53 protein-coding genes and 1 riboswitch (1 of these 54 running past the window's edge) are annotated in these 57,671 nt (G+C 45.6%); of the genes, 45 read left to right on the forward strand and 8 right to left on the reverse strand.

The features are described from left to right. The first annotated feature begins 145 nt into the window (after window positions 1–145). From NCY57_RS05800 to NCY57_RS05815, 4 genes are all read left to right on the forward strand, one after another. The gene (locus tag NCY57_RS05800) at window positions 146–304 is read left to right on the forward strand and encodes a hypothetical protein (protein WP_173740172.1); all 159 of its coding nucleotides are present in this window, start codon (window positions 146–148) and stop codon (window positions 302–304) included. A gap of 29 nt (window positions 305–333) precedes the next feature. Further along, window positions 334–927, forward strand: coding sequence for a hypothetical protein (locus tag NCY57_RS05805; protein ID WP_250789545.1), 594 nt, complete (start codon window positions 334–336; stop codon window positions 925–927). A 762-nt stretch (window positions 928–1,689) separates the two neighbouring features. Continuing rightward, entirely contained in the window at window positions 1,690–2,043 is a 354-nt protein-coding gene (locus NCY57_RS05810; RefSeq protein WP_129976250.1) for a hypothetical protein, read from the forward strand. A gap of 294 nt (window positions 2,044–2,337) precedes the next feature. Continuing rightward, window positions 2,338–3,102 carry a hypothetical protein gene (locus NCY57_RS05815; protein WP_250789546.1) on the forward strand — a complete coding sequence of 255 codons (765 nt, stop codon included), beginning with the start codon at window positions 2,338–2,340 and terminating at the stop codon, window positions 3,100–3,102. Between the two features lie 116 nt (window positions 3,103–3,218). Here the strand turns inward: NCY57_RS05815 and NCY57_RS05820 are convergent, their stop codons facing one another. Then, complete coding sequence (locus NCY57_RS05820; protein WP_250789547.1) at window positions 3,219–4,448, reverse strand: chloride channel protein; 1,230 nt, start codon at window positions 4,446–4,448, stop codon at window positions 3,219–3,221. A 61-nt stretch (window positions 4,449–4,509) separates the two neighbouring features. After that, window positions 4,510–4,582: riboswitch (Fluoride riboswitch) on the reverse strand. Window positions 4,583–4,761: 179 nt separating this feature from the next. On the opposite strand from NCY57_RS05820, the gene NCY57_RS05825 reads away from it, so the two are divergent. Continuing rightward, the gene (locus NCY57_RS05825; protein ID WP_250789548.1) at window positions 4,762–5,325 is read left to right on the forward strand and encodes a prolyl-tRNA synthetase associated domain-containing protein; all 564 of its coding nucleotides are present in this window, start codon (window positions 4,762–4,764) and stop codon (window positions 5,323–5,325) included. Window positions 5,326–5,329: 4 nt separating this feature from the next. Here NCY57_RS05825 and NCY57_RS05830 read toward each other — a convergent pair whose 3' ends face one another. After that, window positions 5,330–6,271: a glycosyltransferase family 2 protein gene (locus tag NCY57_RS05830; RefSeq protein ID WP_015527465.1), complete on the reverse strand. Its 942-nt coding sequence runs from the start codon at window positions 6,269–6,271 to the stop codon at window positions 5,330–5,332. Between the two features lie 196 nt (window positions 6,272–6,467). Between NCY57_RS05830 and NCY57_RS05835 the strand changes: the two genes are divergently transcribed. From NCY57_RS05835 to xylB, 5 genes are all read left to right on the forward strand, one after another. Next, window positions 6,468–7,442: a bile acid:sodium symporter family protein gene (locus tag NCY57_RS05835; RefSeq protein ID WP_015527464.1), complete on the forward strand. Its 975-nt coding sequence runs from the start codon at window positions 6,468–6,470 to the stop codon at window positions 7,440–7,442. Beyond that, entirely contained in the window at window positions 7,426–8,277 is an 852-nt protein-coding gene (locus NCY57_RS05840; protein ID WP_059086155.1) for an AraC family transcriptional regulator, read from the forward strand. Before NCY57_RS05835 ends, NCY57_RS05840 begins: the two co-directional genes overlap by 17 nt. Window positions 8,278–8,389: 112 nt before the next feature. Next, window positions 8,390–9,007: a DUF4867 family protein gene (locus tag NCY57_RS05845; protein ID WP_021651856.1), complete on the forward strand. Its 618-nt coding sequence runs from the start codon at window positions 8,390–8,392 to the stop codon at window positions 9,005–9,007. A gap of 83 nt (window positions 9,008–9,090) precedes the next feature. Beyond that, a complete protein-coding gene (locus NCY57_RS05850; protein WP_178016047.1) occupies window positions 9,091–10,575 on the forward strand; it encodes an L-fucose/L-arabinose isomerase family protein in 1,485 nt (494 codons plus the stop codon). A 198-nt stretch (window positions 10,576–10,773) separates the two neighbouring features. Continuing rightward, window positions 10,774–12,234, forward strand: a complete 1,461-nt coding sequence (gene xylB, locus NCY57_RS05855) for a xylulokinase (RefSeq protein WP_022426939.1) — start codon at window positions 10,774–10,776, stop codon at window positions 12,232–12,234. Between the two features lie 74 nt (window positions 12,235–12,308). Here the strand turns inward: xylB and NCY57_RS05860 are convergent, their stop codons facing one another. Then, complete coding sequence (locus NCY57_RS05860; protein ID WP_250789549.1) at window positions 12,309–13,199, reverse strand: AraC family transcriptional regulator; 891 nt, start codon at window positions 13,197–13,199, stop codon at window positions 12,309–12,311. A 345-nt stretch (window positions 13,200–13,544) separates the two neighbouring features. Between NCY57_RS05860 and NCY57_RS05865 the strand changes: the two genes are divergently transcribed. From NCY57_RS05865 to glpK, 13 genes are all read left to right on the forward strand, one after another. Continuing rightward, the gene (locus tag NCY57_RS05865) at window positions 13,545–14,780 is read left to right on the forward strand and encodes a galactokinase (RefSeq protein WP_442863819.1); all 1,236 of its coding nucleotides are present in this window, start codon (window positions 13,545–13,547) and stop codon (window positions 14,778–14,780) included. Between the two features lie 283 nt (window positions 14,781–15,063). After that, entirely contained in the window at window positions 15,064–15,528 is a 465-nt protein-coding gene (locus NCY57_RS05870; RefSeq protein ID WP_022426942.1) for a DUF1700 domain-containing protein, read from the forward strand. A 671-nt stretch (window positions 15,529–16,199) separates the two neighbouring features. Then, entirely contained in the window at window positions 16,200–17,066 is an 867-nt protein-coding gene (locus tag NCY57_RS05875; protein WP_022426943.1) for a carbohydrate ABC transporter permease, read from the forward strand. After that, a complete protein-coding gene (locus NCY57_RS05880) occupies window positions 17,066–17,884 on the forward strand; it encodes a carbohydrate ABC transporter permease (RefSeq protein ID WP_021651865.1) in 819 nt (272 codons plus the stop codon). Before NCY57_RS05875 ends, NCY57_RS05880 begins: the two co-directional genes overlap by 1 nt. Window positions 17,885–17,973: 89 nt before the next feature. After that, the gene (locus tag NCY57_RS05885) at window positions 17,974–19,296 is read left to right on the forward strand and encodes an ABC transporter substrate-binding protein (protein WP_015527452.1); all 1,323 of its coding nucleotides are present in this window, start codon (window positions 17,974–17,976) and stop codon (window positions 19,294–19,296) included. A 288-nt stretch (window positions 19,297–19,584) separates the two neighbouring features. Continuing rightward, window positions 19,585–20,301, forward strand: a complete 717-nt coding sequence (locus NCY57_RS05890) for an MgtC/SapB family protein (protein WP_015527451.1) — start codon at window positions 19,585–19,587, stop codon at window positions 20,299–20,301. A gap of 465 nt (window positions 20,302–20,766) precedes the next feature. Then, window positions 20,767–22,224, forward strand: a complete 1,458-nt coding sequence (locus NCY57_RS05895; protein ID WP_015527449.1) for an NAD(P)/FAD-dependent oxidoreductase — start codon at window positions 20,767–20,769, stop codon at window positions 22,222–22,224. 7 nt (window positions 22,225–22,231) lie between these two features. Then, window positions 22,232–23,518, forward strand: a complete 1,287-nt coding sequence (locus NCY57_RS05900) for an NAD(P)/FAD-dependent oxidoreductase (RefSeq protein WP_118752936.1) — start codon at window positions 22,232–22,234, stop codon at window positions 23,516–23,518. A 5-nt stretch (window positions 23,519–23,523) separates the two neighbouring features. Then, window positions 23,524–23,895 (forward strand): DUF1667 domain-containing protein, encoded by a 372-nt coding sequence (locus NCY57_RS05905; protein ID WP_044961717.1) that lies wholly within the window; start codon window positions 23,524–23,526, stop codon window positions 23,893–23,895. A gap of 296 nt (window positions 23,896–24,191) precedes the next feature. Beyond that, window positions 24,192–24,923 carry a glycerophosphodiester phosphodiesterase gene (locus tag NCY57_RS05910; RefSeq protein WP_021976755.1) on the forward strand — a complete coding sequence of 244 codons (732 nt, stop codon included), beginning with the start codon at window positions 24,192–24,194 and terminating at the stop codon, window positions 24,921–24,923. Between the two features lie 141 nt (window positions 24,924–25,064). Beyond that, the gene (locus NCY57_RS05915) at window positions 25,065–26,183 is read left to right on the forward strand and encodes an Ldh family oxidoreductase (protein WP_015527445.1); all 1,119 of its coding nucleotides are present in this window, start codon (window positions 25,065–25,067) and stop codon (window positions 26,181–26,183) included. A 213-nt stretch (window positions 26,184–26,396) separates the two neighbouring features. Continuing rightward, window positions 26,397–26,972 (forward strand): glycerol-3-phosphate responsive antiterminator, encoded by a 576-nt coding sequence (locus NCY57_RS05920; RefSeq protein ID WP_015527444.1) that lies wholly within the window; start codon window positions 26,397–26,399, stop codon window positions 26,970–26,972. A gap of 51 nt (window positions 26,973–27,023) precedes the next feature. Further along, complete coding sequence (glpK, locus tag NCY57_RS05925; RefSeq protein ID WP_015527443.1) at window positions 27,024–28,523, forward strand: glycerol kinase GlpK; 1,500 nt, start codon at window positions 27,024–27,026, stop codon at window positions 28,521–28,523. A gap of 125 nt (window positions 28,524–28,648) precedes the next feature. Here glpK and NCY57_RS05930 read toward each other — a convergent pair whose 3' ends face one another. Further along, the gene (locus NCY57_RS05930) at window positions 28,649–29,056 is read right to left on the reverse strand and encodes a DUF6465 family protein (protein WP_250789551.1); all 408 of its coding nucleotides are present in this window, start codon (window positions 29,054–29,056) and stop codon (window positions 28,649–28,651) included. A 171-nt stretch (window positions 29,057–29,227) separates the two neighbouring features. Between NCY57_RS05930 and holA the strand changes: the two genes are divergently transcribed. After that, entirely contained in the window at window positions 29,228–30,223 is a 996-nt protein-coding gene (gene holA, locus NCY57_RS05935; RefSeq protein WP_173733451.1) for a DNA polymerase III subunit delta, read from the forward strand. A gap of 3 nt (window positions 30,224–30,226) precedes the next feature. Here the strand turns inward: holA and NCY57_RS05940 are convergent, their stop codons facing one another. Then, the gene (locus tag NCY57_RS05940) at window positions 30,227–30,799 is read right to left on the reverse strand and encodes a M48 family metallopeptidase (protein WP_022426950.1); all 573 of its coding nucleotides are present in this window, start codon (window positions 30,797–30,799) and stop codon (window positions 30,227–30,229) included. A 133-nt stretch (window positions 30,800–30,932) separates the two neighbouring features. After that, on the reverse strand, window positions 30,933–31,196 hold the full coding sequence (gene rpsT, locus NCY57_RS05945; protein ID WP_022426951.1) for a 30S ribosomal protein S20: 264 nt from the start codon (window positions 31,194–31,196) through the stop codon (window positions 30,933–30,935). A gap of 70 nt (window positions 31,197–31,266) precedes the next feature. On the opposite strand from rpsT, the gene NCY57_RS05950 reads away from it, so the two are divergent. The 17 genes from NCY57_RS05950 to NCY57_RS06030 all read left to right on the forward strand — a co-directional run bounded on the left by NCY57_RS05950 (window position 31,267) and on the right by NCY57_RS06030 (window position 53,346). Beyond that, window positions 31,267–31,485: a hypothetical protein gene (locus NCY57_RS05950; RefSeq protein ID WP_015527439.1), complete on the forward strand. Its 219-nt coding sequence runs from the start codon at window positions 31,267–31,269 to the stop codon at window positions 31,483–31,485. A 4-nt stretch (window positions 31,486–31,489) separates the two neighbouring features. Next, window positions 31,490–32,419, forward strand: a complete 930-nt coding sequence (gene gpr, locus NCY57_RS05955; protein ID WP_015527438.1) for a GPR endopeptidase — start codon at window positions 31,490–31,492, stop codon at window positions 32,417–32,419. Between the two features lie 23 nt (window positions 32,420–32,442). Beyond that, a complete protein-coding gene (locus tag NCY57_RS05960) occupies window positions 32,443–33,813 on the forward strand; it encodes a stage II sporulation protein P (protein ID WP_022426952.1) in 1,371 nt (456 codons plus the stop codon). 82 nt (window positions 33,814–33,895) lie between these two features. Next, a complete protein-coding gene (gene lepA, locus NCY57_RS05965) occupies window positions 33,896–35,704 on the forward strand; it encodes a translation elongation factor 4 (protein WP_021651884.1) in 1,809 nt (602 codons plus the stop codon). An 11-nt stretch (window positions 35,705–35,715) separates the two neighbouring features. Then, a complete protein-coding gene (locus tag NCY57_RS05970; protein WP_021651885.1) occupies window positions 35,716–36,102 on the forward strand; it encodes a hypothetical protein in 387 nt (128 codons plus the stop codon). Beyond that, complete coding sequence (gene hemW / locus NCY57_RS05975; RefSeq protein ID WP_110102817.1) at window positions 36,092–37,228, forward strand: radical SAM family heme chaperone HemW; 1,137 nt, start codon at window positions 36,092–36,094, stop codon at window positions 37,226–37,228. Before NCY57_RS05970 ends, hemW begins: the two co-directional genes overlap by 11 nt. Window positions 37,229–37,382: 154 nt before the next feature. Next, a complete protein-coding gene (gene uvrA / locus NCY57_RS05980; RefSeq protein WP_110102816.1) occupies window positions 37,383–40,232 on the forward strand; it encodes an excinuclease ABC subunit UvrA in 2,850 nt (949 codons plus the stop codon). Between the two features lie 133 nt (window positions 40,233–40,365). After that, window positions 40,366–41,349, forward strand: coding sequence for a rod shape-determining protein (locus NCY57_RS05985; RefSeq protein ID WP_022426956.1), 984 nt, complete (start codon window positions 40,366–40,368; stop codon window positions 41,347–41,349). Window positions 41,350–41,474: 125 nt separating this feature from the next. Further along, on the forward strand, window positions 41,475–43,748 hold the full coding sequence (gene recD2, locus NCY57_RS05990) for an SF1B family DNA helicase RecD2 (RefSeq protein ID WP_015527431.1): 2,274 nt from the start codon (window positions 41,475–41,477) through the stop codon (window positions 43,746–43,748). Beyond that, on the forward strand, window positions 43,745–44,452 hold the full coding sequence (locus NCY57_RS05995) for a ComF family protein (RefSeq protein ID WP_021651891.1): 708 nt from the start codon (window positions 43,745–43,747) through the stop codon (window positions 44,450–44,452). The genes recD2 and NCY57_RS05995 overlap by 4 nt, the downstream gene beginning before the upstream one ends. Before the next feature lie 147 nt (window positions 44,453–44,599). Next, entirely contained in the window at window positions 44,600–45,034 is a 435-nt protein-coding gene (locus NCY57_RS06000) for a hypothetical protein (protein ID WP_015527429.1), read from the forward strand. Continuing rightward, the gene (locus tag NCY57_RS06005) at window positions 45,031–46,140 is read left to right on the forward strand and encodes a hypothetical protein (protein WP_022426958.1); all 1,110 of its coding nucleotides are present in this window, start codon (window positions 45,031–45,033) and stop codon (window positions 46,138–46,140) included. Before NCY57_RS06000 ends, NCY57_RS06005 begins: the two co-directional genes overlap by 4 nt. 42 nt (window positions 46,141–46,182) lie before the next feature. Beyond that, window positions 46,183–47,067, forward strand: coding sequence for a diadenylate cyclase CdaA (gene cdaA, locus NCY57_RS06010; protein WP_015527426.1), 885 nt, complete (start codon window positions 46,183–46,185; stop codon window positions 47,065–47,067). Continuing rightward, entirely contained in the window at window positions 47,048–48,349 is a 1,302-nt protein-coding gene (locus tag NCY57_RS06015; RefSeq protein ID WP_059086146.1) for a CdaR family protein, read from the forward strand. Before cdaA ends, NCY57_RS06015 begins: the two co-directional genes overlap by 20 nt. A 58-nt stretch (window positions 48,350–48,407) precedes the next feature. Then, window positions 48,408–48,671: an HPr family phosphocarrier protein gene (locus NCY57_RS06020; RefSeq protein ID WP_015527424.1), complete on the forward strand. Its 264-nt coding sequence runs from the start codon at window positions 48,408–48,410 to the stop codon at window positions 48,669–48,671. Window positions 48,672–48,723: 52 nt separating this feature from the next. Then, entirely contained in the window at window positions 48,724–51,627 is a 2,904-nt protein-coding gene (locus NCY57_RS16910; protein WP_110102814.1) for a L,D-transpeptidase family protein, read from the forward strand. Window positions 51,628–51,798: 171 nt separating this feature from the next. After that, entirely contained in the window at window positions 51,799–53,346 is a 1,548-nt protein-coding gene (locus NCY57_RS06030; RefSeq protein ID WP_250789552.1) for a GH25 family lysozyme, read from the forward strand. A 43-nt stretch (window positions 53,347–53,389) separates the two neighbouring features. On the opposite strand, the gene NCY57_RS06035 is transcribed toward NCY57_RS06030, so the two are convergent. Further along, the gene (locus NCY57_RS06035) at window positions 53,390–53,728 is read right to left on the reverse strand and encodes an EamA family transporter (protein WP_015527421.1); all 339 of its coding nucleotides are present in this window, start codon (window positions 53,726–53,728) and stop codon (window positions 53,390–53,392) included. After that, a complete protein-coding gene (locus tag NCY57_RS06040; RefSeq protein WP_015527420.1) occupies window positions 53,721–54,071 on the reverse strand; it encodes an EamA family transporter in 351 nt (116 codons plus the stop codon). The genes NCY57_RS06035 and NCY57_RS06040 overlap by 8 nt, the downstream gene beginning before the upstream one ends. A 168-nt stretch (window positions 54,072–54,239) precedes the next feature. On the opposite strand from NCY57_RS06040, the gene NCY57_RS06045 reads away from it, so the two are divergent. The 4 genes from NCY57_RS06045 to rffA all read left to right on the forward strand — a co-directional run. Next, window positions 54,240–55,172, forward strand: coding sequence for a glycosyltransferase family 2 protein (locus NCY57_RS06045; protein WP_118368905.1), 933 nt, complete (start codon window positions 54,240–54,242; stop codon window positions 55,170–55,172). After that, window positions 55,172–56,143 (forward strand): hypothetical protein, encoded by a 972-nt coding sequence (locus NCY57_RS06050; protein ID WP_059086143.1) that lies wholly within the window; start codon window positions 55,172–55,174, stop codon window positions 56,141–56,143. Before NCY57_RS06045 ends, NCY57_RS06050 begins: the two co-directional genes overlap by 1 nt. Next, on the forward strand, window positions 56,140–57,432 hold the full coding sequence (locus NCY57_RS06055; protein ID WP_250789553.1) for an ATP-grasp domain-containing protein: 1,293 nt from the start codon (window positions 56,140–56,142) through the stop codon (window positions 57,430–57,432). Before NCY57_RS06050 ends, NCY57_RS06055 begins: the two co-directional genes overlap by 4 nt. 88 nt (window positions 57,433–57,520) lie before the next feature. Beyond that, window positions 57,521–57,671 carry the start of a dTDP-4-amino-4,6-dideoxygalactose transaminase gene (rffA, locus tag NCY57_RS06060; protein WP_021651902.1) on the forward strand. Its footprint extends 980 nt past the window's final position, so 151 of the gene's 1,131 nt are visible here — the first part of the coding sequence; it begins with the start codon at window positions 57,521–57,523; its stop codon lies beyond the right edge, outside the window.

A 57,671-nucleotide genomic window follows, 5' to 3' on the forward strand; every position in this document is an offset into this window, starting at 1 on the left:
GGCATACGGGAACAGTATAAATATAGCTTGTGGACACTGTGTAAGACATTGCAGTACCGTAAGGTGTTTGCCAATGCAGTAGTGGGAGAAGCAAGAATCCCCCTGCTTTAGCTGTGGGGAGTGTCAAGACGGGTCAGGAATACGAATGTATAAACATCGAAGTCGTATGGCTGTTTTGTATGAGAAAAAACATGACATCATAAAAATAAAATGTACGGACCGTAAGTCCAGATATAAAAATATTTACAGAGAAATGAGAGAAGAACTGAAGCGGGTGATCGGAAGACGTGATATAGATCTGTAGACTGTATGCAAAGGGAATGTGAAAAAGGTATGTTGATCAAAGTGATAGAACCAATTGTATATCTGGTAATTATTATTAATCTGGTGATCGCTATTTCTTATAAAAGAAAATCAAAAAAGACACCAGTTAAGGTTGTCGCACCAATTGTTATATTAGGAATCGGACTCTTTGTTTGCGATACAGTGTATACTCACCGAAGTTTCAGTTCTGTGGAGAAAGCCGTGGAAGCATATGGTGATAATGCTGAGATCATCCGTATTCTGCAGGGAGAAAATTCTACATATGTTATCATGGATAACGAAGGAACAGTAGAGGGGAAGATTTTTCCGGAAAGTTCTGGGAAATGGAAATTGCCGGATTCTATATTTTATGGTACAGGCAGAGAGTATCAAGATGTAAAGATAAATATCGATATGTCAACGATAGAAATCAATGGGGAATGGTATGTACTGGTAGCACCGAATGATGATAATTATGTAATAGCCGATGTGAAGGATTCTGTAGGAACAGAATTTCTGGAAGCAGAAAATAACAAAAATGAAAAGATATGTTATGGATACATGGAACACAAACCGAAAGATTACTGGATTTCTGTAAATGGAGAGAAGATATCACTTGATTAAAAGAATATGTATTGGAAAAGAAAGAGACAATTATACAGAGAAATGATCGACATGTTGAGCAAATCAATTTATTTATGCGTATATGCCCTGGTATTTGGAGGATTACTGAAATCTTTTTATTTCTATTTGGCGCCGGTCGGTGTAATGGAAATTTTGGCGGTTCTGGTAAGCCTGATGATCTCAAATATTCTATTTATTCCTACGGTTATTATACCGTCAAGATGGAAAACCCCTTATAATGTGCCGGATAGTTATAACTGTCAGAATCCATTTTATGTACACGGTATGTTAAATGACAAAAAGGAATCGAAATATGCTCTTCCTATCAGGAAAAACGGAAAGTTAAAAAGTTTTTTGTTTTTGCGAAAAATAATGATTCTGTGGCTGGGAGTGTATTTTACATATCTGGGGATGCAGTATGTAAATCCAGGTATAAATAGTACAGTGATAGAAATCCTTCTGAATATCTCGCTGGCTTTTATGATCATGGCAAGATCATGCATGTGGATATTTTATGTGAAATTTTATAAAAAGAATTATAAATACCCAACAGATAAAGAAGGAAATTGGGCGCCATTCAGTTTTCTGTGCCAGAATATCAATATGTATTATGAAAATCCGGTGTGTTACAGGGATTTACAGATACATTCTGATGTAATGGAAAAAGATTTTGGAATTTATCAATATATAAATACGTATAAAGCTCCTCGAAATGGAAAAACTTTTTTCTACAGATATGACAAAACAGATGAGATACATATTTTGGCATATGTAAAAACAGATTTGTTTCAGGAAGCGGATATCGGAAAATTAAATAAAGCTTTTGTAGAATTTTGGAAACAGTATATTACAACGAAAGAGGAAAAAAAGGAAATATATTTTTCCTTTGTGCTGGAAGTAGAAGATGATAATCGTGTTCTGAAGAGCATTGTACGGAATAATTCAGGGATAATGATGTATAAAAGACGATACCGTCTTGGAGCGGTATATAACCGTTATTATAATCGCTTGGAAATCCTTCCGTTATATAGATATTCGAGATGTAAAAAACAATATGAGAAAATGAAAAAAGATCTGTTGGATTGTCTGGGAATATCGGATGTTGTACAGGCCTGATGACTAGGGGGGATCATAATAAACCGAAAAAGAAAAAATAATATACTTGGAAAAATTTTGTTATTTTGTATTTTATTTTTGTCATATCGTTGGATTTTTGAAGATGATAGATTCACATTTGGAGTAGCCGGTTTGGGATATTTGGCATTGACTGGATGGGTATTCAGATTTGGCGGAACACCGGATCAGGATATTTCTTCGGAAAGTGTAGATGAAAATCCTTTATATGTTTATGGGATGATGAGAAAAAATCGAAAATGACTTTCCGGAATCAGAGGGTGTTTTCTGTTTCAAATGTTGCTTTTGACAGATGTTTTTTTTGCAGCAGTATATTCCTGTTGGAAATGTTGGACGAATAGCAGTGGGAATGATGCGATTGAAAAAGCGTTATTATCACTGCATATTTTAATGACAGCGGGGTATGTTCAATTTTTGAAGCATAGTGCTAGGATTCATGCAAGAAGCTACATGTATATAGAGAATAAAAAAGGAATCTGGATGCCATTCAGTTTTATTTGTTGCAAATATGAGAGGTTAATAGATATCAAAATAACTTTTCCAGAAGAGGTCGAAGAACGAAACGTTGTATTTGAAAAAGGGCTTTTACATAACCAGTATCAAAAAAAGTCAGAATATGAACTGGATGAAAAAGGAAAAGTAAGTTTTTTCAAGAAAAATAGAAATAATCAGGTGAATATCTGGGCGCTTATAGATATTACAGATATGGATAGAAATGATGTTTTGTTGTTAAATGATAAATTTGCAGAGTTCTGGATCAATGAGATGACCAGAGAAGAAAAAAAGAAGGATATTCGTTTTACATTTGTGATCCAGGTAGATGAAATAAATGATTACCTGCAGGAAACTTTTTATGAAAGCGGGGGAATCTTTATGGATAAGCACAGAAGCCGGCTGCCTGTATTATATGTACGCAAACACGATATCCTGAAAGTAAAATGGGCTGATGATGATTCAAAATATATAAGTATCAATAAGGAAATGAGAAAAGAGTTAAAGAAAATATATGATGATTCGGAGATAGAATCCATTAATAGCTGAAGAAAGGAATCATATGGCGAATCTGATATCCTTAGAAGTCCATTACCTTTAGGTGATGGGTAGTTCACTCGGCCACAACCGAGTCAGTCATGACCGAATAAAAAATATGTACATATCTACTCCTTAAACCTGCAAAGTGCCTTCTGCTGTGCTCCATAAATGGAGTGATTTCCATTGACCAGATAAGCGAGGATGCATACCAGGATAAGGGGGATGGTGTTTCGGGTGCCGAAGACTTCCAGGCCGATGAGGATCGGGGCGATGAGGGTGTTGGTGGCGCTGCCGAATACTGCGGCGTAGCCGAGGGCTCCGCAGATCATGGGAGGGATCCCTAGGATGGAACCTAGGACGACTCCGAGGGAAGCGCCGATGGAGAACAGTGGCGTTACTTCGCCGCCCTGAAAACCGATGGCAAGTGTAAATACAGTAAACAGAAGCTTCAGAATCCAGTCATATCCGTAAATCGTTTCTCCGGCAAAGGAAGCGGAGATGAGATTGGTTCCAAGACCTGTGTAGCGTCCGCCGTGGATCACAAACAGCAGAGCTGCCAGTGGAATGGCCATGACACCGATGCGGATCAGCGGATTTGAGATTTTTTTCCCGAATAATTTCTTTGCTTTCTGAAGAAGTACGGAAAAGCATCGTCCTGCTAGACCAAAGGCAAGTCCGAGAGCAATGAGAGAGATCATGCTTCGGAGATCGGTTACAGTCCAGGTGTCTTGGATATCCACAGAAAATTTTTCCAGTCCCAGGAAATGAGAGGTGAAGGAGGCTGTATATGCGGCGATAAGTGCCGGCAGCAGCGCATCGTACTCAAGATATCCGGCAACGATCACCTCCATGGCAAAAAATACAGCGGCTAATGGTGTCTGGAACAGACCGCCAAAACCGGCAGCCATACCGGTGATCAGCATGACAGGCTTATTTTCCCGGATATGCAGCCTGCGTCCGGCCTCGTGGGAGAGTGTAGCACCGATCTGCACGGCAACACCTTCACGGCCGGCACTTCCTCCGAAGAGATGAGTGATCCAGGTGCCGAGCATTACCAGAGGGACAAGGGCCAGAGGAATCTGGTCTCTTTTTTTCTGCCCGGTTTCGAAGATCAGGGACATGCCCTTTAAGCTTAAGGTGCTGAAATGATGATACATCCATAAAATAAGAAGTCCGGCCAGAGGCAGGAAGGGCAGCAGGCAGCGCCAGTGTGCAGTGCGAAAAGCAGAGATCGCCAGCAGGCCCCGGCCGAAGATAGTATCTACGATCCCGACGCAGATTCCCACGACCACTGCAAGGACAGCATATTTCAGCTGCAGGATCTGATGTTCTTTTTGGATAGTTTCTTTTGTCATAGTAACTCCTTTCAATCTCCCCGTTTTGAAAAATCCATCAAAAAAAGCTGGTAACCCCGTGCATTGCACAGAAGTCATCAGCTCATTGGCGGTTTCGATAAAGATCGGGGGAGAACTTCATTCCCTTTCTGCCTGAGAGTATAGCATCCGAGGCTGATATCGTCAATAGTCAGACGGAAATCCGGAGTATCTTATTTGTTACAGGTGTGCTATGATTAAACAAATCGGCAGGTTACGGTTGAAGCAGTAAAGCGTAATATGCTGCGACTAAGACTTGCACATATGAGAATGTAAAAATAACGGAGGAGACACCATGGAAGAACCAAGAATTGACAAAACAGTCTATACAGGAAGACCGGAGAACACCGAGGGCCGTCTGGAGAAGGAAATCGCAGTGTACGATTTTCTGGATAGTTTTGGGATTGAATATAAAAGAGCAGATCATGAAGCACTGATGACCATGGAGGCCTGCGAGGCAGTGGATCAGCTTCTGGGGGCGCAGATATGCAAAAATCTTTTTCTCTGCAACCGACAGAAAACGGATTTCTATCTGCTGCTGATGCCGGGAGAGAAGCCGTTTAAAACAAAATTTCTGTCCAAACAGATCGGAACAGCCAGACTTTCCTTTGCAGACGGAGAGCAGATGGAGGAATATCTGAACATTACCCCAGGGTCCTTAAGTCTGATGGGACTGATCTTTGATAAAGAAAAGAAGGTACACCTGGTGATCGATAAAGAAGTCCTGGATGAAGAATATTTCGGATGCCATCCGTGTATCAATACTTCCACTCTGTTGATGAAGACCGGTGATGTAAAAGAAAAAATCCTGCCGGCGCTGGGCCACGAATATCAGGTGGTCGAGCTGCCGACAGAATAGAAAATCAACGTATGGGTGTAAAGTCCTTTTTGTTGGACTCTGCTATGATGTAATGGGGGCGCTGCTTGACCTCCATATAGGTTTTGGCTATGTATTGTCCCATGATACCCAGGCAGAAAAGCTGCAGGCCGCCGATGAAGATGATGACACAGATGGTGGAAGCCCAGCCTGGGACCGGATCATCGAAGATCAGCTTTCGGACGATGATGGCTACCAGGACCAGAAAGGAAAAACCGGTCATGGTCGTTCCGAACCAGGAGGCGATGGTCAGCGGTACCTGAGAAAAATTGATGATGCCGCTGACGGCGTATTTAAACAGCTTCCAGAAGTTCCATTTGGTCTCACCGGCTACGCGTTCGATATTTTTGTAGGGGAGCCAGCAGGTGCGGAAACCGATCCAGCCGAAGATTCCCTTGGAGAAGCGGTTGTACTCACTCATGGAGACGATGGCATCCACCATACTGCGCTTCATCAGACGGAAGTCTCTGGCGCCGTCCACAATATCTGCATCCGAGATCTTATTGATCAGCTGATAAAATTTCCGGGCAAAAAAGCTCCGGATAGGTGGCTCTCCGTCACGGCTGACACGTCTGGTGGCAACGCTGTCATATTCTCCGGATTCCAGCTTCTCCAGCATTTCCGGGAGAAGGGACGGCGGATCCTGAAGATCAGCGTCCATTACTGCTACATAATCGCCGCCGGCATTGCAGAAGCCTGCATACATGGCAGCTTCCTTTCCGAAGTTTCTGGAAAAAGAAAGATAGATCACATGAGGATCCTTTTCGGAAAGCTCTTTTAAAATCTCAAGGGTTCTGTCTCTGGAACCGTCATTCACAAAGATCAGCTCATAATCACAGTTCATTTGCCTGAGGACAGAAGTGGCTTCCGGGTAAAAAAGCGGAAGGGATTCTTCCTCATTGAAGCATGGTATAATTAAAGAAATCATTTTTGCCTCGTTTTCCAGATCATAAAAAATGATCATTTTGGCGGATATCTGTAGTCCGCCCTGGTTTCAGGTTGCTTTTGGATGGGTACTATCATATCATATTTGTCCGGAATCGGCTATAAAACAGGGGATTTTTTTTCTTGCACCGCTGTTTTTTTGTGATAAACTGTAAAAAAAGACAAACAAGAGGTGTGATATGCTGGAAAAATTTAACAGCTTTATAGAGAAATGGATGGCTTTTGTGACGCCGGCCTGTCTGCTTACAGGGGTGCTGTTTCCGGATATTGCGAAGCATGGCGTGCCCTATGTGACGTATGCTTTTGCATTTATGACCTTTATCGGTGCGCTGAAATCCAGGTTCCGTGATGTAGCAGATGTGTTTAAGCGGCCGCTTCCGCTGATCCTGATGTTGCTGATCCTTCATGTGCTGGGACCGGTGGCCGCCTGCGGTCTGGGACATCTTCTGTTCCCGGGCAATATGAATTATATCACAGGAATGGTGCTGGAATTTTCCGTACCTGCAGCGGTGATTAGTCTGATGTGGGTATCCATTTATAATGGAAACAGTCCGCTGTCACTTTCGCTGGTTGTGATCGATACAATCCTGGCTCCCTTTCTGATCCCGGCAGTATTGAAGCTCCTGGTGGGCTCCAGCGTAAAAATGGATACTGTGGGAATGATGAAGGAGCTGGTTTTCATGATCGCTCTGCCGGCAGTCCTTGCCATGTGCCTTAATGAAGTCAGCCATGGAAAGGTTATGGAGACCTGGCCGAAAAAGCTGGCACCTTTTTCAAAAATGTGCCTGATCTTTGTGGTAACCTCCAATTCTTCCAAGGTTTCTCCTTATATGAAGCATCTTAACGGAGAACGGCTGGAGGTAGCAGCAGCGATCCTGGTCCTGGCAGCAGGGGGATATGCCATCGGCTGGATCATTGCCATTCTTACAAGACAGAACAAAGAGGCAACGGTTTCCATGATCTATGGTTCCGGAATGCGGAACATCAGCGCCGGTGCGGTGATCGCGGGAGCGTATTTTCCGGCGGAAACATTATTTCCGGTTATGATCGGAACGTTATTTCAGCAGATCCTGGCGGCTTTTTATGGAAGTATGATGCGCCGGGTCCAGACCGGACAGCAGGAAAGGGAGAAGGAGCATGGAGTTTCAGCATGAATTGATCATTCCCAATGAAGGATTTCCTTTTAAGCTTTTTCTTTTTGAAGGAAGAAACGGAAATTATGTACGGGAAAAACACTGGCATACTTCGATCGAGATCTTTGCGGTGATGGAGGGGAGCCTTTATTTTTATATCGATGAGAACGAGTATCCTCTGAAGGCAGGGGAGTTTCTGATCATTAATTCCAATGAAGTACATTCTATTCAGGCGCCAGTACGTAATGAGACCATCGTACTGCAGATCCCGCTGAAGCAGTTTTCGGATTATTTTACCGCTCAGAGGTTCATCCGTTTTCGGAGCAGAAACGAAGAGTCTGAGGAAACAGACAGGCGGATGGTTTCTCTGATCCGGGAGATGTACCGGGTGTACGTATCCGGGGAAACGGGGTACGAATTCCGTATCAGGGCAGTGTTCTATGAAGTCCTTTATCTTATGGTTTCCGCATACAGGGAAACAGAGGTGGAGGAGAATGCGCTGAAGATCAGCCGCAGATTGGATGCTTTGTCAAAAATAACCACTTATATGCGGGAGCATTACAAGGAGGATCTCAGGCTTTCCGGACTTGCAGCCATGTTCGGATATTCCGATGCATATCTGTCAAGAATGTTCCGGAAATATGCGAAGGTCAATTTTAAGACATATTTACAGGATATCCGCATGGCATACGCCTATAAGGAGCTTTTGCATACAGATCATACCATCAGCTCTATCGCACTTGACAACGGGTTTGCAAGCAGCAGGGCTTTTTCCAGGGAATTTGTAAAGCGTTACGGGATCCTGCCGGGAAGAGTGGAGCGTCAGAATCATAAAAATGTCAAAAAAGTGCTATGAATGAGTCAAGAAAAGCGGCGAAAAGCATACCATGATGTGGTATGCTTTTTTCAGTTCAAAACGAAGATACAGAGAAGCTGTGAAACAGTAATTTTGTAAGGAGGGTTAAATCGTGAAAATTCAGAAAGTAACAGATCCGGCTTTCCGCAGATACGGAAAGGTTCTGGAGGGATACAATTTCGGTCCGCTTCTGAAGGAGATGAAGCATACACCGGTTCCGGAGGATGTGGTATATGTTCCGTCAGCAGAGGAGCTGGAAGCTCTCGATGTGGAAAAAGAGCTGAAAAACAGAGCGTTTGGTGGATTACCTGTCCAGATCGGATATTGCAATGGTCACAATAAAAAGCTGAATGCCCTGGAATATCATCGGAATTCCGAGATCAATGTAGCAGTGACAGATCTTGTACTGCTTATCGGACATCAGCAGGATATAGAAGAGGATCTTACATACGATACCTCAAAGGTGGAGGCATTTCTGGTACCGGCAGGAACTGGGATCGAGGTTTATGCCACAACGCTCCACTATGCACCGTGTCATGTGAATGAGAGTGGATTTCAGTGTGTAGTTGTTCTTCCGAGAGGAACCAACACAGAGATTGATTTTCCGATGTCAGGGGACGGAGAGGACGGTCTGATGACAGCCAGAAATAAATGGCTTATCGCTCATGAGGATGCGAAGATCGAAGGCGCATTCAACGGATTGAAGGGTGAAAATATCACACTTGACTGATGTTGGGTGAAGTGAATAGTTACAAACGAACAATAATATCACCGGTGGAAAATCTGCCGGATATAAAAAGGAGAATGAAGATTATGAACAACATGCCAGAAGTTAAGATCGGAATCGTTGCAGTCAGCAGAGATTGTTTTCCGGAAAGCCTTTCCGTAAACAGGAGAAAAGCTCTTGTAGACGCTTACACAAAGAAATACGATGCAAAGGATATCTACGAATGTCCGGTCTGTATCGTAGAGAGTGAGATCCATATGGTCCAGGCTCTGGAGGATATCAAAAAAGCAGGCTGTAACGCACTCTGTGTATATCTTGGAAACTTCGGACCGGAGATTTCTGAGACCCTTCTTGCAAAGCATTTCGAGGGACCGAAGATGTTTATCGCAGCAGCTGAGGAAACACAGGATAATCTCTGCCAGGGACGTGGAGATGCTTACTGCGGTATGCTGAATGCAAGCTACAACCTGCAGCTTCGTAATGTAAAAGCCTATATTCCGGAGTATCCGGTAGGTGATGCAGAGGACTGCGCGGATATGATCCATGAATTCCTTCCTATCGCAAGAGCGATCGAGGGATTGAGCAACCTGAAGATCATCAGCTTCGGACCGCGTCCTACAAACTTCCTTGCCTGCAATGCACCGATCAAACAGCTTTACAACCTTGGCGTTGAGATCGAGGAGAACTCAGAGCTGGATCTTTTCGAGGCATTCAACAAGCATGAAGGTGATGAAAGGATCCCGGCGCTCGTAAAAGAGATGGAAGAAGAGCTTGGTGCGGGAAACAAGAAACCTGAGATCCTTCCGAAGCTTGCACAGTACGAGCTGACTCTGAAGGACTGGGTAAGAGATCACAAAGGATATCGTAAATATGTAACACTGACAGGAAAATGCTGGCCTGCATTCCAGACACAGTTTGGATTTGTTCCATGTTATGTAAACAGTCGTCTGACAGCACAGGGCATTCCGGTATCCTGTGAGGTTGATATCTATGGTACATTAAGTGAGTTTATCGGACAGGTAGTAAGTGATGATATCGTTACACTTCTTGATATCAACAATTCCGTTCCGAAGGATATGTACAAAGAATCTATCGAAGGAAAATTCAACTATACACTTCAGGATACCTTTATGGGATTCCATTGTGGAAACACAGCATCCAGCAAGCTGTCCTTCTGTGAGATGAAATATCAGATGATCATGGCAAGATCCCTTCCGATCGAGGTTACAAACGGAACTCTTGAGGGAGATATCAAGCCTGGCGATATCACCTTCTATCGTCTGCAGAGTACAGCGGACAACAAGCTTCGTGCATATATCGCACACGGCGAGGTTCTTCCGGTTGCAACACGTTCCTTCGGTGCTATCGGTGTATTTGCAATTCCGGAGATGGGACGTTTCTACCGTCACGTGCTGATCGAGGGAGGATTCCCGCATCACGGTGCTGTAGCATTCGGACATCACGGAAAAGCTCTCTTCGAGGTGTTCAAATACATTGGTGTACCGGTTGAAGAGATCGGTTACAATCAGCCGGCAGGCGTGAGATATCCGACAGAGAATCCTTGGAGATAATTAAAACAGGCAGGTAAGATCATCCGTACGTGCTGCCTGATACAAGCAAGTCTCCACTCGCTGCTTATTGCTTTTCGTAACCCCGCAGGGGACTTTCTTGATTTGGTTAAATACGATTCAGAAACCGCGGGCTCTCAGGCGTGCAGGCGCTGCGAACTGAGGGCCGCGGTTTCTGTATTTACAGGAGGAAAAATTACTATGTATTATATTGGCGTTGATCTTGGAACTTCCGCTGTAAAGCTTCTTCTTATGGAAGGATCCGGAAAGATCTGCAACATCGTATCAAAAGAATATCCGCTGTTCTTCCCCCATCCGGGTTGGTCTGAGCAGAATCCTGAGGACTGGTTCGCCCAGAGCATGGAAGGGATCAAAGAGCTCACAGAAGGGATTGACCGCAAAGAAGTAGCAGGAATCGGTTTTGGCGGTCAGATGCACGGTCTTGTAACTCTGGATAAAGATGACAATGTGATCCGTCCGGCGATTCTCTGGAATGACGGCCGTACCGGTGAGGAGACGGAATATCTTAATACGGTTATCGGAAAGGAAAAACTTTCTCAGTATACCGCAAACATTGCATTTGCAGGCTTCACTGCACCAAAGATCCTCTGGATGCAGAAGCATGAGCCTGAGAATTTTAAAAAAGTGGTAAAGATCATGCTTCCGAAGGATTATCTTGCCTATCGCTTAAGCGGATCCTTCTGCACAGATGTATCCGATGCTTCCGGTATGCTTCTTCTGGATGTGAAGAACCGCTGTTGGTCAAAGGAAATGCTTGAGATCTGCCATATCACAGAGGAACAGCTTCCGAAGCTGTATGAGAGCTGGCAGGTAGTCGGAAACCTGAAAGCGGAAGTTGCAAAAGAGCTTGGCTTCTCAGAAGATGTGAAGGTTGTAGCAGGTGCAGGCGACAATGCTGCGGCAGCTGTCGGAACAGGAACGGTTGGCGATGGCCAGTGCAATATTTCCCTTGGAACATCCGGTACGATCTTTATTTCCAGCAAAGATTTCGGAGTAGATGAAAACAATGCACTGCATTCCTTTGACCATGCAGATGGAAGCTATCATCTGATGGGATGCATGTTAAGCGCTGCTTCCTGCAACAAATGGTGGTCAGAGGAGATCCTTAAGACAAAGGATTTTGCGGCAGAGCAGGCACCGATCCAAAAGCTTGGCGAGAATCAGGTATTCTTCCTTCCGTATCTGATGGGAGAAAGATCTCCGCACAACGATCCGGATGCAAGAGGCGTATTTTTCGGAATGTCCATGGATACCACGAGAGCAGATATGACACAGGCTGTTCTGGAAGGAGTTGCTTTCGGACTTCGAGATTCCCTTGAGGTTGCAAGAAGCCTCGGGATCCATATTGAGCGCACCAAGATCTGCGGCGGCGGAGCTAAGAGCCCTCTCTGGAAAAAGATCATTGCAAATGTGATGAACCTGAAGGTGGATGTGCCGGAGAATGAGGAAGGTCCGTCCATGGGCGGTGCAATGCTGGCAGCAGTAGGCTGCGGTGAATACCCGGATGTGGAAACGATCTGTAATAAGCTGGTCAGGGTAGTAGATACGGTAGAACCGGAACCGGAGCTGGTTGCAAAATATGAAGAAAAATACCGGAAATTCCGCAAACTGTATCCGGCAATGAAAGAGCTGTTCAGATAACAGCCATTTTCACGGATAAATATTGTTATGCTTCATAGGTATGGAGCACTGAACGGTTAAAGATCAGGAGCATGTCACAGCTCCTGATTTTTTCTGTACTGTCTTGGTGTACAGCCCTTGATTTTCGTAAAGACCTTTGTGTAATAATTAGAGTCCGAAAAACCGGACAGCAGTCCTGATTCTGTGATAGAACAGGAGGGATTTTCCAGATATTCCAGGCTGCGTTCAATGCGGTATTCCTGGATGTATCCGAAGAGAGTGATATTCATGCATTTTTTGAAAAGCCGGCTGCATTCGCTGGGACTTAAGTGGATCAGGTCTGAAACATCATTCAGGAGGATCTTTTCAGAGTAGTGTTCTGCGATATAGGACATGATCTGACGGATGCGGCGGTAGTTTTCTTCATCCTGACCGGATGGAAGAGTTGTCCGGGAGATTGTATTTTCATACAAGATTTTCCAGAAGTGCTGCAGTCTGGCGATGATCTCAAATTCATACATGGGTTCCCGGATACTGTCCAGGTCGATGATGTCGCGGATATCTTTTATGGCCTCGGAATGCCATTTGCAGGATAGATCAAGCGGTACGGCGGACAGGGAAAAGCTTCGGAGGATCGGTTCTGTATATTTCTGAAAAAGAAGGCTTCCCGAAAATCCGTAGATCAGTTTGGGGTCAAAGGTTATGGGGATATACTGACAGTCCTGATCCTGATACATATATCCGGCATGAAGGGCATTGGCATTGCCAAAGATTGCCTGTCCCTCTTTCAGGTGAAAGGTATTCTGATTGATCTTGTAGAGCATTTCACCCTTTTCGATATAGGTAAGCTCGATCTCCGGATGCCAGTGCCACAGAAAGGAACCGGTCTCATAGCCGGAAAGCCGCTCGTAGCTTACCAGGAATGGGAAGGAGCTGTCTCCGTGTTTTTTCAGTTCTTTTCCGGCGGGATCTGTGATGATCTGCATGGTGTTACCTCCTTCCTTCTGTGCGCGGATCCTGAAGTGTATATCTGCTTTTCATAGTGGAATTTATTTTATCAGAAAAGGCAGAAAATGCAAAGGGATATTCCGGGATCACCACAAAATAATACGGTTTTCACACAAAATTGTTATGGACAGAAAAGACGGAACTGTTATAATAAAAGTACATGAAGCGTTACTATTCACTGGTAATATTCCGCGCATTGCGAAGCGTGTTGCTGAGAACGGAGTGAACAGTAACCATGAAGCGTGACAGAGCGGAAGATTTTTTCAGGTTCTTCCGGATCTGGGGTGTAAACTATATAACAGGAGGAAGAAAAAATGGGAACAATTAAAATTCCGGCAGCAGACGTGCTGAAAAAAATCTATGGCGAGGCAGAGGAGAGCAGTGCCCGTTATACCAATCTTGCTGTGAATTTCGAGAAGAAATATCATCATGACAAGGCAGAGTTTTTTACTGCTCCGGGCCGTACGGAGATCATTGGCAACCATGTGGATCATAACGGCGGTCAGATCATTGCGGCAAGTATCGATCTGGATACCATCGGTGCTGCTTATCCAAACGGAACCAATGTGATCCATATGATCAGTGAGGGTTACAAACAGGAAGTAGTTGTTGATCTTGACAAGCTCAGCACAGAAACCTATACAAAAGGTACAGATGCTCTTGTTGCAGGTATTATGGAGTATATGCAGAAAAAAGGCTATGCTACCGGTGGATTTGACGCTTATGTTTCCACCAGGGTTATTGCCGCTGCAGGTGTAAGCTCCTCTGCTTCCTTTGAGATGCTTGTATGTGCGATCGCCAATTATTTCTTTAATGAAGGTAAGCTGGAGTATGGCGAGTATGCGAGAGCAGGTCAGTATGCTGAGAATGTTTACTGGAAAAAGGCTTCCGGTCTGATGGACCAGATGGCTTGTGCTGCCGGTGGCCCGATCCTTCTGGATTTCTCTGATAAAGAGAATATCAGCTGTGAGAAGATTGCATTTTCCTTTGAGGATATGGGCTGCAGACTTGTGATCGTAAATACCGGTAAGGGCCATGCAGATCTCAGTGAGGAATATTCCTCTATTCCTATGGAGATGCGTGAGGCTGCGAAGGCTATGGGCGTAGAGCTTCTCTGTGAGTCCAGTATGGAGAATCTTCTGGCACATGTGAAGGATATTCCGAATGACCGTGCTGTTCTTCGTGCGATGCATTTTTATGAAGAGAACAGACGTGTTGCAGATGCTGTGAAGGCTGTTGAGAATAAAGACGGTGAGGGATTCCTGCGCCTTCTTGAAGAGTCTGGTAATTCTTCCTGGGAGTGGCTGCAGAACTGTTATTCTCTGCAGAATTGCAAGGAGCAGAAGATTACGTTGAGTCTGGCGCTTACCAAGCTGTTTCTGAATAAAATCGGTGCTGGTATCTGCAGAGTTCATGGTGGTGGTTTTGCAGGAGTTATCATGTGCGTGCTTCCAATCGAGAACGCAGATGCGTATGTGGACTATATGGCTCAGTATGTTGGAAGGGAAAATGTCTATCCGATGAATATCAGGAGTACAGGGGCTGTTCATGTTGAGTGATTTTTGACGGCATAACGAACGTCATGGAGGGCGATTCGTTTCCGAATGCGGCTTTGGCGGCATCCGAAAATGAATCGCCCTTTGCGCTGTACTATGATTTTTTATTTTTTAATCAAAATTTTATGATTTGTTTCTGATTTAAATTTATGGGTTATGGTATAATGAGAAAAATTTTAAGAGAGTAATAAAAAAGAATTTGCAGAAGTTTTCAAGGTGAGGTTTCTGGAGTTGTTTTGAGTTTTGTTTTTTTCATTATATTTCATAAGAAAGGTTTGACATATTTATGAGCAGAAGAGAGTTTCTTGAGGTTTTACGGGGACAGCTGTCCGGACAGATGACCCAGGGGAGAGCTGCGGCTCATGTGCGGTATTATGAGGATTACATTCAGTCTCAGGTCCGGAACGGTCGAAGTGAATCAGATGTTCTGGCAGAACTGGGGGATCCCAGGCTGATCGCCAAGACTTTGATCGATACAGATGACAGTGCAGCTGTTTATGATGAGTCTGGTTATTCTGAAGAGAGCTACGGTGCAGATGATTATGCGGATAATGGGACGGAGAGCAGTGCCGGAAAGGCAAGAAGCTTTAAACTGGATCTGAGCACATGGTATGGGAAGGCAATCGTGATCGCCATTGCAGCGTTAATTGTGATACTTTTAACAACTGTTTTGGTGGCAGTTGCTCCATTTTTGATAATTTTTGGTATAGTTTTGTATTTAATATCCTGGTACAGGAAGAAAAAAGTGTAATTGTTCCACAACAGCTGTGAATTAAAGACAATTTCCGTGTAATGAAATGGATTGCTTGTGAAAAAAGTATTTATAAGATTTGCATAAAAAATATGTGTTTGGTCTTGATTTATAGTGGATTTTACTGTATAATCTGGGTTAACAAGTTGAGATTGTGTCTGTTTTGTATAAAAACAGATGATGCCATTGAGAAGAGAGAACGGCAGAAGATATGCATCTAAGGATGCGTTATTTTCTGCCGATTTTTTTATCTGTTTTTTATGGAAGGTGATCAGAATGGATTGCCTTATTGAGGCGCGGTAAAATGTATAAAATAGATAAAAAAATAATTATTATTAAATGATAATTGTATAAAATAAATAAAGAAATATTGAAAAATAAGAAAATAATTGTTGATTATATGCAAGAAATGTGTTATCATTTGGTAAAAAGTTGGTAAAGATAACAAACACGCAAATACAAAGGAGGGTAGTGGGAGGGCATTTTTGACAGCAGAACGTAAATGAGAGTTTTGCTTAATGTATTGGGGTAATTGCTGGAAGATATAACGGAAATGTTTTTCAGCAGAATGTGTAATGAGCAACATGATCAGCACTGTCAGGAGGACAGAGATATCGTGATGATGCAGCTGATCGGTAGTACGTAAATTTATGAAAAGCAGGTGATATACAATGAAAAGTAAAAAATCTTTTTTCAGGACAGTGGAGCCTTATCTCTATCTGGTTCCTGTAATGATCCTTTTTATACTGTTTGTATTCTGGCCGTTCGTTAAGACGATCCAGCTGAGCTTTGCCAGAACCACACCTCTTGGTCAGGTGGCACAGTATGTAGGACTTGACAACTATACGAATATTTTTACAGATGGAACGTTCCTTAACAGTTTGGTGACAACACTGAAATTTTCTGTTATGCGAGTTATCCTTTCTATTGTGCTCGGTTTTATACTGGCGATCATCAGTACAGAGAAGATCAGGGCAAAGGGATTTTTCCGTACTGTATATGCACTTCCGATGGCTATTTCCGCAGCAGCGGCATCTGTAGTGTTCATGTTTATTTTCCACAGCTCTCTGGGTATCCTGAACAGGGCTCTCGGAACTCATATCGGATGGCTGACAGATAAGAAATATGCACTGATCGCAGTTACGATCGTTAGTGTATGGATGGCGATCGGTATGAATTTCATTTACCTTACTGCAGCGATCCAGAGTGTACCGGCTGAGCTTTATGAGAGCGTTGCCCTGGATGGAGCGAATTTCTTCCAGAAGCACCGTCATGTAACGATTCCGTCAATCTCTCCGACACTGTTCTTCCTTCTCATCATCAATGTCATCAACTCCGTACAGGCATACGCAGAGTTCAAGATGATGACCCAGGGCGGACCGGCAGAGAGTACCAACGTTATCGTGTATGAGATTTACCAGGAGGCATTTATCAACAGCCGTTTCGGTGTGGCCTGTTCAGAATCCGTAATTCTGTTTGTTATTTTGATCATCCTGACTGCACTGCAGTTTAGACTGGAAAAGAAGGTGACCTACTGATGAAAGAAAAACCATATGTAAAAGTGGCGATGTATGCGCTGAATATTATTTTTGCAATTATTATTATTGTTCCTGTTATCTACTGTTTCAATGTTAGTATGATGGATCTGAAGGAGATCTACGGCGGAAAGTTCTGGCCGTCCCATCTGACTATCGAGAACTACACAAGAGCATTTCAGCTTGCACCGTTCTTTACCTTCATTAAGAACTCACTGATCGTATCCGGTGTTATCACATTTGCTCAGGTCGTTACAGGTGCTCTTGCAGCATATGCTTTTGCAATGATGGAGTTCAAAGGCAAAAAGGTCCTGTTCTATATTATGCTGGCAACCATGATGATCCCGAGCCAGGCGATCATCATCGCAAACTACCTGACTATTGCTGACTGGGGTATCCGTAATACATACGCAGCGCTGATCCTTCCTAATGCAGCAGCAGCTTTTGCGGTATTCAACATGCGTCAGGCATTCCTGACACTGCCGAAGGAGATCCATGAGGCGGCAGAGATTGACGGATGTACAAATTTCAAGTTCTTATATACCATCGGTGTTCCGCTTATCAAACCATCACTGGGTGCTCTGATCATCTATGTATTCCTTCAGAGCTGGAACTACTATCTGTGGCCACTGCTTGTAACAGACAGTGTAAATATGAGAACGGTTCAGATCGGTCTTGGTATGCTTCAGGGGGCTGAGGCAACAGACTTCCGACCGGTTATGGCTGGCGCTATGGTTATCCTGATTCCGTCGATCCTTGTATTTATCATTGGTCAGAAGCAGATGATCAGTGGTCTGACAGCAGGTGCTGTTAAGGGTTGATCCAATCACATAAGAGCAAGTAGCAAAAATGTTAATTTGTCCGACCTGTATTGGGGCGGGTCGGACCATTATAAAAGGAGGGTTTCTATATGAACAACAAAAAATGGATGGCGATTCTTTTAGGAGGAATCATGGCTGCATCTCTGGCAGCTCCGTGCTCAGTAAGTGCAGCTGAGAAAACAACACTTACATTCTGGCATGCAATGGGCGGCACAAACGGTGAGGTGCTTCAGCAGATCGTGGATGATTTCAACGCATCCCAGGATGAGATTGAGATTAAAGCTGAGTATCAGGGAACCTATGATGATACCATCACAAAACTGAAAGCTGCTATGCAGAGTGACTCCGGTCTTCCGGATGTCTGCCAGATGTATGACGTAGGAACAAAGTTCATGTATGACAGTGGTGCTGTCATTCCTGTAGAAGACAAATTTGAGAGCACAGGCTATGATAAGAGCTCTGTTATGGAGGTTATCAGCAGCTACTATACCGTAGACGGCAAGCAGTATGCAATGCCATTTAACGTATCCACACCTATGCTGTATTACAACAAAGACGTATTTGAGGCAGCAGGACTTGATCCTGAAACTCCGCCAACAACTTATGATGAGGTTCTTGAGGATGCCAAGAAGATCGTAGAGAGCGGAGCAGCTCCGGTTGGTTATTCACAGGCTATTTACGGATGGTTCTTTGAGCAGCAGCTTGCAGGACTTGGTGTAACATACGGAAACAATGACAATGGACGTAAAGAGGCAGTTACAGCTGTTGATTTTGATTCCAACGGCGGCGGCCTGAAAGTATTTGATATGTGGAAAAAGCTGTATGATTCCGGATATTTCGAAGATTACGGAACAACAACAGCAGATACTCAGACAGCATTCTTCTCCGGACAGGTTGGTATGATCATCGAGTCTACTGCTATCCTGAAAAATGCAGTTGATTCTTCTCCGTTCGAAGTTGGTACAGGATATCTTCCGAGAATCGAGCAGAATGATGAAGGCGGTGTTATCATCGGTGGTGGATCCCTGTGGCTTACAGATACAGGCAACGAAGCTAACGAAGATGCAGCATGGAAATTCATCGAGTACATCACAACTCCTGATGTACAGGCTAAATGGTCCATGGGTACAGGATACTTTGCGATCAACGAGAAAGCTTATGAGACAGAGGATATGAAGGCTTACCTCAAAGAAAACCCGAACTTCGAGACAGCTATCAACCAGCTGAAGGATTCTCCTGTAAACTGCAATACAGCAGGTGTTCTCTCAGGTGTACAGACAGAAGCCCGTCTTACATTCAACGAGATCATGCCGCAGGTATATGATGGCAAGCTTACAACTCAGGACGCTGTTGATCAGCTTGCAGCTTCTGTAAACAAAGCGATCGAGAACTATAACGAGTCTATTAAATAATCAGAATGCCCTCTGATCAGTAGATAGAGCAACAGATAGGGATACCGCCGCTGGGCGCCGGTATCCCTGCTGTTTTACATGCTGTGAGACTACAGATCATGTATATCCGGGGTATAGGATCATATGAAAAACTGCGTAGTGAGACGGACGGAGTGAGTCCGGCTGACTAGACAGCTTTCGAATGGAGTGAGTGTGGCCTGCGGCGTTCGTGCAGGGTAAAATGGAAGGATGCGCTATTGGCGTTATCACCGGCAGAAAATAATGTTACAACAGGAAAGGAGCAAATTTATGGGCGGAATTCTCGGAGCATGTAATGCAATATCGGATTATTTGCACACTTTAAATATGGGATCGACGCTGTTTCGGCTGATCCTTGCGATGTTTCTTGGATGTCTGATCGGTATTGATCGTGGAATGAAGAAGCGTGTGGCAGGTGTAAAAACACATATGATCGTCTGTATGGGGGCAACTCTGGTTATGATGACGGGCGATTTTATCCATGTATATTCTAATGGGGCAGGAATCGGAGATACTGCACGACTTGGCGCACAGGTTGTCAGCGGGATTGGTTTTCTTGGAGTGGGAACCATCATTGTGACCGGACAGAGACATGTATCCGGTCTTACGACAGCAGCCAGTCTTTGGACTTCAGCGTGTATCGGACTTGCTGTGGGGATCGGCTTTTACAGCGGTGCGATCTTTACCACGTTGGGGCTTATTCTGGTGTTCAAATATGCGAAATATATAGAGGTTTATGTGGAAGAGCATTCCAATACCTATGACGTATATATGGAGTTTGAAAATGAAGACAAGATGAGTATGGTCATAAAGAAGCTCCGGGAAGAGGACATCCTGATCTCCAACGTAGTTATCATCAAAAAGAGATCCAAAACACAGAGTGTGGTGATCCAGGCAACAATGGAAGCTGCCAAATGGAAAGCACGCCATACTGTATTTCGTGAGGTAAGACAGCAGGAAGGAGTTATTTCTGTGGAGGAAATATGATCGGGAATCGGGAATACAATGAAACTTATCATGTTTTTGAGAAAGTTAAGAGCATGTTAAAGAAAAAACGATGTATTTTACGAAAAATGCACTTGAAATACGAAGAATAGTCTGATATAATGAATTCAAAGTGAAGAAGGAATCTGATTCAGCTTGCTGAATACAGAGAATGCCATTGAGAACAGAGACCGGCATGAAGACACATGGATAAGTGTGTTTTTATGCCGGCTATTTTTATGCGCAAATGTTAATGTTTCAAAAGGATTACAAGGGTTACAAAGGGTTACGGCATAAAAATAATGGCATATTCACTTGAAAGATTGCTGTTCGTAAGCAGTACTCCTCGCAGAATATATACCTGCGGACGGCAATGCTTGTGTTGCAACGGATATTCTGCTGTTTCCGGCGCAGAGAAAGCCGGGGACAGTTCAGAAGATCCGCAAACAGGAAAGGAGAAACAGATCTATGTATGATGTGATCATTATCGGAGCAGGAGTTTCCGGAGCGGCAGCGGCGAGAGAGCTTTCAAGATATCGGCTGAAAATCTGCGTTCTGGAGCGAGAAGAGGATGTATGCTGTGGAACTTCCAAGGCAAACAGCGGAATCGCTCATTCCGGTTATGATGCAGAACCGGGAAGCCTTATGGCGGAACTGAATGTGAAGGGCAGCAATATGATGGGACAGCTTTCGAAGGAACTGGATTTTCCTTTTAAACAGACTGGTTCACTGACTGTCTGTACGACTGAGAATGGAATCGCCATGCTGCATAAGCTGCGTGAAAGAGGACTGAAAAACGGAGTAGAGGGACTGAGGATCCTTGACAGAGAAGAGGCACTTGCCATGGAGCCGAATCTGTCTGATCAGGTGCTGGCAGCGCTGTATGCACCGACAGCCGGAATTGTCTGTCCCTTTGAGCTGAACATTGCAATGGCAGAGAATGCATATAACAATGGTGTGGAATTTAAATTTGACACAGAAGTAAAGAACATCCGAAAACAGGAAAAAGGTTTTGTTGTGGAAACCTCAAAGGGTGATCTTGAGACAGGCTGTATCGTCAATGCTGCCGGTGTCTATGCGGATGTTTTTCATAATATGGTAAGTGAGAAAAAACTGCATATCACTCCTCGTAAGGGTGAGTATATGCTTCTTGATAAAAGTGCAGGAACACATGTGAATCATACGATCTTTGCACTTCCAAATAAGAACGGAAAAGGAGTTCTGGTAACACAGACTGTTCACGGTAATCTTCTGATCGGGCCTACAGCTACGGATCTGGAGGATCGGGAGGAAACAGCGACTACATCAGAGGGGATGGAGGAAGTAAGTGCCAAATCCCGGAAAACAGTAAAGGATATTCCACTGCGGAAGGTGATCACAAGCTTTGCAGGGCTTCGAGCTATCGAGGACGGTATGGATTTTGTGATCGAAGAGGTGGAGGATGCTCCCGGATTTATCGATTGTGCAGGAATCGCATCCCCGGGACTTACCAGCTCACCGGCCATTGGCTGTATGGTTGCTGATATCGTAAAAGAAAAATTACATCCGGAAGTAAATCCGGATTTTGATCCGGTGAGAAAAGGGATCCTGGATCCGTCAGAGCTTTCTCTGGAAGAAAGAAATGAGCTGATCAAAAGATCACCGGAATATGGAAATATCATCTGCAGATGTGAGATGATCTCTGAGGGAGAGATCCTGGATGCGATCCGAAGACCTCTTGGAGCGAAATCCCTGGACGGAGTAAAACGTCGTACAAGAGCAGGAATGGGAAGATGTCAGTCAGGCTTCTGCTCTCCCAGAACAATGGAAATCCTCAGCCGAGAGCTTGGCATTTCCATGGAGGAGATCACAAAAACAGGCGGAGCTTCCAGACTGATCGAAGGAATCAACAAGAAAATTGCAGAGGAGGGCGAGAACCATGAATGATAAGATTATGGTGAAGAGAGATATCGTGATCATAGGCGGAGGCCCTGCAGGACTGGCAGCAGCCCTGGCTGCAAAGAAAGAGGGAGCAGAGAGTATCCTGATCCTGGAACGTGATAAGGAACTGGGCGGGATCCTGAATCAGTGTATCCATAATGGATTTGGCCTTCATACATTTCAGGAGGAGCTGACAGGACCGGAATATGCGGCACGTTTTATCCGGATGGTAAAAGAGCAGCAGATCGAGTACCGGCTGAACACCATGGTCATGGATATCAGCCAGGATAAGGTGATCACTGCCATGAGCCGCCAGGAGGGAATGTATCAGATCCGGGCAAAAGCTGTGATCCTTGCCATGGGCTGCAGAGAGAGACCGCGAGGTGCACTGAACATTCCGGGATATCGACCGGCAGGCATTTATTCAGCAGGAACAGCACAGCGCCTTGTAAATATGGAAGGATTTATGCCGGGAAAAAAAGTAGTGATCCTGGGATCCGGTGATATCGGACTGATCATGGCCAGACGTATGACGCTGGAAGGTGCAGAGGTTAAGGCAGTGGCAGAACTGATGCCATATTCCGGAGGCCTGAAGCGAAATATCGTGCAGTGCCTGGATGACTTTGGAATCCCGTTGAAGCTTAGCCATACAGTGGTTGACATAAAAGGAAAAGAACGTGTGGAAGGAATCACTCTTGCAGAGGTAGACGAAAACAGACGCCCGATTCCCGGTACAGAGGAATTTTTTGAATGCGATACGCTTCTTCTTTCTGTTGGTCTGATCCCGGAGAATGAGCTTTCCGGACAGGCAGGTGTGAAGCTGAGTAATGTGACTTCTGGACCGGTGGTAAACGAAAGTCTGGAGACAAATGTAGAAGGTATTTTTGCCTGCGGAAATGTTCTTCATGTTCATGATCTGGTGGATTTTGTTTCGGAGGAAGCCGGCAATGCAGGAAGAAATGCGGCTCTCTATATAAACAACAATGGAGAGGACAAAATACCGGAAGAGATAAAAATCACGCTTTCGCCCCAAAACGGAGTCCGCTATACAGTGCCGTCTGAGATCCGTATCGGTCATATGGCGGAGGAGCAGCTGGTCCGCTTCCGTGTGGGAAATGTATATAAAAATTGTTACATCCGTGCATATCTGGATGGAGAACGGATCTTTTCCAGAAAAAAACAGGTGGCAGCACCCGGAGAGATGGAACAGATCAAATTGAAAAAAGAGCAGCTTCTTTCCATTCTGGAAGGAAAACAGAAACAGGATAAACATGAACTTGTGATCCAGGTGGAGGAGTGATGAAAATGGAAAAAAGAAATCTTACTTGTATCGGATGTCCTATGGGATGCGCCCTTCTGGTGGAAATGGATGGAAAAGAGATCATTTCCGTCACAGGAAATACCTGTAAAAAAGGTGCGGAATATGCAGTGAAGGAAGTGACAGATCCGACCAGGATCGTGACAACGACCGTGCGTGTGAAGAATGGAAGCATGCCGGTGGTGTCAGTAAAGACAGCACAGGATATTCCGAAAGGAAAGATTTTTGACTGTGTGGAAACGCTGCGGGATGTATGTGTGGAAGCGCCGGTTCAGATCGGGGACGTGATCCTGGAGAATGTAGCAGGCACAGGCGTGGATATCGTGGCTACAGGAAATGTGAAGCAGATCATACAGTGATCTGCAAAGGATATATGGCAATCTGTATGCTTATAATATGTCAGCCCTCCGGCAGACAAAGCGAATAAAATAAACCTGAAAAGGCTTTTTTATCGCTTTGTTTGTCATGAAATAAAATATACAAAATGCACAAAAAATATTAGTGCTTAAAAGAATAATTAATTAAAAAATAACAAAAAAATATATAAGAATCGATAAAAAATGTTGAAAATAAATAAACGTTATGATATAATCAGAAATATGAATTAGCAAAAATGCTCATAACGATGTAATGCATTGAATGGAGGATGATTAGAATGAAAGTATTTGGACATCGTGGTTTCAGCGGAGAATATCCGGAGAATACAATGCTGGCGTTTCAGAAGGCTGTGGAGGCTGGCTGCGAGGGAATCGAGCTTGATGTGCAGCTGACCAAGGATCTGGTTCCGGTGATCATGCACGATGAGAAGGTTGACCGTACCACAGATGGAAACGGATATATCTATGATCTTACATATGCTGAGCTGTGTAAACTGGATTGCAGTTATCCGGATAAGTTTGCCGGAAAATTCGGCAGGCTTCAGATTCCGACTCTGAGAGAGTATTTGGAGTGGATGGCAGAGGAGGAAGATCTGATTACAAACATCGAGCTGAAGAACAGTGTTTATTATTATGGTGGTATGGAAGAGAAGGTCATTGATATGATCTGCGAATATGGTCTGGAGGATCGGATCATCCTTTCCTCTTTCAATAACGCATCCATTGTATTGTGCAGACAGAGTGATGAGACTATTGCAGGAGGCTTTCTGGTAGAGAAATATGTGGATAATGCAGGGGTTTATGCAAGAACCTGTGATGTGCAGTATTATCATCCGAATCTGGAATACCTGAAGGAAGAACATGTACGCAGCTGTTCCCAGAATGGGATCGGGGTGAATGTCTGGACTGTAAACGAGGAAGAGGATATGAGAAGGATGAAGAAATGGGGAGTAAACTCCATCATCACCAATTATCCGGACAGAGGAAGAGCAGTGGCAGATGAGGATTGACACTGTAATGCAAAGACGCTTTCTGTAAGGTACATACAGGAGGCAGGCTAAATTTGAAATCTCCGGCAGGAGGGGGTCCTGCTGCAGATCTATATAAGCAAAATAAAAAAACTATAATAATGTATATGGAGGATTTTTACAATGGAGAAAGAAACAAGACCTTTTATTTCCTGGCAGCTTGCAGACGATTTTATGACTGCAGTATTTGAGAAAATGGGAGTTCCAACAGAGGATGCAAGACTTTGCGCTGATGTACTTCTGGAAAGTGACAGACGTGGAATCGAGAGCCATGGCTGCAACCGCTTTAAACCGATCTATATCGACCGTATCAAATCCGGAATCTTAAATCCAGTAACAAAGATCGATATCCTTAAAGAGACACCAACAACTGCAGTTCTCGATGCCAACGATGGTATGGGAATGGTAGCCAGCAAGAAGGCTATGGACATGTGTATTGAAAAAGCACATAAATACGGCATGGGTATGGTTGCAGTCCGTAACTCTTCCCATTATGGAATCGCAGGATATTGGACAGGTCTCGCAGCAAAAGAGAATATGATCGGTATCAGCGGTACCAACGCAAGACCATCCGTTGCACCGACATTTGGTGTTGAGAATATGCTTGGAACCAACCCACTGACATTTAGTATGCCTACAGATGAGCCGTTCCCGTTTACACTGGACTGTGCAACATCTGTTATCCAGAATGGCAAGATCGAATACTACGCACGTATCAACCATGATACTCCTAAGGGTCTTGTTATTTCCAGAGAAGGAGAGGAGCTTACAGATAGTGCAGAGATCCTTAAGAAAATCAGAAGCCAGCAGGCAGCACTTGCTCCTCTCGGTGGATTTGGTGAGACAACCGGAGGATATAAGGGATACGGATACTCTACGGTTGTTGAGATCCTTTCCGCTGCTCTTCAGTCCGGTCTCTTCCTGAAAGCTCTGGATGGTAAGGATGAGGAAGGAAAGATCCGTCCATATCATCTTGGACATTTCTTTATTGCTATCGACACAGAGGCATTTATGGGTGCAGAGGCATTCAAGAAAACATGCGGTGATATCCTGAGAGACCTGAGAGGCTCCGAGAAGGCTCCTGGACAGGAACGTATCTACACAGCAGGCGAGAAGGAATATGATGTATGGATGTATCGTAAGGATAAGGGAGTTCCGGTGACAGAGGCAGTTCAGAAAGAGTTTATCGGACTTCGCGATGAATTCGGACTTACACAGTTCAAATTCCCGTTTGAGAAATAATGTATCTGCAGAAGGGAAGTCCATAGGGGCTTCCCTTCTTTTACCAGAGAAGAAGATTGTCTGAGAATTGTAATACAGCCGGAAATAAAACAGATATATTTGGCAAATGCGTCTGGTCTTTGAAGCAATAAACTGATACAATAAGAATAATATCTTCAAATAATGCGCGGAGATAAAATGATATTGTGTGAACATTGCGGAGGAAGAGAGAAGATGAACAAAGAATTTCTGGACGCGATCGAGGCGAACCCGATCATAGCGGCTGTAAAGGATGAGCAGGGGCTTCAGAACTGTCTGGGCAGGGAGGAGCTTACCGTGATCTTTATCCTGTATGGAGATATCCGTTCTATTGGGGGAATTGTGGAGCGGATCCACCAGGCGGGGAAGATCGCGATGGCACATATAGACCTGATCACAGGTTTAAGCTCAAAAGAGGTTTCTGTGGATTATATTTGTAAAAATATCCATGCAGATGGGATCATTTCAACAAAAGCATCCATGATCAACAGGGCGAAGAAACTTGGAATGTATACAGTTCTGCGTTTTTTTCTTATTGATTCCATGGCAATCAAGAACATTGAGAATCTGGGAAATCAGCATGAGCAGCTGCCGGATGTGGTAGAGGTTCTGCCGGGGCTGATGCCGAAGATTCTTAAACAGATATGTAAAACAAGCAAGGTGCCTGTGATCGCAGGCGGTTTGATCTCCGATAAGGAGGATGTGATGGGAGCTCTGGGTGCGGGGGCAGCAGCGGTTTCCACTACAAATCAGAAGGTATGGGAATTATGAGGCTGCAGAGGCATTGAGCCGCAGCCAAGAAATGTATTGGAGGATTTTTATATGGCAAAATATGTTATGGCGCTGGATTCCGGAACGACCAGTAACCGCTGTATTCTTTTTGATGAAAGCGGAAGGATCCGCAGTGTGGCGCAGAAGGAGTTTATCCAGCATTTTCCGAAACCGGGATGGGTAGAGCATGATGCAGGTGAGATCTGGTCCACACAGCTTTCTGTTGCCAGAGAGGCTATGAACCAGATTGAGGCAACGGCAGAAGATATTGCAGCAATCGGTATCACCAATCAGAGAGAGACTACTATTGTCTGGGATAAGAATACGGGACAGCCGGTTTATCATGCCATCGTATGGCAGTGCAGAAGAACTTCAGAATACTGCGACAGCCTGAAAGCGAGGGGACTGGAAGAAAAATTTCGTCAGAAAACAGGACTTGTTATCGATGCGTATTTTTCAGCCACCAAGGTAAAATGGATCCTGGATAATGTGGAAGGTGCCCGCGAAAGAGCAGAGAAGGGTGAGCTTCTGTTTGGTACCGTGGAGACCTGGCTGATCTGGAAGCTGACCAAGGGAGCTGTTCATGTAACAGATTATTCCAATGCGTCCAGAACCATGATGTTCAACATCAATACACTGGAGTGGGATGATGAGATCCTTGAGGAGCTTGATATTCCGAAATGCATGCTCCCGCAGGTAAAAGAGTCCAGTGAGATTTATGGTGAGACAGATCCGTCCTTTTTCGGTGGAAGGATCCCGGTAGCCGGTGCTGCCGGGGACCAGCAGGCGGCGCTGTTCGGACAGGCCTGCTTTGAGAAAGGTGAAACCAAGAATACATATGGAACCGGTGGCTTTCTTCTGATGAATGCAGGAGATAAACCGGTATTTTCCAATAACGGGCTGGTTACAACCATCGGATGGGGACTTAACGGAGAGATCACTTATGTTCTGGAGGGATCCGTATTTGTGGCTGGTGCTGCGATCCAGTGGCTTCGTGATGAGCTTCATCTGGTGGATTCTGCATCGGATACCGAGTATTTTGCGGGAAAGGTACCGGATGCAAACGGCTGCTACGTCGTGCCTGCATTTACAGGACTTGGAGCTCCTTACTGGGATCAGTATGCCCGTGGCACGATCGTGGGATTGACCCGTGGTGTAAATAAGTATCATATTGTGCGTGCGACTTTGGAATCACTTGCATATCAGGTCAATGATGTGCTGGAGGTTATGAAGGAAGATGCAGGAAGTGACCTTGCAGTTCTTCGTGTAGACGGCGGAGCAAGTGCAAACAACCTTCTTCTGCAGATCCAGGCCAATATCAGTAATGTGGCTGTAGAACGTCCGGAATGTATTGAGACAACTGCTCTTGGTGCCGCATATCTTGCAGGTCTTGCTGTGGGATTCTGGGAAAGCAAGGAGGCAGTACTGGAAAGCCGTGATGTGGAACGTATTTTCCGCACGGAGATCGATGACGAGAAGCGAAATGCCATGGTAAAAGGCTGGAGAGCTGCAGTAGGCTGCTCCAGAGACTGGATCAAAAAGATCCAGTAAAAGATAAAAAAGAAAAGTCATGCAGCGGGACCGGATGAAAATGTCCTGTGCATGGCTTTTTTGCGTTTCCGGAATGTCACAGACAGACCGGCATATAAGCGATCGCGGAACAGATCCGCCGGAGCTTACAGAGTGGTCAGATTGATCCTGTAATCGTCGGAACCCTCTCCGTCAGCAGTGTAGTAAGCTGCTCTTTCTTCTGCATTTACATAGATGTGGAGCTCTTTGCCTTTCAGGCCCTTTGCTTCTGCATCTTTCTTAACAGCTGCCTCAAGGTCGGCAACTGTGATGGATGTCTCAAAAATTTCAAGTGTGATGCCGCTGATCTTATGATTTTTTACAGTGTTCTTAACTTCTTCTACTACTTCTGGTGCCTTGGCTGCTACAGTCTCTGTTGCCTTTTTGACTGCTTTAACGGTTTTTTCAGCTGCAGGTGTTTTTTCAATCTTTTCTACAGTTGATTTCACGGTAGCTTTGGCCTTGGTGGTTGCGCTCTTCAGGTTGCTTGTTCTGCTGTTTCTTCTTTTTTCCATAATGGAACACTCCCTTCCACATATTTCGCTGACAGAACGGATCTGCCGGAATATGTACCTGTTTACAGTAGCATGAATCCGGTGGAAAGTCAAATTTTTGCTTGGGTGTTGCATTTCCGGCAGTTGTCGTATAAACTGGATTACAGAGAAAATCAGACAGGGGTACAGAGATTGAAGAATATTCAGGAAGATATTAAAACAGGAAAATTTAAGCAGGCATATCTCCTTTACGGTGAGGAAGCCTATCTGAAACAACAATATAAAAGAAATCTGGTGAAGGCTCTGAACCCGGACGATGATACCATGAATTTTACCAGATATGAGGGGAAGGGGATCGATGTCCGGGAGCTTTTGAGTCTTTGTGATACCATGCCCTTTTTTGCAGAGCGAAGAGTAGTCCTTCTTGAGGATACGGGATTCTTTAAGAACAAATGCGAGGAACTGGCAGATTATATGAAAGCTCTGCCTGATTATCTGTATCTAGTGTTCTGCGAGTCTGAAGTAGATAAAAGAAGCCGTATGTACAAGGCGGTAAAAGCCTGCGGCAGCATCGGGGAATTTAAACAGCAGGATGAAAAGACTCTTATGCGGTGGGCAGCAGGGATCCTCGGAAAAAATGGCCGCAGGATTACCCAGAAAGATGTGGAGCTTCTGCTGACCATGACGGGAACAGATATGGGAAATATAAGGATGGAGCTGGAAAAGCTGATCTCCTATACGGTCGGAAGAGATGTTGTGACGGCTGCAGATATCCAGGCTGTCTGTACCACGCAGACAACCAATAAGATCTTTGATATGGTGCGTGCGGTGACGGAGAAGAACCAGAAGCGGGCCCTGGATCTGTACTATGACCTTCTGACTCTTCGGGAACCGCCGATGCGGATATTGTTTCTTTTGGCGAAACAGTTTCGTCAGATCTGCCTGACCAAGAAAATGTCACAGGAGGGTCTTTCTCAGACCGAGATCGCTTCCAAACTGGGAGTACCCTCTTTTGTTGTGCGGAATCTGGCATCCTGTGCCAGATCCTACACTGTGGAAGAGCTGGAGAATGCTGTGCGGGATTTTGTGGATGCGGAAGAGGCGGTAAAGACAGGTACACTTGGAGATGTGCTCAGCGTGGAGCTTCTGATCGTGAAGTATAGCTCGGCGAGAGCAGTGAGAGCCTGAGTTTTACGGAGACGGGTTCTGCCACAGGGTCGCTCCGTTGTCCCTGAGCCATTTTTCGCAGGCTTTATACTCTGGCATCACAGATGCCACCACTGCATAAAAGGCAGGGGAATGATTCATTTCTTTTCTGTGGGAAAGTTCGTGTACTACAACATAATCCAGGACTTTTTCCGGGGCGAAGATCAGCCGCCAGTTGAAATTCAGGTTTCCTTCGCTGGTGCAGCTTCCCCAGCGGGTTTTTTGTTCCCGGATCGTGATACGGCCGTAGGTTACGCCCATTTTTCTGGCGTAGGCTGCGGTTTTTCTTTTGAATATTTTTCTGGCGGATTCCATATAATAACTGCGGCGGAATTCCGAAAGAGGCGGGTTTTCAGCCTGGGGCTGTGCCGGCCTGGAGGCAGAGTGGGAGAGGTGCTTCAGGATCCAGCTTTCTTTCTGGGAGAGAAAACGCTGGATGGTGGAATCTGGCATTGTGTGCGGAGCACGGACAGTCACCTGACCGGAAACGCTGACCTGGATCGCCAGGGTTTTCCGGCTACTGCGGATAATGCGGTAGGGAAAGGGATGAGATATCATAAAAAAACTCCTTTTGGTCAATACAGAAATCTATATACAAAACAGAAATCTATATACAAAAAAGACAGTCGCTGACGGTTCGACTGTCTTTCCTTTTACTTATAAGCTTATAACTAAAATATTCCGTGGTCTATTACGCAATGCTGTTGACAGCTTTGGAAAGACGGGAAATCTTTCTGGCGCAGTTATTTTTGTGATAAACGCCCTTGGATGTAGCTTTGCTGATTGTGGAGATTGCGTCCTTAAGAGCAACCTCTGCAGCTGCCTTATCCTTATTCTCAACTGCTGTCTCAACTTTCTTGATGGAAGTCTTAACTGCAGAACGGATTGCTTTGTTTCTTGCAGCCTTAGTGCTGTTAACTAAGATTCTCTTCTTTGCGGATTTAATGTTAGCCAATTCGTACACCTCCGATTCCTTAAAAATATAATATTAAATTACATTCACAGGAACAGACACGGGCGCTCCTATGAAACATGCTTATATATATTATTATACGTGCACAGGAATGTCAAGATGTTTTTCGCAAAAATTCCAAAAAAATATGCAAAAAATACCAGATGCTGTGTGGAAAAGGGGAAATGATACATATTTATGGGAAAAAGGGGAAATAATAAAAGGGAAAACACCGGAAAAGCTGCAGGCAGCAGCGAAAAAGTCTTTGCAATCTTACAGAAAAAGAGGATGAGAGTATGGCTGGAAGGAGCAGAATCAGAACAGACCTGGCGCTGGAAGCAACGGAACGCTTTCAGGCGGAAAACGTAGAAGTACGTGGAGTAGAGATCAGGGAAAGATACGATGAGGAAAAGGATGTTCGGACTACCGTAGTGCGGATCACAACGGAAAATGGAGCCAGGACCATGGGAAAACCACAGGGGACCTATATTACCATTGAGGCACCGGATCTTTCCGTTCCGGATGAGGATTATCACAGGGAGATCTCGGAAGAGGTGGCACATCATTTGAGGGAGCTGATCGATCTCGGACGGCAGCAGTCGATCCTGGTGGTAGGCCTTGGAAATCAGGAGATTACTGCGGATTCCCTTGGCCCTCGTGCAGTTTCCAATCTTCATATGACAAGGCATGTGATCCGGGAATATGGGCTGAAGAGCAATGAACATATGAAAATGCATCAGATCAGCGGGATCGTTCCGGGTGTGATGGCACAGACCGGAATGGAAACTCTGGAAATTGTTCGGGGTGTTGTTTCTGAGACAAAGCCGGATTTGGTGATCGCCGTAGATGCGCTGGCGGCCAGAAGTACGACAAGACTTAACCGGACGATCCAGATCACGGATACCGGGATCAGTCCGGGCTCCGGCGTGGGGAATCACAGGGAAGGCCTGAATGAAGAAAATCTTTCGGTCCGTGTGATCGGGATCGGTGTTCCGACTGTGGTGGATGCGGCTACTATTGTCCATGATTCCATGGCAGAGCTTCTGGAGGCACTGGAGGAGGATGAGCAGAAGGAGTTTCTGGAAGAAATGATCTCACCGAAGCTTTACACCATGTTTGTAACACCAAAGGATGTGGATGAAACGGTACGATATTTAAGCTTTACCATTTCCGAGGGACTGAATCTGGCTTTTTCCGATAGTCTAATCGAAGAGGACAGGTCATAAAATACCATAAGAGGTGATCGTGGGTGACGAATATCCAGAGGGCTTTCTGCGTGGTTTTGAGCCTGATCTTCCTGGGGGTGGTGGCTGTCCTTCCGGGAGATTTTTTCAGGCATGGTGAGATCTACAGACAGCTGCCGCTGTATTGCTTTCTGGAAAAGAAAGCTCTGCAGAAGGAAAATGGCAGAGACCGGGAAACAGAGATGCTTTTGCAGGAAAAAAACGCAGAGCATCTGGGTGAAGAAGTGGAAGCAGAGAACCGAAAAGAGCAGGAGACGCTGCTGATGGCCGAGGCGGAAGAAGTGGAGAAGAAAGAAGCCCTTCAGAAGAAAGAAGAGCTTCAAAAGAAAAAAGAAATCCAAAAGAAAGAAGCGGAAGAGGCAGAAATGGCAGGGAAAAAATCCTCTGCCGGCAAAAAAAATGAAAAGGAGACTGTTAAGGGAAATACAGAACAGGAAGTTGCTGAGCCAGAAATTACAGAGCCAGGAGGTTCAGAACAGGAAGCTACGGAGCCGGGGGACACAGAACCGGAGACTCCTCCGTCAGAGGAGAACCAATCCGGTGAAAATACTGCGAAGGAACAGGAGACTGTGGCACTGCCACATCCGCAGATTGACTTGTCTCAGGCGAAACTGGCAGATTTTGACTATGTGATGAATCAGTTTTTTATATTGGATTCCAATACGGAAACGAATGCGCAGCAGATCAGTGCGCCCCGTTTTCTGAAGGAGGATCTGTCCGTTAAAAAGGATTCATCGGTACCCCAGATCCTGATCTATCATACCCATTCCCAGGAGGCTTTTGCAGATTCAAGAGAAGGACAGACTGAGGACACCATCGTAGGAGTGGGAGATCATCTTACTGAACTTCTGGAAAAAACATATGGATACCAGGTCATTCATATAACAGATGCCTTTGATATGATGGGAGGAACACTGGACAGGAGCAAGGCTTATGATTATGCCAGGGCATCCATAGAAAAAGTGTTGGAAGAAAATCCCACCATTGAAGTTGTGATCGACCTTCACAGAGATGGTGTGCCGGATGAGCGTCATCTGGTAACGCAGGTGAATGGAAAACCTACTGCTCAGCTGCTTTTTTATAATGGATTAAGCTATACAGTCAGTCAGGGGGCAGTGAGTTATCTGCCCAATCCTTACATAGAAGAGAATCTGGCATTTTCCTTTCAGCTGGAATATCAGGCGGCACAGTATTACCCCGATCTTTACCGGGGGATCTATCTGGCAGGTCTTCGCTATAATCTGCATCTTAAGCCACGGGCCCTGCTTCTGGAGGCCGGAGCACAGACAAATACCGTGGAGGAAGTCCGAAATGCCATGGAACCATTTGCAGATATCTTAAACAGAGTTCTGAAAGGCAGTGACAAAGAAGGCTGAAATATGATATGATAAAGAGCAGTATGGAAAAATATGCGTTCTGAACGCTTTATACGAGAGAAATTTAAGGAGGACTTCCTGAATGATAGACCAGAGTAAAATTCGGAATTTTTGTATCATTGCACATATCGACCATGGCAAGTCAACACTTGCGGACCGTATCATCGAGATGACGGGACTTCTTACAGAGAGGGAAATGCAGGCCCAGGTTCTGGATAACATGGACCTTGAGAGAGAACGAGGAATCACCATCAAATCCCAGGCGGTTCGTATTGTATACAAAGCCAAGGACGGAAATGAGTATATTTTTAACCTGATCGATACCCCGGGACATGTGGACTTTAACTATGAAGTTTCCCGAAGCCTTGCTGCCTGTGACGGAGCGATCCTTGTTGTGGATGCAGCACAGGGAATCGAAGCTCAGACACTTGCCAATGTATATATGGCACTGGACCATGATCTGGATGTGGTTCCGGTGATCAACAAGATCGACCTTCCAAGTGCGGATCCGGAGCGTGTTATCAATGAGATCGAGGATGTGATCGGAATCGAAGCGCAGGATGCACCGCAGATCTCCGCAAAAACAGGACTGAATGTAGACCAGGTCCTGGAGCAGATCGTCAATAAGGTCCCGGCGCCGGCGGGGGATGTGGATGCACCTCTGAAGGCTCTGATCTTCGATTCTGTTTATGACCCTTATAAGGGTGTTATCGTATTTTGCAGAGTGAAGGACGGACGTGTGAAAAAGGGCACGAGGATCCATATGATGGCGACCGGATTCACCACGGAGGTTGTGGAGGTTGGATATTTTGGAGCGGGTCAGTTTATCCCGTGTGACGAGCTGACAGCAGGTATGGTCGGATATATCACAGCCAGCATCAAGAATGTCCGTGATACCCGCGTGGGTGATACGGTAACGGATGCGGACAACCCCTGTGCAGAGGCACTTCCGGGATATAAGAAGGTAAACCCTATGGTTTATTGTGGCCTTTATCCGGCAGATGGTGCCAAGTACGGCGATCTCCGTGACGCGCTGGAGAAGCTTCAGCTCAACGATGCTTCCCTTTATTATGAACCGGAGACATCGGTCGCTCTTGGATTTGGTTTCCGCTGCGGCTTCCTGGGACTTCTTCATCTGGAGATCATCCAGGAGCGTCTGGAGAGAGAGTATAACCTGGATCTTGTAACTACAGCACCGAGTGTTATCTATAAGGTCTATAAAACCAATGGTGAGATCATCGAGCTGACCAATCCCACCAACCTTCCGGATCCTTCAGAGATCGAATACATGGAAGAGCCTATGGTGAAGGCGGAGATCATGGTAACCACAGAGTTCATTGGTGCGATCATGGATCTCTGCCAGGAGAGACGTGGTCAGTATGAAGGCATGGAATATATGGAAGAAACCCGTGCACTCCTGAAATACAGACTGCCGCTGAACGAGATCATTTATGATTTCTTTGATGCACTGAAATCACGTTCCAGAGGTTATGCATCCCTGGATTACGAACTGGACGGATATGAGAGAAGTGAGCTTGTAAAGCTGGATATCCTTGTGAATAAAGAAGAAGTGGATGCTCTTTCCTTTATCGTGCATGCAGATACTGCTTACGAGCGTGGAAGAAAGATGTGTGAGAAGCTGAAAGACGAGATCCCGAGACAGCTCTTTGAGATTCCGATCCAGGCAGCTATCGGAAGCAAGGTCATTGCCAGAGAGACGGTAAGAGCCATGCGTAAAGACGTACTTGCCAAGTGTTACGGTGGAGATATCTCCCGTAAGAAGAAGCTTCTGGAAAAACAGAAGGAAGGTAAGAAACGTATGCGTCAGGTAGGTAACGTGGAGATCCCGCAGAAGGCATTTATGAGTGTCCTGAAGCTGGATGATAAATAGGAGATGACTTTTTGAAAAAAAATATAAAAAAACTGTTTCTGGCAGCAGGACTTCTGGCTATAACAGGAGCTCTGCTTACCGGATGTGGTTCAAAGAAGAAAAATGCAGAAGAGGAAAGTGTGATCAAAATCAGTACAGCGCCGGAACCGACTGCCACTCCTGATCCGAAAACCGTAGATCCGGATGCAGTGACGAGCAATGGAAATCTGACAATGGTCAATGAGTACCTGGCAGAAAACGGCAGTGAGGCATTGGGGATCGATGGCGTGACACCGACACCGGCTGCTTCGGATGGAAGCACGGATAATGCGGATAGTGCCGGTGAAGACACAAGCTCCGATGAGGATAATGATACATCAGGTAGTGGTGGAGAGGAAGGAGCCATGGATGGAGAATGAGGCGAAAAAACCGCTGGAGCTCTATATCCATATTCCGTTTTGTGTAAAAAAATGCGATTACTGTGATTTCCTTTCCGGACCTGCCGGAAAAGAGAGGCAGCGTGAATATTTCCAGGCTCTGGAAAGGGAGATTGCCGCTGTTCCGGATTTTTCGGACAGGGAGATCACCACAGTTTTTATCGGCGGAGGAACACCTTCCGTGCCGGATCCGTCTCTTGTTGGAGAGATGCTGGATCAGATCAGAAATAAGTTTTTTGTGGCCCCGGATGCTGAGATCACCATCGAAGCAAATCCGGGGACTTTATATAAAGAAAAACTTCAGATATATCTGGAACACGGGATCAACCGGCTGAGTCTGGGGCTTCAGTCCCCGCAGAATCGGGAATTAAAGATCCTTGGAAGGATCCATACGTGGGAAGAGTTTCAGGAGAGCTTTTTTATGGCAAGGGATGCAGGCTTTTCCAACATCAATATCGATCTGATGAGTGCCATTCCGGAACAGACCTATGCAGACTGGGAAAAAAATCTCCGCACGGTGGCAGGGCTTTCGCCAGAACATATTTCCGCCTATAGTCTGATCATTGAGGAAGGCACTCCTTTCGGGGAGAGAAAGCTGAAATTGCCGGATGAGGATACGGAGTACCGTATGTATGAGAATACGGCAGGGATCCTGGAGGAATATGGGTTTCATCAGTACGAGATCTCCAATTATGCGAAAGGCGGACGGGAATGCCGTCATAATAAGGGATACTGGCAGAGGATCGATTATCTGGGACTGGGACTTGGGGCGTCTTCACTTCTGGAGCATATGCGTTTTTCCAATACTGCGGATATGAAGGAATATATTGGAAACAGTGCGTTTCCGGATAAGATCCGCCAGAATATGGAAAGCCTTACAGAGGCAGATGAGATGGCTGAGTTTATGTTTCTGGGGCTTCGGATGACAGAGGGCGTTTCAATGGAAGCGTTTGCGAAATATTTCGGAAAAAATATGGAAAACGTTTACGGAGAGGTCCTGAAAAAACATCTGGAGATCGGAATGCTGGAACAAAAAGGAGACAGGATATATCTTTCGAGAAAGGGAATCCATGTGAGCAATGGAGTGATGGCGGATTTTCTGCTGTAGAAAAATTTGTCGATTTTTTCACCTTGACGAACGGATGTTCTGGCAGTATACTGATAAAAAATCAGAAGTTTTACAGCGGAATAAGAGAGGTAGATTCTGCTGTTGAGAAGAATACCGGAGTATTTTTTATGACCGGACAGAGTAGGAGGCTTTCATGTCAGCAGAAGCAAACGATAAGAAGCGTTTTATCAGGATACGCGGAGCCAATGAGAATAATCTTAAGAATCTTAGCGTCGATATTCCCAGAGACCAGTTTGTGGTACTTACCGGACTCAGCGGCTCCGGTAAGTCATCTCTTGCATTTGATACCATTTATGCAGAGGGACAGAGACGTTATATGGAGTCACTTTCTTCCTATGCGAGGCAGTTCCTGGGACAGATGGAGAAACCGGATGTGGAGAGTATCGAGGGCCTTCCGCCGGCAATCTCCATTGATCAGAAGTCAACGAACCGGAATCCCCGTTCTACAGTGGGTACGGTAACGGAGATCTACGATTATTTCCGACTTCTGTATGCCCGTGTGGGAATCCCGCACTGTCCCAAATGTGGAAGGGAAATCCGCAAACAGACGGTAGATCAGATGGTGGATCAGATCATGACGCTTCCGGAACGCCAGAAGATCCAGCTTCTTGCACCGGTAGTGCGGGGCCGCAAGGGAACCCATGTTAAACTTCTGGATCAGGCCAGAAGAAGCGGATATGTGAGAGTGCAGATTGACGGAAATCTCTATGAGCTTTCTGAGGAGATCAAGCTGGATAAGAATATCAAACATAACATTGAGATCGTTGTGGATCGACTTATTGTGAAACCGGGAATAGAGAAGCGTCTTTCCGATTCTATTGAAACCGTGCTGGATCTGGCGGATGGTCTGCTGGTAGTAGACACTATGGACGGGAAGCTTCTGAATTTCAGTCAGAGTTTTTCCTGTCCGGATTGCGGCATCAGCATTGATGAGATCGAACCCAGGAGCTTTTCCTTTAATAATCCATTTGGTGCCTGCCCGCAGTGTCTGGGTCTTGGATATAAGATGGAATTTGATATCGATCTGATGATTCCGGATAAGAAACGGAGTATCAATGAAGGGGCTATCGCTGTTCTCGGATGGCAGTCCTGTACTACGCAGGGAAGTTTTTCCAGAGCAATCCTGGATGCCCTGGCAAGGGAATATGAATTTTCTCTGGATACACCTTTCTGCGAGTATCCGAAGAAGGTACAGGATATCCTCATCCATGGTACCGGCGGTCATTCTGTGAAGGTTTATTATAAAGGACAGCGGGGAGAGGGCGTTTACGATGTGGCGTTCCCGGGACTGATTCGCAATGTGGAGCAGAGATACCGTGAAACCGGTTCCGAGGCCATGAAGCAGGAATACGAGAGCTTTATGCGGATTACTCCGTGCACCACATGTAAGGGACAGAGGCTGAAGAAGGAGTCACTGGCAGTGACCGTGGCGGATAAGAATATTTATGAAGTGACCAATATGCCGGTACAGAAGCTGCAGGGCTTTTTCCGCGATCTGAAGCTTTCAAAGCAGCAGGAGCTTATTGGAAGACAGATCCTGAAGGAAATCCGCGCCAGGGTTGGATTTCTGGCAGAGGTTGGCCTGGAGTATCTTTCACTTGGAAGAGCTACCGGAACCCTTTCCGGCGGAGAAGCTCAGAGGATCCGTCTTGCCACACAGATCGGATCCGGGCTTGTGGGGGTTGCATATATCCTGGATGAGCCGAGTATCGGGCTTCACCAGAGAGATAATGACAAGCTTCTGGGGGCACTGATGCGTCTCCGTGATCTTGGCAACAGTCTGATCGTGGTGGAGCATGATGAAGATACCATGCGTGCTGCAGACTGTGTCATCGATATCGGCCCCGGAGCCGGAGAACATGGCGGACAACTGGTCGCAATGGGGACAGCTGAGGATCTGATGAAAAATGAGCAGTCTGTGACAGGAGCTTATTTAAGCGGAAGGCTGAAGATCCCGGTACCGGAAGTGAGGAAGGAACCAACCGGATTTCTTCATATAAAGGGTGCGGCAGAGAACAACCTGAAGCATATCGACGTAGATATTCCTCTGGGAGTGATGACCTGTATCACAGGTGTTTCCGGCTCCGGTAAGAGCTCTCTGATCAATGAAATCCTGTACAAGAGACTTGCCAGAGACTTGAACCGTGCCAGAGTGATCCCCGGGAAACATGATGACATCCTGGGTATCGATCAGCTGGATAAGGTGATCAATATCGACCAGTCCCCGATCGGAAGAACTCCCCGTTCCAATCCTGCCACATATACCGGAGTTTTTGACCAGATCCGTGATCTTTTTGCAGCCACCGCAGATGCCAAGGCAAAGGGCTACAAGAAAGGCCGTTTCAGTTTTAATGTCAAGGGCGGACGGTGCGAGGCCTGCAGCGGTGACGGAATCATCAAGATCGAGATGCATTTTCTTCCGGATGTATATGTGCCTTGCGAAGTCTGCAAGGGCAAACGCTACAATCGTGAGACTCTGGAAGTGAAGTATAAGGGCAAGAGCATTTATGATGTATTGAATATGACTGTGGAAGAAGCACTGACATTTTTTGAGAATGTACCGTCGATCCGGAGAAAGATCGAGACCTTGTATGATGTAGGGCTTTCCTATATCCGTCTGGGTCAGCCCTCCACCACTCTTTCCGGAGGAGAAGCACAGCGTATCAAGCTTGCCACAGAACTCAGCAAGCGCAGTACCGGAAAGACGATCTATATCCTGGATGAGCCTACCACAGGACTGCACTTTGCGGATGTCCACAAGCTGATCGAGATCCTGCGCCGTCTGTCTGAAGGAGGAAACACCGTTGTGGTCATTGAGCACAATCTGGATGTGATCAAGACGGCAGATCATATTATTGATATCGGACCGGAAGGCGGTGACAGAGGCGGAACGGTAATTGCCAGAGGAACTCCGGAGGAAGTAGCAGAGAATCCGGTTTCCTACACCGGTAAATATGTGAAAAAATATCTGGAACAGAAATAACCGGTAAAAGTTCTTTTCAATTTCTGTGGTTTTGTATATAATGAAGTGCGGGAACGTTCCGGCACAGACCGGAACAGAATAAGTCATAAATGCGTCAGCATACAGAATGCGTATGACGCAGGCGGGAGGATTTATGCCGGCAAAGGATATTGGAATCGATCTGGGAACCAGAAACAGTCTGGTGTTTTCCACAGGCAAGGGAATCGTTTTAAGAGAGCCCTCTGTGGTTGTTTATGATAAAGATACAGAGAAGATCAGAGCAATCGGTGAGGAAGCCAGACAGATGGCAAGCCATCTGACTTCCAATATGGAAGTGATCTGGCCAATCCGAAGAGGTGTGATCGTAGATTATAATGTAATGGAAAAGATGCTGAAATATTTTATTTCACAGGCTATGGGACGGAGAGCGTTCCGGAAGCCGAGAGTCAGCATCAGTGTTCCGAGCGGGATCACAGAGATTGAGCGTAAAGCAATTGAGGAAGCTGCCTATCAGTCAGGAGCCAGGGAAGTTTTTCTTGTGGATGAGCCCATTGCTGCTGCTATCGGGGCAGGTGTAGACATTACCAAGCCATTTGGCAATCTGATCGTGGACATCGGTGCAGGGACCACGGATGTTGCGGTCGTATCCGTAGGAGGTGTGGTTGTTTCCGCATCTGTGAAGGTTGCAGGAGATAATTTTGATCATGCGATCATGAATTATGTACGTGAGAAGCACAGCCTCTTTATCGGGGAGGATGCAGCGGAGAATATCAAGATCAAGATCGGAACAGCCAGTGAAGAAGCGGATCTTCGCACGATGGAGGTCAAGGGCAGAAATATCATCACAGGACTTCCGAAGGTGGCAACACTGACTTCTGAGGAGATCCGGACCGCTTTGCGGGAAACGACCGGACAGATCGTAGAGACAGTCCATGGCGTTCTTGAGAAAACACCGCCGGAGCTGGCGGCAGATATCATGGACCGAGGAATCGTTCTTACAGGCGGAGGTGCCATGCTGCATGGAATGGATGCATTGATCGAGCAGAAAACAGGAGTCAGCACATTGACTGTGCAGGATGCAATGCTTGTAGTGGCTGCCGGAACAGGAAAATATGCGGAAATCATGTCAAGGATGTAAACCGTTATGAGTCGTCTGGACGGCACAGGGTCAGAGAAGAGACTGCCGCAGGAAACTCATACAGATAAGGCGCTGCAGCTGCAGTGCCTTTTGCTGTTATCAGAGGTTTACAGATGGAGAAAAAAATGAGTGAGACAGTTACAGGATATATAGATCATGTGATCTTCCGAAATGAAGATAATGGATATACGGTCATGGTACTGAAAGGGATGGAAGAGGAACGGGAACTGACCTGTGTGGGGACATTTCCTGCGATCACCCAGGGGGCTGCCATTGAAGCTTCCGGAAATTATACAACACATCCGGTGTATGGCAAGCAGTTTCAGATAGCCTCCTACGTAGAAAAAATGCCGGAGGATGCACTGGCCATGGAGCGTTATCTGGGTTCCGGTGCGATCAAGGGGATCGGAGCGGCACTGGCAGCCAGGATCGTACGTCGTTTCGGTGATGATACTATGCGTATTGTAGAGGAAGAGCCGGAGCGGCTGGCTGAGATCAAGGGAATCAGCGAAAAAAAGGCCATGGAGATCGCAGAACAGATGACGGAGAAAGCAGATATGCGCCGCGCTATGATCTTTCTCCAGAAATACGGGATATCACTGAATCTCGGCGCAAAGATCTATCAGAAATATGGGCAGACTGTATATGGAGTCCTGCAGGAGAATCCGTATCGCCTCGCAGAGGATATCAGTGGTGTGGGATTCCGTATCGCAGATGAGATCGCTTCCCGGATCGGGATCCATACAGATTCAGATTACAGGATAAGAAGCGGAATGTTGTATACTCTCCTACAGGCTTCAGGAGAAGGCCATATCTATCTCCCGAAGGAGGAACTTTTTTCCAGGGCATCCGGACTTTTGGGAGTAGATTCCTCCTACATGGAAAAACATCTCATGGATATGGTAGTAGACCGGAAACTGATCCTGAAAGAAACAGAAGACGGTGCAGTTGTCTATCCCACACGATATTATTATCTTGAGCTGAATTCAGCCAGAATGCTCTGTGAGCTGAACATCCTCTGCCCGGAAGATGAGGAGATGATGGAGAAACGGATCAACAGGATCGAAAAGGAGACAGGAACCCGGTTAGATGAAATGCAGAAACAGGCAGTGGCGGCAGCTGCCAGTCATGGTCTGTTCATTCTGACCGGCGGGCCGGGAACCGGAAAGACTACAACGATCAATGCGATTATCCGTTATTTTGAAGAGGAAGGCGCTGAGCTGCGGCTTGCAGCTCCCACCGGCCGTGCAGCCAAGCGAATGACAGAGGCTACCGGATACGAGGCTCAGACGATCCACAGACTTCTGGAGCTGAATGGAATGCCGGAGGAAGAGCAGGAAGGCCGTGCAGTTCATTTTGACAGGAATTCGGAGAATCCGCTGGAAGCGGATGTGATCATCATTGATGAGATGTCCATGGTAGATATCGCACTGATGCATTCATTGCTTCTTGCAGTGACAGCAGGGACCAGACTGATCCTGGTAGGTGATGAAAATCAGCTTCCCAGTGTAGGCCCGGGAAATGTTCTGAGGGATATTATCCGCAGCGGCTGTTTTCCGGTAGTAGAGTTGAAAAAGATTTTCCGCCAGGCATCTGAAAGTGATATTGTGGTGAATGCACATAAGATCAACCGGGGCGAGCAGGTGACCATCAATAACAAGAGCCGGGATTTCTTTTTTCTGAAAAGATATGACGCGGACATCATTATCCGTGTGGTGATCGCACTGATCCAGGAGAAGCTTCCGCGTTATGTAGATGCAAAGCCCTATGAGATCCAGGTGCTCACGCCTATGCGTAAGGGACTTTTAGGTGTGGAGCGGCTGAACCAGATACTTCAGAGATATCTGAACCCGCCGGATGAAAAGAAAAAGGAGAAAGAGATCGGACAGCGCCTTTTCCGTGAAGGGGATAAGGTGATGCAGGTGAAGAACAATTACCAGCTGGAGTGGGAAATCCTTGGACGATACAAGATTCCTGTGGATAAAGGTGTGGGCGTGTTTAATGGAGATACCGGTATTATGACGGAGATCAATGAATTTGCGGAAACGGCCACCGTGGAATTTGAGGATGGCAGACAGGCAGAATATTCCTTCAAACAGCTTGAGGAACTGGAACTTGCCTATGCAGTGACCATACATAAGTCCCAGGGCTCAGAATATCCGGCAGTGATCCTTCCGATCCTTTCCGGACCAAGGATGCTGATGAATCGGAATCTTCTGTATACAGCAGTGACCAGAGCCAGAAAATGTGTTACCGTAGTAGGCAGCGAGACCACTTTTGCGGAGATGATCCGTAATGAAAAACAGCAGCAGAGATACAGCTCTCTGGACAGACGGATCCGGGAGCTGGATGAATCTGAACAGAAGGAGAGCGCCATCGGGGAGAAAGGACTTTCTTGAAAAAAACAGCAGATTTTTTACTGGACATGCTTTACCCGAAAAAATGCCCGCTGTGTCATCAGATACTGAAAGAAAAAGACCGGCTGATCTGTCCGGAGTGTTCCGGAAAGGTCAGGCCTATATCCGGTCCCAGGTGTATGAAATGCGGAAGACCGGTAAAAATGGAAGAGGAATACTGTGAAGATTGCCGCAAGGGTGCCCATCATTTTACGGAGGGCAGAAGTATTTTCTGGTACGGAGAGGTCTGGAGACAGTCTCTGGTACGATTTAAGTATTACGGATGTCGGGAATATGGGGATTTTTATGCAAAGGCAATGAGCGTCTTCGGAAAAAAATATCTGGAACGGTGGAAGCCTGATCTGATCGTTCCCGTTCCTCTGCATCCCAGAAAAAAAAGGATGAGAGGTTTTAACCAGGCAGCATATCTGGCAGAAAGGCTCAGTGTTCTTACGGGGATCCCATGGAATGAGCATCTGGTAAAGAAGATACGAAGCACAAGATCTCAGAAAAAACTTAATGCCATACAGAGGCGTCAGAACCTGAAAAATGCATATCAGGTAACCGAAAAGATCCCGGGTTTTTCTGTACTTGTGGTGGATGATGTATACACAACAGGAAGTACGGCAGATGCCATGGCAATGTGTCTTCTTGAGGCCGGTGCAGAGAAAGTTTATTTTCTGACAATATGCGCAGGAAGGGCATGAAACAGCCGAAAAAACACTTTTCATAGGTATGGAACTATGCTACAATAAATTTGATTGCAGTTAAACAGTATAACTGTATGGAAAGCGTAATGCAGATCATATATCGGGGATTTTCCTGATAAAGAAAGCTTATGAGGAGTTATTTTTATGGTAAATGAAGAAAAAGTGAAGATCATGAACCGTCTGGCCATGTATGAGCATGGAGAAGGCAGGAAGTATCTTCCGGTGAGCAGATATTATCGAAGTGATTATATTGGACTTGCACTGATCAGAAACTTTTTTCTGGTAACGATCGGATATATATTGGGACTTGCAGGCGTTGCCGCATATTTCAGCGAATATCTTATGGATAATGTGAATAAGATTAATCTGGTCGAGGTTGGGATCTATATCATCGTCGGTTATCTGATCGTGCTTGTTGTATATTCGATACTGACCTACATCCAGTATTCTGTGAAATATTTCCGGGCAAAAAAAAGTGTCAGGGAATATTATCAGGATCTTACAAGACTGGAAAAAATCTACGGGCGGGAGGAAAAAAGAAATCCGGTCCGGAGAAATGCAGGAGGACATAGAAAATGACAGCTTTACTTGAGATCAAACAGAATATCAAAAGATTTTACGGACAATATGAAGTATATATACTGCCGGTCCTGAAGTTTGTTCTGGCATTTGCCTATTTTCTCTGGATCAACAGCAATATGGGCTACATGAAACAGCTGGATAATATTTTTGTTGTCCTGATCCTGGCGCTTGTATGTTCGATCCTTCCGGTTTCCGTGATGATGTTTATGGGATTTGCGTTGATGATCGGGCACTGTTATGCAGTCGGGATCGAAACGGCAGGATTTATGCTGCTTCTTATTCTGTTTATGCTGATCCTGTTCCTAAGATTCAGCAGGTCACAGAATCTTGCAATGATCCTTACACCACTTTCCTTCGGATTTGGTGTTCCTGCACTTATGCCGATCGGAGCAGGCCTGCTGGGTAGTGCATTGTCAGCGCTTCCGGCCGGATGCGGTGTTGTGATCTATTATTTTATACGGTTTGTACATGCACAGTCGGCGGCACTCAGTGATCCTGCCGCAGAGATCACAGAAAAACTGAAGCTGATCTCTGACGGACTTGTCCACAACTGGGCAATGTGGATCACGGTGATCGCGTTTGTGGTAGTGATCCTGTTTGTGAACCTTCTGAGAACACGGGCGTTTGATTATGCATGGAGGATCGCTGTCATTGCCGGCGGCGTGATCTATATCCTGGTTATCCTTGCCGGAGATTTCTGCATTAGTATTACGGTAGCCATGGTGCCGATGATCCTGTCCACAGTGATCTCCGTACTGGCAGGATTTGTTCTGGAGTTCTTTGTTTTTGGCGGAGATTACAGCAGAACAGAACGTCTGGAATATGAGGATGATGAGTACTATTACTACGTAAAAGCCGTTCCGAAGGCAACGGTCGCCACTTCTGAGAGAAGCATCAAAAAGATCAATGCGGAGCCGGTAAAAGAAGAAAAAAAAGAAGACAATGTTGTGTCTTTCAGTGATGATGTATTTCCTGAGAAGAACGAAATGCATACAGTAAAGATGCCGGATATGGTTTCCGAAAATACAGTAAGTGAGAAACCGCAGGGATTGGACAAGATCGATTTCGAAAAACAGCTGGAGGAATCGCTGAAGGATCTTTAAACAGGAACGATTGGAATAGCTCAGGAAGAAAGGAGGAGACTTATGCAGAATGTGCTGACAGTTGTGGCCGGATATCTGGGGAAGATTTCCCTTCCGGGATTTGGCGTGATAGATATCATTGAGATCGGACTGATTTCCTTTTTTGTATATCAGTTTATGGCATGGATTAAATTTACACGTGCATATACCCTTCTGAAGGGCATTTTGATCGTCCTTGGATTTATCCTGGTCGCATATATCTTCAAAATGAATACGATCCTCTGGATCTTCCGGAACCTGGCTAATGTGCTGGTGATCGGTGTGATCGTAATCTTTCAGCCGGAGCTGAGGAAGGCGCTGGAGCAGCTGGGACAGAAGAAGTTTGTTTCCAACATTATTCCCTTTGATTCCGGCAGGGAAGTGCAGGAGCGTTTCAATGACAAGACTATCAACGAACTGGTAAAGGCCTGTTTTGATATGGGTGAAGTTAAGACCGGAGCACTGATCGTGATCGAGGAAGAGATCCGGCTTGACGAATATGTGAGAACCGGTATCAATATTGACGGTATCCTTACCAGTCAGCTGCTGATCAATATTTTTGAGCATAATACACCTCTTCATGACGGAGCGGTGATCGTGCGTGGGAACCGTGTAGTAGCAGCAACCTGCTATCTGCCTCTTTCAGATAATATGGAACTGAGCAAACAGCTGGGAACAAGACACAGAGCAGGTGTGGGTATCAGCGAAGCTACGGATTCTCTTACGATCATTGTTTCGGAAGAGACAGGACAGGTTTCAGTGGCCAGAGGCGGAGAACTGTCCAGAGGGCTTAACAGCAAGCAGCTTCGTGAAGTACTTGTTTCTGCTCAGAATAAAAAGGTTGTTGACAACGGTAAGCTGAGAAATCTGCTGAAAGGGAGAGTGAAACATGAAGAAAAATCTGACTAAGAACATCCCTTTGAAGATCATGTCGATTATTGTGGGAATCCTGGTGTGGCTGATCGTAGTAAATGTTGATGACCCTATCATTACGAAAGGCTTTGTGATCTCAGATGTGCAGATCATTAACGAAGCTTATGTGGATCAGCTGGGTGAGATGGTCATGCAGGATGACCGTGAAAATTCCGTACGTGTTTATATTACAGGTGATCGGAAGACAGTCAACCGTCTCACCTCAAGTGATATTAAGGCAGTTGCGGATCTGCAGCAGGCCCAGTCTACCGATACAGATCCTGTAATGATTCCCATTACAGCGACCTGCTCCGGGATACTGCCGGAAAACATTAGTGTATCACCGCAGAATCTGAGTGTCCATCTGGAAAAAAAGGTGACCAAAGAATTTGCGATCAATGTTACCAGTGATGACAGCAAGCCGGCACAGGGGCTGGAGATTGCTTCGCTCACCGCAAATCCGGAAAAAGTCCGTATTACAGGACCGGAATCTCTGGTTGGTAAAATAGATAGTGTGAGTGTGGATGTAAGTTCAAAACTTGACGGGATCGATCAGGATACGATGATCACGGACGCAGAACTGACTATCACAGATAAGAATCAGGACACTCTTTCATCAAATTCCATGAGCTATCTGAAATTTGACAACAACGGAAAGGTTAATGTCACGGCAAAGCTCTGGAAGGTGCGTTCTGATATACGGATCAGTGCGGGATATACAGGGGAACCAGCAGAAGGCTATGTTGTGGATAGTGTCACAACAGTACCGGAGACTTTCAGCGTAGCCGGAAGTGAGGAAGCACTGAACAATCTGAAACTTCAGGGAAATACCATTTATCTAGACAATGAGAATGTGGATATTTCAGGAAAGAGCAATGACGTGGAAAAGAAAGTAAACCTGTCAGAGCTTCTTCCGGATGGCCTCAAGCTGACATCAGGATCCAGTACGGACCTCTGGATCACAGTCAATATCCTGCCGGAGGGCAGTAAGATATACAGCTTCCCGACAGAGGATATCAAAGTAAAGGGTCTGCCTGATGATCTGCAGCTGGCATTTGAAGTTGCGGATATTGAACTGAAGGTGCAGGCGGAAGAAGGAGATCTTTCCCAATTTGATCTGAAGTCGGTGGGAGCAGTACTTTCCATGGATGACTGGGAGGAGGGAAGCTACGAAGTACCGATCAAAATCAGTCTTCCGGAAGGCTACAAGCTGCTGGAGGATGTAACCGCCGAGATCAAAATCTCCAAGGTTTCCAATGTAGACAGCAGCAGTCAGTAAGTAATCACAGCTTTGGACAAGGCTTGAAGGATAAGTAATATAAAGGGAGACAGCAGCAATGTTAAGTTATAAGGTAACGGTCAGGAACCCGTCAGGGCTTCATCTTCGTCCCGCAGGGCTTTTGTGCGGCGAGGCAATAAAATACAAATCGTCCATAACATTTCAGTATGCCGGAGGTACAGCGAATGCCAAAAGTGTTCTGAGTGTTCTGGGTGCCTGTGTTAAAAGCGGGGATGAGATCACACTGGTCTGCGAGGGTGAGGATGAACAGGCTGCGATAGATGCGCTTGTGGCTCTTATCGAAGGCGGACTGGGCGAATGATACGTAACAGATACAATAATTATTTACAGCAGCATGATCAGGAGGGATTATTGTGAAGAGAAGAGTTGTGGCAATTTTTCTCAGTCTGACATTATGCATGGGCGGAACTTTGGAAGCCGGCGCTGCGGCTTTGGAAAGTACAGACGTGCAGATGGCAGCAGAGACAGCCGGCGATCCGGCTGAGGATGTATTCAGTGATGAAGCGGAAACGACTGTACAGCAGCCGGAGACAGAAGCGGATCAAACAGGTAGTACTGACAGTACAGACAGTTCAGAAGAAACACCTGTTACACCGGAGAACCCCGCAGAGACACCGGATGTTATAGAAACACCGGAGATTACAGAGACACCGGAAACTACAGAAGCACCGGATGCGACAACAGAAGACAGTACAGATCCGGGCGATGATTTCAGTGCAGGTGATGCACAGGAACTGGATGCACCGTCAGCAGATACCGCAGTACAGAACAAAGTAGAGAACAACAAGGCAGAGGAAACTTCTGCTACCGGAGCATCACTGGTAAACGGTGTAGTCGTTGCCAAGACAAGTGACTGGGTTTCTGCAAACGGTTTTTACAGACTCCGCAAAAAGAAGGTTGCTGCATCTGCAGCCCCGGAGGGAAAAGCTTCTGAGGATCCTGCAGAAAGTAGCGAAGAAGAGCAGAAAACAACAGTTGATGAAACAGCTGCAGCAGCACAGGAGGTACAGCAGACTGAAGAGCTTCCGGATGGTGCAGCAGAGAGTGAGCAGGCTCAGGTACTCCAGAATGAGTCAGCAGAAGGAGAGCAGGAGACTGCAGCAGAAGAAGTTTCTACAGAGGAAGTATCCGCAGCAGAAGCTTCTGCAGAGACAGCATCCGCAGATGTAGTGTCTGCAGAGGAGACATCCGCAGAGACAGCACCCGTAGAAACAGAGACGGCAGTCGAAACATCAGAGAGCGTAGATAACGCAGAGACTCTTGCCCAGGATGAAGGGAACGCTTCTCAGGTATCAGAGACAGGTTCCATCGAAGATAATTATTTTACTGCGCAGGATGGTCTTCTTAAGATCAATACCAACGGACATGTGGGATATTATCTTTTTAATGAAGACGGATATCTGGTAACCGGCCGTATGACCCGTGAGCCAGGTGCAGCAGGTTATACCGGAACACAGAAGACAGAATGGTATTTCCTCGAAAACTCCAAAGCTTCCCTGTATTCGGATTCCACCGGAAAAGCAATCACACCGTGGACATCCAATCTTGGCCAGCAGAAGAGAAATTACTGGTTATGGACAGGAACTGTTTTCCGCTATTATAATTCCCAGGGTGATTACAAATCCATAGAGGCTCAGAACCTTGTAGGCAAGATCAAGAAGATCGGAAATGCTTATTATACACTGATGCGTAACGGAAAACCGCGAACAGGAATCCTGAAGCTGACAACCGGTTCCACAACATATCAGTATTACTTCCAGCCGGCATCAAAGGCAGGAGAGATTCCAGGAAAGCTTTTTTATGGCGGATGGACATATGTTTTAAACAGCAAAAATCAGAAACGTTTTATCTATTGTAGTCCGAAGGCTGCCACACGTGGACAGATCATGAAACATGGAGTTTATGTATCACCTGTAATGTCCAAGAAATATCGATATATGCTGAATGCCAGCGGCTATGTTATGACGAATACAATGGCGAAGGCGCAGAATAACGCATATTATGTTTCAGACAGCAAGGGCCGCATCATTACAAAAAAACTTGTGAAGTATAAAGGCAGCAGATATTATTTCGGAGGCAATGGCCAGAGAGTTTCCTGGAAGAACTGCTGGCATGGCTGCCCGGGTGCATCCAACAAGATTTATTATTTCGGAAGCACAGCAGGAAAAGTTGTTGAAAAATATGGCTGGCAGAAGGTGACCGACGCAAAAGGCCAGTTCTTCGGATGGTTTTACTTTGACAAAAACGGAAACCACTATAAGAGCCAGATGATAACAAACAAGTCCTCCAAAAAGAGCTATTACTTTAATAGCACAGGACAGCTTGCAACAGGAAAAACAAAGATCGGCAAAAAATACTATTTCTTTGCAACATCAGATGCCAATGCGCACAGAGGCTGGATGTACAAGAGTACATTGATCCGTTACCAGAATAAGTGGTATTATGCAGGCGGCAACGGTGTTCTGAAAAAGTCAGGCTGGCAGAAGGTAGGTAAATACTGGTACTATCTGCAGAACTATACCGTTGTGACAAATAAATCCATGAAGCGTGGTTCCGTAAATGGTTATCTGGACAGCCAGGGACGTTTTTCCACCGGCTGGGTGATCGTCAGCGATTACTATGATCAGGTCAAATATATCGATCCGGACAGCGGTTCCAAGTATCTGACCAATACAAGCAGATGGATCGATGGAAAACTGTATTACTTTGATAAGGATGGTTACCGCCGTAATGATGTTTCCAGTATTTACGGAGGACCATATTACCTGGAGGTTGATAAGACCAACGGTGTTATGACTGTATACACAAATAGTAGCAAGACCATTCCGGTTAAGACAATCCGTGTTTCTGTAGGTCTCTCCGGAACACCTACATGGGATGGTACATACAGACTGACCCGCAGTCTGAGATGGCAGCCACTGATGGGACCGTCCTGGGGACAGTATGGAACACATGTTGACGGATGCGGACAGGGAGGAATCTTTATCCATTCCGTAGCCGGATCGACCAGGAGTGTTTATAATCTTCCGGCAGGCGAGTACCTGAAGCTTGGTCAGCCTGCATCTCACGGATGTATCCGTACCTGTGTGGCTGATGCGAAGTGGGTATTTGAGAACTGTAACGGTTCTACGATCCACATTTACAGCAGCGGAAATTACGTTAACAATGAATCCTTCAAGGGACCGTTAGGCCGCAGACCGCTGGCAACCTTCCGTGGAGCCGGAAACTTTGATCCTACAGACCCGGAAGTTCCGTGATCTTTACCGAACAGTACCAGAAAGAAATATATAGAATAACCGAAGACCGATGTTCAGCTGTATGAAGCTGACATCGGTCTTTTTCCATATATGGCTTTACTTTCCATTTTTTCATATGTATAATAAAAGTTATGCACAAATAAACAACATAATTTATGGAAGGAAACTAAAATGAAAAACTGGAAGAAATGGCTGGTGGCAGGCTGTATGGCAGCACTGCTGGGAATCGGAACAATGGGAACTACAGCGATGGCCATGGGCGGCGGAGGCGTAGACCGAAGCGAGGCAGTTGCTGAGGAAGAAAAGGTCCCCAGCGGGAAGGCAACGCAGAATTCCAGGGTAAGTTCAAAGGCCTGGAAGAAGATCAACGGTGTCTGCTATAACGGAAGCGGCCAGAAGCTGGAAGGTGCTGTCACACGTGGAATCGATGTTTCTGAGTGGCAGGATACCATCAACTGGAGCCAGGTCAAAAAATCTAATGTAGATTTTGCCTTTGTCAGGATCTCCTATGGTCTGAACCATCTGGATAAGACATATGATTACAACATGAAACAGGCAGAGAAGGCAGGAATTCCGACAGGAACCTATGTGTACAGCCTTGCGCTGAACACACAGCAGGCACTGAAGGAAGCGCAGCTTGCTATCCGTAAAATGGATGGATATAAAGTATCCTATCCGGTGGTTTATGACATTGAATATGATCAGATGCGCAATCTTTCCGCATCACAGATCGCAGATCTGGCAAAGACCTTCTGCAATGAGGTAAAAAAAGCCGGATATCATCCAATGATCTACTGCAATACAGACTGGTATGACAACAAGCTTGACTGGAGCAAGATGACAGGTTATGATGTATGGCTTGCGCGGTATGGTGATACGATCCCGGCTCCTGACAAGAAAAAGTACAAATATACCATCTGGCAGTCCACCGATGGTGACGGTGGCGGATATCTGAATACCACCAAGGGTCTGGTTGCGGGAATCCCGTCTTATTCTACTGTAGATATTGACTTCGGTTATGTTGATTATACCAAGATCATCACATCCAGATGGCATGCACAGACCGGATACAAGGCATCCACCAGACCGGATACCAGCAACTATAAAGGAAAAACCGGCTGGGCAACAGAGAACGGAAAGAAATTTTATTATGTCAATGGTGTCAAAAAATACGGCTGGGTTCAGGTGAAAAATAAGAAATATTATATCCATAAGACCGCAGGAATGTGCCGTTCAAAGCTGATCAGAGATTCCAAGAATATTTCCAGGTATGTAGATAAAAATGGAGTCCTTGTGAAAAATACCTGGATCACCTATAAGGAGAAAAAATATTATTTTGACAAAAACGGACATGCGTTAAAGGGCATGAAAAAGGTTGGAAAGGACTATTATTATTTTCAGGCCAAATACGGATACATGATGAAACACGTGCGGTACATGAACAGCAGGAATGATGTATATTATTTTGGCGGTGACGGCGTTATGGTCAAAAAGGTATTCTATACATGGAGCGGAAACAATGAAAGCCATACCTATTATTTTGGCTCCAATGGAAAGATGCAGAGAGGCTGGCTCAAACTGGACGGAAAGAGATATTATTTTGATCCGGAAACAGGAATCATGTACAAAAACTGTACTATTGAGAAAAACGGAAAGAGCTATACATTCGATGAAGATGGTGTATACACAACTGTATCCGCAGCAAATAAGAAAAAATAAAAAAATGCCGGCAGCTTTACGTACGCTGCCGGCATTTTTATGATCATAAGGTATAAACAAGGATTCCTAGAATGATGATCAGATTTCCAATAATCTTTCCGCGGGAAATCTTTTCTTTCAGGATCCGCCAGGAAAACAGCAGGACAAAAACATAGGCGGCAGTATCGATCACCGGTCCGAATTTCATATCCACTTTGGTGTAGCACCAGGTATTCAGGAGCAACACTCCAAAAAAGATACCATAGGCCAGGATCACCCGCCAGTTCAGATATTCCCGGAGGGGATTTTTGTATTCCATATTGGCACTCTGCTTCAGAAGTACCTGGGAAATTGCCGAAAAAAAGGTTCCGGCCAGCATGATCAGCATAAATGTTCTATTCATATCTCTGCACCATCCAGACTCCGATCAGAACGATCAGGATGCCGATGATGTTCTGAAGCGAAAGATTTTCGTGAAAAATGATCACAGCCCATACCTGGGACCACAGAAGATAGACGCTTTTGTTGGCGTAGGCCGTGGAAAGGGAAAATTTTTTGATCACCTGCTGCCATGCAATGGCGTAGATCCCACAGTTTGCGATCATAAGAAAAAGAAATACATAGAGAAGAGGACTATGAAGCCCTTCTTTATTGTAATAAACCGATGCAAGCTTGGAAAAAACGCTGGTAAGAGAAAACAGCAGGATATTCAGATGAAGCTGAATATAATCTTTGATTTTTGTCATGTTTCCTCCATATCATAAATGCGATTATCATAGACTGATAATCAATATATATCATCCGGCAGGTTTATGCAAGAAAATGTTTGAACAATGTAATGGTTTACAACAGGAAATGAAAATGATAAGATTAAACGATAAGTGTCAATTGATACAAAAGAGAGGAAAAACGATATGTGTTTATATTCAGTGGTTGTTCCTGTATACAATTCAGAACATACGCTGCAGGAACTGTACACCCGTCTGGAAAAAGTATTCCGGGAAACGATAAAAGAAGAATTTGAACTGATCCTTGTAGATGACGGGTCCAGGGACCGGTCTTTTGCGGTTATGCAAGAACTCCGGGAAAAAGATCCCCATGTCAAGATCATCCAGATGGCAAGGAATTTTGGACAGCATCCTGCGCTTCTGTGCGGATTTGCCCACGCAAAGGGAGAGTTCATCGTAACTATGGATGATGACCTTCAGCATCAGCCTGAGGAGCTCCCCAAAATGATCAATGTAATGAAGGAACGTGACGATGTGGATGTGATCATTGCAAGCTATGAAGGACGTAAGCATAATCTGATTCGGAAGCTGGGCACAAAGCTGTCTGTATGGGCAACTTCCAAAATGCTCGGCAAGGATCCGAACCTTCAGATCACCAGTTATCGACTGATCCGCCGGTTTCTGGTGGAAGCCATGCTGAAGACCAATACATATCTTCCGCAGATCGGAAATCTTCTGGTTTTAAGCTCCAACCGTATCATCAATGTTCCGGTGCAGCATGCAGCACGTGCATATGGAAAGAGCGGATATTCTTTTCGCCGCCTTGTGAAGGATCTCATCTATGATATTACTGCCCATACGGCATTTCCGTTGCTTATGGTGCGAAACATCGGCATTGCCAGTTTTCTGGTAAGCTTTTTACTGGGGATCTATTATCTGGTGAGATATTTTCTGTGCGGGATCTCAGTGGAAGGCTGGACATCTCTGATGCTTGTGATGCTGGCATTTTTCGGACTGACATTGCTTTCGATCGGGATCATCGGTATTTATCTCATGAATATTCTCAATGAGGCCAAAAAGATGCCGCACTATGTGATCCGTCAGGAGGAGACAGACTGATGAAAAAAGAGATCGGCGGCTATCTGGAACTGGAAGAACCGGCGGGACAGGAATACTATCCGGATCTCTGCGGCGTGAATCTCGGAAGAACAGCGCTTTTGTGGCTGATGGAAGCACGCAGGTGCAAAAAAATCTACCTGCCATTTTTTCTCTGCGATTCCGTAACCGGTGCCTGTGAGAGGTCCGGGGCAGAAATCGAATTTTATCATATGGATGAAGGGTTGCATCCGGTTCTTGAGGAGAGAACGCTTCCGGAAGGAGAATATCTGTATCTGGTAAATTATTATGGCCAGCTTACCGATGATAAGATCCGGAAATATAAAAAAATCTATGGAAATATCATTGTGGATCATACGCATGCGTTTTTTCAGAAGCCGCTGCCGGGTGTGGACACTCTGTACTCCTGCAGAAAATTTCTCGGAGTCAGTGACGGAGCATATCTGTCTACCGATGCGGAACTGGAACCGGAAAAGAAGCCTCTGGACCATTCCATGGGAAGAATGGAGCATATTCTGGGACGTTATGAATATGATGCCGGAACCTTCTATCAGAAAATGCTGGATAATGCAGCAAATTATCATGAGATGGAGATCCGCCGAATGTCCCGTCTGACCGGAAACCTCCTCAGGACTATGGATTATTCCGGTATCAAAGCAAGAAGAGAACAGAACTACCGTCTGCTGTCGCAGCTTCTTCCTTCAAGGAATGCTTTTACAGGGGAGGTGCCGGAGGGACCGTTTGCCTATCCGTATTATCATAAGAACGGATTAGAGCTTCGACGCTGGCTGGCAGGCCGGAAGATTTTTGTGCCGACAAACTGGCGTAATATCCTGGAAGAATTTGACAGGGATACCATGGAATATGACTGGGCTGCCAATGTGCTGCCGCTTCCCTGTGACCAGAGATACGGGGCAGAAGAAATGCAGTATATCGCGGATTCCATAAGAGAATGGGAGGAAACGGAATCATGAAACACAGATTGCTGATACTGGGAACGTTGGGAGAATTTGAGCAGCTGGTGCAGAAGGCCCGCGAAAAAGGATACTACACCATTGTCTGCGACGGATATCCGGATGGTCCGGCAAGAAAATTTGCAGATGAGGCATTTCAGATCCCGGTAACAGATACGGAACGGATCGCCTGTCTCTGCCGAGAAAAAGAGATCGATGGGATCATCACATCCTTTTCCGACCTTCTTCTGGAATGTATGGTAAAGATCGCGGACCGGGCAGGAATCCCCTGTTATCTGAAACCGGAGCAGCTTCCCTGGTATCGTGATAAATCAGTGACCAGAGCACTGCTTACTGAACTGGGACTTCCCACTCCAGGCTTTCGAAAAATCCCGATCGCATATTTTAAAGACAGGTCCAAAAGAACTCAGCTGAAAGAGTTGCTTGAGGGACTTCGTTATCCGGTAGTCAGCAAGCCACTGGATAAATACGGCTCCCGCGGGATCTATATATCCGAAGATCTGGAGGAGCTGATAAACGGGGCAGAAAAAACAGCAGGATTTTCTGATATGCCGGAGATTTTGGTGGAAGAATATAACGATGGCTATGAATTCAATATGATGACCTGGGTGCAGCATGGAAAGGTCCATGTGATCAGTATTGCAGACCGTGAAAAGACATTTGTTGCCAAAGGGGAGATCCCCATCAGCACAAGAAATGTGTATCCTTCCAGATTATTGTCAAAAGTTGAAAAGCCTGCCACAGAACTTCTTCAGGCATATGCGGACAGAACCGGTCAGAAAGATGGAGCCCTTTCCATGCAGTTTTTCTGGAAGCCGGGAGAAGGTATCCAGGTCTGCGAGATCGCCGCACGATTTTTCGGATATGAGCATGAATTGACCGATATGGTCTATGGATTTAATATGGAAGAGCTTCTTCTTGCATCTCTCTATGATCCGGATAAGCTGGAAAAAATGCTGGCAGAACACGATGTTCATAAACCACAGTGCTGTGGAGCTGTCATTTATTTTCAGGGAAGGCTTCTTACCATCGGGGATCAGTCTGCGGCAGTCCGGCTGGGAGAGAAAGAACAGGTGGAAAAGCCCTGGATCTTTTATCAGGAAGGAGAGAAGGTCATTGAGCATGGCCCTAATCCGTATCTGGCATTATATTATGTAAAAACAGAGAATCGTAAGGAAATGGATCTTCTCACAGAAGAGTTTTATGAGGAAATGCATATTCTGGATCCCAACGGCCAGGAGGTGGCATACCATAATCAGATCCCGGATTATGCACCGGCAGAAAAATAGGCATTGAATTTACAACATGAGTGTGAGAAAATGGAATGTACAGTTAATGTAGAAAAACCATGAAGAATAAGAAATAAAGAGGAAATACATGATTGATTTTAACAGACCTGCGTTTACAGGTAAGGAATTTGAGTACATCCGTGACGCAGTAGAACGGGGAATGCTCTGCGGCGACGGGATCTACACGAAGAAATGTTCTGCATGGATGGAAGAGCGCTTTCATGTGGGTCATGTGATGC

Source organism: Blautia sp. MB18-30, assembly GCF_023669475.1.
Taxonomy (GTDB): Bacteria; Bacillota; Clostridia; order Lachnospirales; family Lachnospiraceae; genus Blautia_A; species Blautia_A fusiformis.

What these genes read in the sequence shown, in the direction of transcription:
- NCY57_RS05915 (WP_015527445.1), top strand. Translation starts at nt 25,065, where the DNA reads ATGGAGAAAGAAACAAGACCTTTTATTTCCTGGCAGCTTGCAGACGAT.
- NCY57_RS05835 (WP_015527464.1), top strand. Translation starts at nt 6,468, where the DNA reads ATGCTGGAAAAATTTAACAGCTTTATAGAGAAATGGATGGCTTTTGTG.
- uvrA (WP_110102816.1), top strand. Translation starts at nt 37,383, where the DNA reads ATGTCAGCAGAAGCAAACGATAAGAAGCGTTTTATCAGGATACGCGGA.
- NCY57_RS05825 (WP_250789548.1), top strand. Translation starts at nt 4,762, where the DNA reads ATGGAAGAACCAAGAATTGACAAAACAGTCTATACAGGAAGACCGGAG.
- NCY57_RS05830 (WP_015527465.1), bottom strand. Translation starts at nt 6,271, where the DNA reads ATGATTTCTTTAATTATACCATGCTTCAATGAGGAAGAATCCCTTCCG.
- NCY57_RS05870 (WP_022426942.1), top strand. Translation starts at nt 15,064, where the DNA reads ATGAGCAGAAGAGAGTTTCTTGAGGTTTTACGGGGACAGCTGTCCGGA.
- NCY57_RS05900 (WP_118752936.1), top strand. Translation starts at nt 22,232, where the DNA reads ATGGTGAAGAGAGATATCGTGATCATAGGCGGAGGCCCTGCAGGACTG.
- NCY57_RS05920 (WP_015527444.1), top strand. Translation starts at nt 26,397, where the DNA reads ATGAACAAAGAATTTCTGGACGCGATCGAGGCGAACCCGATCATAGCG.
- NCY57_RS05875 (WP_022426943.1), top strand. Translation starts at nt 16,200, where the DNA reads ATGAAAAGTAAAAAATCTTTTTTCAGGACAGTGGAGCCTTATCTCTAT.
- lepA (WP_021651884.1), top strand. Translation starts at nt 33,896, where the DNA reads ATGATAGACCAGAGTAAAATTCGGAATTTTTGTATCATTGCACATATC.
- NCY57_RS06005 (WP_022426958.1), top strand. Translation starts at nt 45,031, where the DNA reads ATGACAGCTTTACTTGAGATCAAACAGAATATCAAAAGATTTTACGGA.
- cdaA (WP_015527426.1), top strand. Translation starts at nt 46,183, where the DNA reads ATGCAGAATGTGCTGACAGTTGTGGCCGGATATCTGGGGAAGATTTCC.
- NCY57_RS05815 (WP_250789546.1), top strand. Translation starts at nt 2,338, where the DNA reads ATGTTGCTTTTGACAGATGTTTTTTTTGCAGCAGTATATTCCTGTTGG.
- NCY57_RS06045 (WP_118368905.1), top strand. Translation starts at nt 54,240, where the DNA reads ATGTGTTTATATTCAGTGGTTGTTCCTGTATACAATTCAGAACATACG.
- NCY57_RS05860 (WP_250789549.1), bottom strand. Translation starts at nt 13,199, where the DNA reads ATGCAGATCATCACAGATCCCGCCGGAAAAGAACTGAAAAAACACGGA.
- NCY57_RS05940 (WP_022426950.1), bottom strand. Translation starts at nt 30,799, where the DNA reads ATGATATCTCATCCCTTTCCCTACCGCATTATCCGCAGTAGCCGGAAA.
- NCY57_RS05910 (WP_021976755.1), top strand. Translation starts at nt 24,192, where the DNA reads ATGAAAGTATTTGGACATCGTGGTTTCAGCGGAGAATATCCGGAGAAT.
- NCY57_RS05800 (WP_173740172.1), top strand. Translation starts at nt 146, where the DNA reads ATGTATAAACATCGAAGTCGTATGGCTGTTTTGTATGAGAAAAAACAT.
- NCY57_RS06035 (WP_015527421.1), bottom strand. Translation starts at nt 53,728, where the DNA reads ATGAATAGAACATTTATGCTGATCATGCTGGCCGGAACCTTTTTTTCG.
- NCY57_RS05850 (WP_178016047.1), top strand. Translation starts at nt 9,091, where the DNA reads ATGAACAACATGCCAGAAGTTAAGATCGGAATCGTTGCAGTCAGCAGA.
- NCY57_RS05805 (WP_250789545.1), top strand. Translation starts at nt 334, where the DNA reads ATGTTGATCAAAGTGATAGAACCAATTGTATATCTGGTAATTATTATT.
- NCY57_RS05950 (WP_015527439.1), top strand. Translation starts at nt 31,267, where the DNA reads ATGAAACATGCTTATATATATTATTATACGTGCACAGGAATGTCAAGA.
- NCY57_RS05930 (WP_250789551.1), bottom strand. Translation starts at nt 29,056, where the DNA reads ATGGAAAAAAGAAGAAACAGCAGAACAAGCAACCTGAAGAGCGCAACC.
- xylB (WP_022426939.1), top strand. Translation starts at nt 10,774, where the DNA reads ATGTATTATATTGGCGTTGATCTTGGAACTTCCGCTGTAAAGCTTCTT.
- NCY57_RS05985 (WP_022426956.1), top strand. Translation starts at nt 40,366, where the DNA reads ATGCCGGCAAAGGATATTGGAATCGATCTGGGAACCAGAAACAGTCTG.
- NCY57_RS05820 (WP_250789547.1), bottom strand. Translation starts at nt 4,448, where the DNA reads ATGACAAAAGAAACTATCCAAAAAGAACATCAGATCCTGCAGCTGAAA.
- NCY57_RS05890 (WP_015527451.1), top strand. Translation starts at nt 19,585, where the DNA reads ATGGGCGGAATTCTCGGAGCATGTAATGCAATATCGGATTATTTGCAC.
- recD2 (WP_015527431.1), top strand. Translation starts at nt 41,475, where the DNA reads ATGAGTGAGACAGTTACAGGATATATAGATCATGTGATCTTCCGAAAT.
- NCY57_RS05885 (WP_015527452.1), top strand. Translation starts at nt 17,974, where the DNA reads ATGAACAACAAAAAATGGATGGCGATTCTTTTAGGAGGAATCATGGCT.
- hemW (WP_110102817.1), top strand. Translation starts at nt 36,092, where the DNA reads ATGGAGAATGAGGCGAAAAAACCGCTGGAGCTCTATATCCATATTCCG.
- NCY57_RS06015 (WP_059086146.1), top strand. Translation starts at nt 47,048, where the DNA reads ATGAAGAAAAATCTGACTAAGAACATCCCTTTGAAGATCATGTCGATT.
- gpr (WP_015527438.1), top strand. Translation starts at nt 31,490, where the DNA reads ATGGCTGGAAGGAGCAGAATCAGAACAGACCTGGCGCTGGAAGCAACG.
- NCY57_RS06030 (WP_250789552.1), top strand. Translation starts at nt 51,799, where the DNA reads ATGAAAAACTGGAAGAAATGGCTGGTGGCAGGCTGTATGGCAGCACTG.
- NCY57_RS06020 (WP_015527424.1), top strand. Translation starts at nt 48,408, where the DNA reads ATGTTAAGTTATAAGGTAACGGTCAGGAACCCGTCAGGGCTTCATCTT.
- NCY57_RS05895 (WP_015527449.1), top strand. Translation starts at nt 20,767, where the DNA reads ATGTATGATGTGATCATTATCGGAGCAGGAGTTTCCGGAGCGGCAGCG.
- NCY57_RS06055 (WP_250789553.1), top strand. Translation starts at nt 56,140, where the DNA reads ATGAAACACAGATTGCTGATACTGGGAACGTTGGGAGAATTTGAGCAG.
- NCY57_RS05880 (WP_021651865.1), top strand. Translation starts at nt 17,066, where the DNA reads ATGAAAGAAAAACCATATGTAAAAGTGGCGATGTATGCGCTGAATATT.
- glpK (WP_015527443.1), top strand. Translation starts at nt 27,024, where the DNA reads ATGGCAAAATATGTTATGGCGCTGGATTCCGGAACGACCAGTAACCGC.
- NCY57_RS05905 (WP_044961717.1), top strand. Translation starts at nt 23,524, where the DNA reads ATGGAAAAAAGAAATCTTACTTGTATCGGATGTCCTATGGGATGCGCC.
- NCY57_RS06050 (WP_059086143.1), top strand. Translation starts at nt 55,172, where the DNA reads ATGAAAAAAGAGATCGGCGGCTATCTGGAACTGGAAGAACCGGCGGGA.
- NCY57_RS05840 (WP_059086155.1), top strand. Translation starts at nt 7,426, where the DNA reads ATGGAGTTTCAGCATGAATTGATCATTCCCAATGAAGGATTTCCTTTT.
- NCY57_RS06040 (WP_015527420.1), bottom strand. Translation starts at nt 54,071, where the DNA reads ATGACAAAAATCAAAGATTATATTCAGCTTCATCTGAATATCCTGCTG.
- NCY57_RS06000 (WP_015527429.1), top strand. Translation starts at nt 44,600, where the DNA reads ATGGTAAATGAAGAAAAAGTGAAGATCATGAACCGTCTGGCCATGTAT.